This is a genomic window from Proteus sp. MB838 (assembly GCF_054767435.1).
The window spans coordinates 1-50697 of record NZ_BAABMO010000031.1; the positions used below are offsets into that span (position 1 = coordinate 1).

The 50697-nt window shown below is 36.1% G+C and carries 54 protein-coding genes and 6 pseudogenes; 14 read left to right on the forward strand and 46 right to left on the reverse strand.

The genetic code is table 11. The features are described from left to right. Window positions 1–368: 368 nt before the first annotated feature. Window positions 369–1031, reverse strand: coding sequence for a class I SAM-dependent methyltransferase (locus ACYUCW_RS13255; RefSeq protein ID WP_460408761.1), 663 nt, complete (start codon window positions 1029–1031; stop codon window positions 369–371). Between the two features lie 558 nt (window positions 1032–1589). Here ACYUCW_RS13255 and ACYUCW_RS13260 point away from each other — a divergent pair. The 4 genes from ACYUCW_RS13260 to ACYUCW_RS13275 all read left to right on the forward strand — a co-directional run bounded on the left by ACYUCW_RS13260 (window position 1590) and on the right by ACYUCW_RS13275 (window position 5812). Continuing rightward, window positions 1590–2816 (forward strand): phosphoadenosine phosphosulfate reductase, encoded by a 1227-nt coding sequence (locus ACYUCW_RS13260; protein ID WP_004251487.1) that lies wholly within the window; start codon window positions 1590–1592, stop codon window positions 2814–2816. Window positions 2817–2828: 12 nt separating this feature from the next. After that, a complete protein-coding gene (locus ACYUCW_RS13265) occupies window positions 2829–3470 on the forward strand; it encodes an IbrB-like domain-containing protein (protein ID WP_004247912.1) in 642 nt (213 codons plus the stop codon). A 644-nt stretch (window positions 3471–4114) separates the two neighbouring features. Further along, window positions 4115–4429 carry a helix-turn-helix domain-containing protein gene (locus ACYUCW_RS13270; RefSeq protein WP_004242524.1) on the forward strand — a complete coding sequence of 105 codons (315 nt, stop codon included), beginning with the start codon at window positions 4115–4117 and terminating at the stop codon, window positions 4427–4429. A gap of 840 nt (window positions 4430–5269) precedes the next feature. Beyond that, on the forward strand, window positions 5270–5812 hold the full coding sequence (locus tag ACYUCW_RS13275; RefSeq protein ID WP_460408763.1) for a hypothetical protein: 543 nt from the start codon (window positions 5270–5272) through the stop codon (window positions 5810–5812). 23 nt (window positions 5813–5835) lie between these two features. Here ACYUCW_RS13275 and ACYUCW_RS13280 read toward each other — a convergent pair whose 3' ends face one another. Both ACYUCW_RS13280 and ACYUCW_RS13285 read right to left on the reverse strand, forming a co-directional pair. Then, window positions 5836–6033: a hypothetical protein gene (locus ACYUCW_RS13280; RefSeq protein WP_004242521.1), complete on the reverse strand. Its 198-nt coding sequence runs from the start codon at window positions 6031–6033 to the stop codon at window positions 5836–5838. A 240-nt stretch (window positions 6034–6273) separates the two neighbouring features. After that, on the reverse strand, window positions 6274–7122 hold the full coding sequence (locus ACYUCW_RS13285; protein WP_036969535.1) for an SDR family oxidoreductase: 849 nt from the start codon (window positions 7120–7122) through the stop codon (window positions 6274–6276). Window positions 7123–7211: 89 nt separating this feature from the next. Here ACYUCW_RS13285 and ACYUCW_RS13290 point away from each other — a divergent pair, with 89 nt between their 5' ends. After that, complete coding sequence (locus ACYUCW_RS13290) at window positions 7212–7586, forward strand: winged helix-turn-helix transcriptional regulator (RefSeq protein ID WP_004247909.1); 375 nt, start codon at window positions 7212–7214, stop codon at window positions 7584–7586. Window positions 7587–7709: 123 nt separating this feature from the next. On the opposite strand, the gene ACYUCW_RS13295 is transcribed toward ACYUCW_RS13290, so the two are convergent. The 6 genes from ACYUCW_RS13295 to ACYUCW_RS13320 form a co-directional block, all read right to left on the reverse strand. Then, the gene (locus tag ACYUCW_RS13295; protein ID WP_064506144.1) at window positions 7710–8171 is read right to left on the reverse strand and encodes an LTA synthase family protein; all 462 of its coding nucleotides are present in this window, start codon (window positions 8169–8171) and stop codon (window positions 7710–7712) included. A gap of 490 nt (window positions 8172–8661) precedes the next feature. Beyond that, window positions 8662–9120: an Hsp20 family protein gene (locus tag ACYUCW_RS13300; RefSeq protein WP_004242516.1), complete on the reverse strand. Its 459-nt coding sequence runs from the start codon at window positions 9118–9120 to the stop codon at window positions 8662–8664. 184 nt (window positions 9121–9304) lie between these two features. Continuing rightward, window positions 9305–9445 (reverse strand): cold shock small protein YmcF, encoded by a 141-nt coding sequence (gene ymcF / locus ACYUCW_RS13305; RefSeq protein ID WP_406819891.1) that lies wholly within the window; start codon window positions 9443–9445, stop codon window positions 9305–9307. 7 nt (window positions 9446–9452) lie between these two features. Further along, the gene (cspE, locus tag ACYUCW_RS13310; RefSeq protein WP_004247907.1) at window positions 9453–9665 is read right to left on the reverse strand and encodes a transcription antiterminator/RNA stability regulator CspE; all 213 of its coding nucleotides are present in this window, start codon (window positions 9663–9665) and stop codon (window positions 9453–9455) included. 439 nt (window positions 9666–10104) lie between these two features. After that, window positions 10105–11229 carry a lipase family protein gene (locus ACYUCW_RS13315; protein ID WP_460408766.1) on the reverse strand — a complete coding sequence of 375 codons (1125 nt, stop codon included), beginning with the start codon at window positions 11227–11229 and terminating at the stop codon, window positions 10105–10107. A gap of 1285 nt (window positions 11230–12514) precedes the next feature. Next, entirely contained in the window at window positions 12515–13630 is a 1116-nt protein-coding gene (locus ACYUCW_RS13320; protein WP_239506437.1) for a hypothetical protein, read from the reverse strand. Window positions 13631–14038: 408 nt separating this feature from the next. Here ACYUCW_RS13320 and ACYUCW_RS13325 point away from each other — a divergent pair. Further along, window positions 14039–14188 (forward strand): annotated as a pseudogene (locus ACYUCW_RS13325) (transposase); the annotation flags it as partial. A gap of 153 nt (window positions 14189–14341) precedes the next feature. Here the strand turns inward: ACYUCW_RS13325 and ACYUCW_RS13330 are convergent. Next, window positions 14342–14473, reverse strand: a pseudogene (locus tag ACYUCW_RS13330) (NADP-dependent isocitrate dehydrogenase); the annotation flags it as partial. Between the two features lie 786 nt (window positions 14474–15259). On the opposite strand from ACYUCW_RS13330, the gene ACYUCW_RS13335 reads away from it, so the two are divergent. Further along, a complete protein-coding gene (locus tag ACYUCW_RS13335) occupies window positions 15260–15973 on the forward strand; it encodes a type 1 fimbrial protein (RefSeq protein WP_049210465.1) in 714 nt (237 codons plus the stop codon). Window positions 15974–16147: 174 nt separating this feature from the next. Here the strand turns inward: ACYUCW_RS13335 and ACYUCW_RS13340 are convergent, their stop codons facing one another. After that, entirely contained in the window at window positions 16148–16291 is a 144-nt protein-coding gene (locus ACYUCW_RS13340; RefSeq protein WP_441339073.1) for a phage tail fiber protein, read from the reverse strand. Window positions 16292–16363: 72 nt separating this feature from the next. Between ACYUCW_RS13340 and ACYUCW_RS13345 the strand changes: the two genes are divergently transcribed. Then, entirely contained in the window at window positions 16364–16498 is a 135-nt protein-coding gene (locus ACYUCW_RS13345; protein WP_026090445.1) for a transposase, read from the forward strand. A gap of 181 nt (window positions 16499–16679) precedes the next feature. Here the strand turns inward: ACYUCW_RS13345 and ACYUCW_RS13350 are convergent. Then, window positions 16680–16847, reverse strand: a pseudogene (locus tag ACYUCW_RS13350) (isocitrate/isopropylmalate family dehydrogenase); the annotation flags it as partial. Between the two features lie 158 nt (window positions 16848–17005). Here ACYUCW_RS13350 and ACYUCW_RS13355 point away from each other — a divergent pair. From ACYUCW_RS13355 to ACYUCW_RS13365, 3 genes are all read left to right on the forward strand, one after another. Further along, on the forward strand, window positions 17006–17254 hold the full coding sequence (locus tag ACYUCW_RS13355) for a hypothetical protein (protein WP_004247901.1): 249 nt from the start codon (window positions 17006–17008) through the stop codon (window positions 17252–17254). Between the two features lie 403 nt (window positions 17255–17657). Continuing rightward, the gene (locus ACYUCW_RS13360) at window positions 17658–18656 is read left to right on the forward strand and encodes a hypothetical protein (RefSeq protein ID WP_460408768.1); all 999 of its coding nucleotides are present in this window, start codon (window positions 17658–17660) and stop codon (window positions 18654–18656) included. A gap of 519 nt (window positions 18657–19175) precedes the next feature. Then, window positions 19176–20054 carry a hypothetical protein gene (locus tag ACYUCW_RS13365; RefSeq protein ID WP_004247897.1) on the forward strand — a complete coding sequence of 293 codons (879 nt, stop codon included), beginning with the start codon at window positions 19176–19178 and terminating at the stop codon, window positions 20052–20054. A gap of 102 nt (window positions 20055–20156) precedes the next feature. Here ACYUCW_RS13365 and ACYUCW_RS13370 read toward each other — a convergent pair. The 24 genes and pseudogenes from ACYUCW_RS13370 to ACYUCW_RS13485 all read right to left on the reverse strand — a co-directional run. Further along, window positions 20157–20582, reverse strand: a pseudogene (locus tag ACYUCW_RS13370) (transposase family protein); the annotation flags it as partial. Between the two features lie 192 nt (window positions 20583–20774). Continuing rightward, the gene (locus ACYUCW_RS13375) at window positions 20775–22151 is read right to left on the reverse strand and encodes an FRG domain-containing protein (RefSeq protein WP_460408770.1); all 1377 of its coding nucleotides are present in this window, start codon (window positions 22149–22151) and stop codon (window positions 20775–20777) included. Window positions 22152–22556: 405 nt separating this feature from the next. After that, window positions 22557–23243: a hypothetical protein gene (locus tag ACYUCW_RS13380; RefSeq protein WP_460408771.1), complete on the reverse strand. Its 687-nt coding sequence runs from the start codon at window positions 23241–23243 to the stop codon at window positions 22557–22559. Beyond that, on the reverse strand, window positions 23243–23575 hold the full coding sequence (locus ACYUCW_RS13385; protein ID WP_460408772.1) for a hypothetical protein: 333 nt from the start codon (window positions 23573–23575) through the stop codon (window positions 23243–23245). Before ACYUCW_RS13385 ends, ACYUCW_RS13380 begins: the two co-directional genes overlap by 1 nt. Beyond that, the gene (locus ACYUCW_RS13390; RefSeq protein ID WP_460408773.1) at window positions 23565–26768 is read right to left on the reverse strand and encodes a TipJ family phage tail tip protein; all 3204 of its coding nucleotides are present in this window, start codon (window positions 26766–26768) and stop codon (window positions 23565–23567) included. The genes ACYUCW_RS13385 and ACYUCW_RS13390 overlap by 11 nt, the downstream gene beginning before the upstream one ends. Before the next feature lie 14 nt (window positions 26769–26782). Next, entirely contained in the window at window positions 26783–27433 is a 651-nt protein-coding gene (locus ACYUCW_RS13395; RefSeq protein ID WP_460408775.1) for a tail assembly protein, read from the reverse strand. Continuing rightward, the gene (locus tag ACYUCW_RS13400) at window positions 27337–28065 is read right to left on the reverse strand and encodes a C40 family peptidase (protein WP_460408776.1); all 729 of its coding nucleotides are present in this window, start codon (window positions 28063–28065) and stop codon (window positions 27337–27339) included. The genes ACYUCW_RS13395 and ACYUCW_RS13400 overlap by 97 nt, the downstream gene beginning before the upstream one ends. Before the next feature lie 21 nt (window positions 28066–28086). Then, window positions 28087–28791: a phage minor tail protein L gene (locus tag ACYUCW_RS13405; RefSeq protein ID WP_070486639.1), complete on the reverse strand. Its 705-nt coding sequence runs from the start codon at window positions 28789–28791 to the stop codon at window positions 28087–28089. 52 nt (window positions 28792–28843) lie between these two features. Continuing rightward, a complete protein-coding gene (locus tag ACYUCW_RS13410) occupies window positions 28844–29215 on the reverse strand; it encodes a superinfection immunity protein (protein ID WP_460408778.1) in 372 nt (123 codons plus the stop codon). A gap of 98 nt (window positions 29216–29313) precedes the next feature. Beyond that, window positions 29314–29643 carry a phage tail protein gene (locus ACYUCW_RS13415; RefSeq protein WP_168725619.1) on the reverse strand — a complete coding sequence of 110 codons (330 nt, stop codon included), beginning with the start codon at window positions 29641–29643 and terminating at the stop codon, window positions 29314–29316. After that, complete coding sequence (locus ACYUCW_RS13420) at window positions 29644–32658, reverse strand: phage tail tape measure protein (protein ID WP_460408781.1); 3015 nt, start codon at window positions 32656–32658, stop codon at window positions 29644–29646. Beyond that, window positions 32627–32902, reverse strand: a complete 276-nt coding sequence (locus ACYUCW_RS13425; RefSeq protein WP_004247880.1) for a phage tail assembly protein T — start codon at window positions 32900–32902, stop codon at window positions 32627–32629. Before ACYUCW_RS13425 ends, ACYUCW_RS13420 begins: the two co-directional genes overlap by 32 nt. Before the next feature lie 65 nt (window positions 32903–32967). After that, window positions 32968–33357: a phage tail assembly chaperone G gene (gene gpG / locus ACYUCW_RS13430; protein ID WP_049202041.1), complete on the reverse strand. Its 390-nt coding sequence runs from the start codon at window positions 33355–33357 to the stop codon at window positions 32968–32970. Window positions 33358–33428: 71 nt separating this feature from the next. Further along, a pseudogene (locus tag ACYUCW_RS13435) lies at window positions 33429–33890 on the reverse strand (phage tail tube protein); the annotation flags it as partial. 11 nt (window positions 33891–33901) lie between these two features. Next, window positions 33902–34297 (reverse strand): phage minor tail U family protein, encoded by a 396-nt coding sequence (gene gpU, locus ACYUCW_RS13440; protein ID WP_243213401.1) that lies wholly within the window; start codon window positions 34295–34297, stop codon window positions 33902–33904. After that, the gene (locus tag ACYUCW_RS13445) at window positions 34297–34860 is read right to left on the reverse strand and encodes a phage tail protein (RefSeq protein ID WP_289313867.1); all 564 of its coding nucleotides are present in this window, start codon (window positions 34858–34860) and stop codon (window positions 34297–34299) included. The genes gpU and ACYUCW_RS13445 overlap by 1 nt, the downstream gene beginning before the upstream one ends. 9 nt (window positions 34861–34869) lie before the next feature. After that, window positions 34870–35142: an ATP-binding protein gene (locus tag ACYUCW_RS13450; RefSeq protein WP_074561719.1), complete on the reverse strand. Its 273-nt coding sequence runs from the start codon at window positions 35140–35142 to the stop codon at window positions 34870–34872. A gap of 10 nt (window positions 35143–35152) precedes the next feature. Further along, window positions 35153–35503 carry a DUF2190 family protein gene (locus ACYUCW_RS13455; protein WP_243213376.1) on the reverse strand — a complete coding sequence of 117 codons (351 nt, stop codon included), beginning with the start codon at window positions 35501–35503 and terminating at the stop codon, window positions 35153–35155. A gap of 88 nt (window positions 35504–35591) precedes the next feature. Then, window positions 35592–37580, reverse strand: coding sequence for a ClpP-like prohead protease/major capsid protein fusion protein (locus ACYUCW_RS13460; protein WP_460408783.1), 1989 nt, complete (start codon window positions 37578–37580; stop codon window positions 35592–35594). Next, entirely contained in the window at window positions 37546–39036 is a 1491-nt protein-coding gene (locus tag ACYUCW_RS13465) for a phage portal protein (RefSeq protein ID WP_049202034.1), read from the reverse strand. The genes ACYUCW_RS13460 and ACYUCW_RS13465 overlap by 35 nt, the downstream gene beginning before the upstream one ends. Continuing rightward, a complete protein-coding gene (locus ACYUCW_RS13470) occupies window positions 39033–39248 on the reverse strand; it encodes a hypothetical protein (RefSeq protein WP_004247869.1) in 216 nt (71 codons plus the stop codon). The genes ACYUCW_RS13465 and ACYUCW_RS13470 overlap by 4 nt, the downstream gene beginning before the upstream one ends. Further along, window positions 39245–41347, reverse strand: a complete 2103-nt coding sequence (locus ACYUCW_RS13475) for a phage terminase large subunit family protein (RefSeq protein ID WP_460408784.1) — start codon at window positions 41345–41347, stop codon at window positions 39245–39247. Before ACYUCW_RS13475 ends, ACYUCW_RS13470 begins: the two co-directional genes overlap by 4 nt. Continuing rightward, window positions 41344–41838: a DUF1441 family protein gene (locus ACYUCW_RS13480; protein ID WP_126656776.1), complete on the reverse strand. Its 495-nt coding sequence runs from the start codon at window positions 41836–41838 to the stop codon at window positions 41344–41346. Before ACYUCW_RS13480 ends, ACYUCW_RS13475 begins: the two co-directional genes overlap by 4 nt. Before the next feature lie 12 nt (window positions 41839–41850). Then, complete coding sequence (locus ACYUCW_RS13485; RefSeq protein ID WP_004247866.1) at window positions 41851–42363, reverse strand: KilA-N domain-containing protein; 513 nt, start codon at window positions 42361–42363, stop codon at window positions 41851–41853. A gap of 460 nt (window positions 42364–42823) precedes the next feature. On the opposite strand from ACYUCW_RS13485, the gene ACYUCW_RS13490 reads away from it, so the two are divergent. Then, window positions 42824–43372: a YfbU family protein gene (locus ACYUCW_RS13490; protein WP_240086683.1), complete on the forward strand. Its 549-nt coding sequence runs from the start codon at window positions 42824–42826 to the stop codon at window positions 43370–43372. Window positions 43373–43415: 43 nt separating this feature from the next. Here ACYUCW_RS13490 and ACYUCW_RS13495 read toward each other — a convergent pair whose 3' ends face one another. The 6 genes from ACYUCW_RS13495 to ACYUCW_RS13520 all read right to left on the reverse strand — a co-directional run bounded on the left by ACYUCW_RS13495 (window position 43416) and on the right by ACYUCW_RS13520 (window position 45570). Next, window positions 43416–43835, reverse strand: a complete 420-nt coding sequence (locus ACYUCW_RS13495) for a hypothetical protein (RefSeq protein ID WP_263055626.1) — start codon at window positions 43833–43835, stop codon at window positions 43416–43418. Window positions 43836–43898: 63 nt separating this feature from the next. Further along, window positions 43899–44162: a hypothetical protein gene (locus ACYUCW_RS13500; protein WP_460408786.1), complete on the reverse strand. Its 264-nt coding sequence runs from the start codon at window positions 44160–44162 to the stop codon at window positions 43899–43901. Between the two features lie 70 nt (window positions 44163–44232). Further along, complete coding sequence (locus ACYUCW_RS13505) at window positions 44233–44694, reverse strand: lysis system i-spanin subunit Rz (RefSeq protein WP_240086681.1); 462 nt, start codon at window positions 44692–44694, stop codon at window positions 44233–44235. Between the two features lie 2 nt (window positions 44695–44696). Next, window positions 44697–44855 carry a hypothetical protein gene (locus tag ACYUCW_RS13510; RefSeq protein ID WP_206451922.1) on the reverse strand — a complete coding sequence of 53 codons (159 nt, stop codon included), beginning with the start codon at window positions 44853–44855 and terminating at the stop codon, window positions 44697–44699. After that, window positions 44837–45307 (reverse strand): lysozyme, encoded by a 471-nt coding sequence (locus tag ACYUCW_RS13515; protein WP_263055627.1) that lies wholly within the window; start codon window positions 45305–45307, stop codon window positions 44837–44839. Before ACYUCW_RS13515 ends, ACYUCW_RS13510 begins: the two co-directional genes overlap by 19 nt. After that, window positions 45307–45570, reverse strand: coding sequence for a hypothetical protein (locus tag ACYUCW_RS13520; protein ID WP_152964646.1), 264 nt, complete (start codon window positions 45568–45570; stop codon window positions 45307–45309). The genes ACYUCW_RS13515 and ACYUCW_RS13520 overlap by 1 nt, the downstream gene beginning before the upstream one ends. Window positions 45571–45715: 145 nt before the next feature. Here ACYUCW_RS13520 and ACYUCW_RS13525 point away from each other — a divergent pair, with 145 nt between their 5' ends. After that, complete coding sequence (locus ACYUCW_RS13525; RefSeq protein WP_049210581.1) at window positions 45716–45913, forward strand: hypothetical protein; 198 nt, start codon at window positions 45716–45718, stop codon at window positions 45911–45913. A gap of 248 nt (window positions 45914–46161) precedes the next feature. Here ACYUCW_RS13525 and ACYUCW_RS13530 read toward each other — a convergent pair whose 3' ends face one another. The 3 genes and pseudogenes from ACYUCW_RS13530 to ACYUCW_RS13540 all read right to left on the reverse strand — a co-directional run. After that, the gene (locus ACYUCW_RS13530) at window positions 46162–47184 is read right to left on the reverse strand and encodes a DNA-methyltransferase (protein ID WP_152964563.1); all 1023 of its coding nucleotides are present in this window, start codon (window positions 47182–47184) and stop codon (window positions 46162–46164) included. Between the two features lie 73 nt (window positions 47185–47257). Continuing rightward, the gene (locus tag ACYUCW_RS13535; RefSeq protein WP_109372922.1) at window positions 47258–47452 is read right to left on the reverse strand and encodes a hypothetical protein; all 195 of its coding nucleotides are present in this window, start codon (window positions 47450–47452) and stop codon (window positions 47258–47260) included. A gap of 956 nt (window positions 47453–48408) precedes the next feature. Beyond that, window positions 48409–48771 (reverse strand): annotated as a pseudogene (locus ACYUCW_RS13540) (antiterminator Q family protein); the annotation flags it as partial. Window positions 48772–49994: 1223 nt separating this feature from the next. On the opposite strand from ACYUCW_RS13540, the gene ACYUCW_RS13545 reads away from it, so the two are divergent. After that, window positions 49995–50267, forward strand: a complete 273-nt coding sequence (locus ACYUCW_RS13545) for a helix-turn-helix domain-containing protein (RefSeq protein ID WP_196532149.1) — start codon at window positions 49995–49997, stop codon at window positions 50265–50267. A gap of 5 nt (window positions 50268–50272) precedes the next feature. On the opposite strand, the gene ACYUCW_RS13550 is transcribed toward ACYUCW_RS13545, so the two are convergent. Continuing rightward, window positions 50273–50530, reverse strand: a complete 258-nt coding sequence (locus ACYUCW_RS13550) for a helix-turn-helix domain-containing protein (RefSeq protein ID WP_004247849.1) — start codon at window positions 50528–50530, stop codon at window positions 50273–50275. Window positions 50531–50697: the final 167 nt, after the last annotated feature.

The following is a 50697-nucleotide window of genomic DNA, read 5'->3' on the forward strand; positions in this document are numbered from 1 at the left end:
TTTTAGTATTGTACATATTTTTAGCGCTCCAAATAAGTAAAAATAACTAAGTATTAATATCTAATTTACAATTAATTGGTAAATTTTAGTTGATTAATTCTCAATGGTTAGATAATTTAACGCTTATCCATTTTTGATCATCTTAAATGGACACACACTTTGATTTGATTATCCCCGTTTTGCTTAGTTATATTTTATAACTAAGCTTTTTTCGGTTACTTTAAGCGATACATACTAGAAGCAATACTGTTATTTATCAAACAGTTGTCATTTTATCAAATAAATTAATTCTCTGAGGCTAACTTTATCTCCAACTGTGTAACGCCTTCTTGATACATTTTCAATTTATTCAAACTATACTACTTTTTTTATAATTTTTTATTTCTCGCGGTAAATAACGCGACAACTCCTTGAATATGAATAGATACATCGTAAAAAAAACAAGATAATACTTTTTCTAAAGCATCTGCCGAGTCAGAATAGTTACTAAAAATACCTTTTTTGTTATAAACAGACATCAATTTATTACCAAAAAAATTGTGTTCAACATCAACCCCCAAGATAGTAGCACCATATAAAACACCCTTTTCCGTTAATATTTTACTTATATTTTCTATCACTTTCTTTTTACCTTCCATTGTGCCAGGTAAGCAGTGTAATAGATAAAATAAAGAAATAGAGTCAAACGATGAATTGAATTCATTAGGAAATTTATGATAGATATCATGCTGTAAGCAATAAGTTAATTTATCATCAACAATATTTTTTTTAGCATAATCTAAGCTATTAATATTAAGATCTGTTAATGCTATTTTATTTATATTAGCTAAAGCTCTTTTTAAGTAAAATCCTGTTCCTACACCAATATCCATATGGTTCTCACCAAGATTATTTTTAAAATGAGGTAGCAAATATTTATCTGTATCACAACGCCATGTATAACGGTTAGAAATATTTAATACCCACCAGTCATAAAGTTTTAATGCTGTGGGGGTATATACTTTAACTCCATTGTGAGTGTCTAGTGTCATACAAAATCCTAGTCGTAAAATGATTATTCTATGATTTATACAAACCACGAATAACTGGAAATAACGAATAGTTAAACAGGTAATCATCTAAACAAGACAACGTAACACATTGAAATTAAATAAAAAAATAAATCAAATTCTAACGGTTAAGTAAGGTGTTATTGACATTAAAAGCGCCGATTGACCGGTTAAGAAATCTTCTTCCTCAGCTTAATGATAAGCAAACTTATTCATCTGTTTTATTTTTAGTAAATAAAAGATATTAAATCGCCCTTGCGCTGGATTATTTTATACATTTTACTGCATAACCAATTGATATTTAGTATAAAAAACCACCAAAAATGCATAATCACAGATCTATACAGCATAACGCCATATTGAAATAATATAGTAATATCTTTCCATAATCAGTTAGTTTAATAAAAACAATTAAATAGAGTAATTACTCTACTGTATTAAAATAAAATTAATAATTACTAACAATTAATACTTACCTTTATCATCTAAATATGATTAAGTGATAATACTAACATTAGCTAATCTATTTTGGTGATAGTTATGTCTTTGAAACGTAAAATTGCGCTGGGGAAAAATGTATTAGAAGCTGCTCAAGAGAGAGTCCAGTGGATATTTGATACTTTTGAACAAATCACTCTCTCCTTTTCGGGAGGGAAAGATTCTACTGCGCTTTTTCATCTTGTTGCCGCACAAGCGCGAAAACAACATAGAAAATTTAATGTGATGTTTCTTGATTGGGAAGTTCAATATTCTGCGACTATAGATCATATTATAAAAATGAAATCTATCTACCAAGATTGTATTGAACGGTTTTACTGGATAGCACTCCCTATCACCACTGAAAGTGGCATTTCTCAATATGAACCTACATGGACAGCATGGGAGTCTGGTAAAAAATGGGTAAGACAACCGCCAGAAGATGCGATAACTGACCCTCACTTTTTCCCTTTTTATCACCCAAATATGCTTTTTGAAGATTTTACCCCTGCATTTAACCAGTGGATCACAGGTAATCATCGCAGTTCGATTATCCTGCTAGGCATAAGAGCGGATGAATCTTTAAACCGATTTATTGCCATTAGTAATAATCGAAAGTTACGTTATGCCGATGATATTCCTTGGACAACGGCATCAGCAGAAGGCTTTTATTATATGGCCTACCCTATTTATGATTGGCATGTTAAAGATATCTGGACTTATATAGCGCGTTTCAATTTACCCTATAACCCTATTTATGATCTGATGCACCAAGCGGGCGTTAGTTTAAGTCAAATGCGTATTTGTGAACCTTTTGGGCCAGAGCAACGCAAGGGACTATGGTTATATCATGTGCTAGAGCCTGAAACATGGAGTCTTGCTTGTGAACGAGTGAGTGGAGCTGATGCCGGAATGTTATATACGAATCCTCGTAATAAATCAGGTTTCTATGGGCGGCATCAAATTAGCAAACCTTCCCATCATACGTGGAAATCTTATGCTCACTTTTTATTAGCCAGTTTACCAGAGAAAACAGCAGAACATTATCGTAATAAAATAGCGGTCTATCTTCGCTGGTATGCCGAACGAGATTACCCAAATGGCATACCTGATGCACAAGAAGGTGATACTAGCACTAAACAAATACCTTCTTGGCGACGAATTTGTAAGACCATCTTGCGTAACGATTTTTGGTGTAGAACATTAGCATTTAGTCCTACTAAATCACACTGTTATGATCGATATTTCAAACGGATACAAGGAAAACGAAAAGACTGGCAACTTATTTAGCAAGGTGTGAATATGACCATTGAAACTATAATTTCTGTTTTAAAAGAGTACCTAGCAAAACTAAATGATGAACAAAAAATTGAAGCTCTCAATAAAATAAAAATATCGCTTCATCAAATAAGCCCATTTAAAAATGAACCTACTGACTGTGTTCTTTGGATAAAGCAACAACAAGTTATCGCTAATGACTATAATCCCAATGTCATGTCTCCGACAGAAAAGAGATTACTAGAAACGTCTCTGGTAAAAGACGGTTATACTCAGCCTGTTGTTGTCTTACCTATTCAACAATCCAAAAATAAACCATCACAATGGCAAGTCGTTGATGGTTACCATCGTTATTTATTGAGTAAAAAAAATAGCTTAAACAAGCGAATTAACGGCTATTTACCTATTACTATACTTGATGTTGAAAGTCATACTATGGCTGACCAAATGGCAGCGACTATTCGCCATAATCGGGCTAGAGGGCAACATCAAGTGGCAGCAATGTCGGATATAGTTAGAGATTTATCAAGATTAGGTTGGAATGACCAAAAGATTGGTGATGAATTAGGTATGTCACAAGATGAAGTACTACGTTTAAAACAGATTAGTGGCTTAGCTGAATTATTTTCAGAGCACGACTTTTCAGAAGCTTGGACGGTTAAGTAGAAATAACTTTGTATAAAGCACCAATAAATATATTTATTGGTGCTTTGTTAGTAATATCAACGACCATAGAAATAATTTATTTATATGGCTTACTTCCGTTTCTTACTAAATTAGTATTAATTTATTATTTTTCAGTAAGAAAAATTCATATTGATGACATCCTATGTTTTATCTTAAAAAAACTAAAAAACAGCTTATTTTTAGCTCCATATTATCTTACTAAAATCATACCACCTAAATCTATTTATCATTCAAAAAAATAATAAATAATTATAATAATTTTAGATATTCTCTTCTGTATTGTTGCTATGATAATAACAATCAAATGATTGATATTGACGATCGTAACCATTCATTTGATAGATAGAAACTATCATTATATTACAAATCGATCGATAAAAACATTTTGATAATTACTTTATATTGATATTAATATATAAGAATAATCGATAATTTTGGTTATAAATACTAAAAATTTGCATTTATGTTAAATTTTACCGCTATCGATCTAAAAGTGATAGTTATTGTATTTCTGACTGTAGAATTAATAGCAGTACTAAATTAATACAGATATATAACATTTAATAGCAGTTAACTAAAAGTTAATTGCTTTTAAAAAATGCTTTATAACCTTATAAAAATAGATGATCATGATAAACTCCACTATTGCACACAAAATAAAACAAAGAAGAAAAGAGTTAAGACTAACAGGCATAGAAATGGGAAATCGCTTAGGGATAAGCCAGCAACATTATTCTCGAATAGAAAATGGCAACATAAAAATCACGGTAGAACTTTTGTTTTCTATTGCATTTATTCTCAATATGACGCCACAAAGTTTATTACCTAATTATAATTTATTGGATAAAAAAATCATTAATCTTTCAGATGAGAAAAATATCATCAAAGCAAAACAGGCTTTATCTGCAGAATTTATTATACCAATAAAAGAAAAATAATGCCTTATACATATTATTTAACTTTATTCAAGAATAATTATTCTTTTTGCTTGATTAGATATTAAAAAACTCGCAAACAAAAAAATCAAAAGCATATTAAGCCCTCATATTAGTAAAATCCCCGCCAAAAGCAAATTACACTAGACCAATCAACACTATAGAATATCGATGGAATTCCCTTTTCGAAGGTATGCTTAATCGACACTTAAAATAACACTGTTGTTAATATTATACTGTGATACAAAAAAAGTTATTAAGATAACTTTAAGATTATTTATAAAAATATAATTATTCTTATTTATTACTATACATGTTGATAATTTTGTATATAAAATTATCAACAATCCATGCTTTTTATAAACCGGAGAAATCAAGTGCGGTATATATTATTATTATTTATCTCTTTGTTTTTTATTGTAATTTTTCTATTAAAAACACAGGGCAGTACCAAAAACGATGTTATTAACCAACCCACAGAAATAGAAAGAAAATTAAATAAAAAAGTCGAAAGATGTATGTTTCACTCAAAAATAAAAACTAAACGTTTGCCTTGGATAATGTTAACACGTAAACGTTCATGCTCTTAGTGAGAATAAGTGATCACTCTGGTTATTATAACTATTTTTACAAACAATACCGCTTATTTTATAATCAAAAAATCGATGTTACTTATTGAGTTATATTAATATATAGTATAGTTTATTAATTCCTACCTCTTACTATAATTAATTAAGTTTTTCTAAAAACTGAACTTATTCAGAATACTATAAATAAATTATACTTAATATAAATTAGTCTATATAATACCCTATGCAATTTTATTTTGATTATGAGCTAACAATGAGTTCTATAAAATCACCTATAATTATCTCTATCACCTCAATTGCAGGTGGCGGCAAAACAGCACTTTCTCATTATATAAGAGAAAAGCTTCCATCAAGCAAATGCCTTCATTTTAATGATTTCGACTGCCCTACAGCACCTGAAGATCTCGATGAGTGGATAGAACAAGGTGGTAATTATAGCGAATGGGATATAAAGCCATTTGTTGAACAAGTTAATCAGACGATAGAAGAATCTCAATATACTCATATCATTTTGGATTATCCTTTTGCCAGATCTCACCCAGCGCTACAACAGATGATCGACTATGCTTTTTTTATTGATACACCACTAGATATCGCATTAGCAAGAAGAATATTGCGTGATTATAAAGAGAAAAGTGGAAATGATATTATTCATTATTTAGAAGAGTACTTAATCTACTCACGACCCTCATATACAGCAATGACGGAAAGAGAAAAGCTAAGTGCTGACATTATTATTGATGGTAACGCATCTGTGTCTTTAATTGCACAGAATATCCTAAAGTATATTGTTTAACCTTAAAGCTGTGCCGTATTAAATCAATAGCACCCACCAATTTTACTATTACATACGGTGATCTTCTGGTGCTGTCTAATCGTATTGATTACGCTGTCAGAATATGGATCTGGCTTCATCGCATCTTTACTCGATTGCTCATATTTATCAATATCAGACTGTGATGTCGAACATCCTGAAACAAAAAATAAAGTTAATAATATCGCTGAAACTAGCTTCATATAAAGTCCTATTGAGCTGAATAAATATTTTTCAATATCATTTAGTTATATTCATTTTTGTTACCTAGTGTAGCAGTCTATCCTACTATTTTACGACTAAAATTAATCTTTTATTAATTGATGCTCACCTATCATAAATAATAATGCTTATGAAAGGCACCCTGCATGTGAAACCCAAAATTTCAACTCTTAGGGTGCCAAAAAATTAAACTGAAAATAGAATAGATATTAGCTATCGATTTACAATATTGCTTTGATACTCTCCGCAAGTGTTGTTGTACGTCGGCCAATTAATTTACTTAGGGTATGACTATCATCAAATAATCCACCTTTGGATGCGCCGATATCAGAATCAGCCAGCATATTTGATAATTTATCGGGTAAGCCTGCCGTTTTTAACGCAGCGACAAAATCGGCCTGACTTAAATTGTTATATATCACTTGCTTCCCGCTTTGTTTAGTCAATTCCTTAGCCAATTGCTCTAATGTCCAAGCTTCATCACCAGCAAGCTCATACACTTTACCTATATGTCCTTCTTCACTAATTACCCGAGCAGCAGCCAATGCATAATCGGCCCGAGTAGCTGAAGCTATTTTGCCATCACCAGCCGCCCCCAGAAAAACGCCATGCTCAAGTGCTGCAGGGACACTTGCCAGATAATTTTCTGTATACCAGCCATTTCGTAATAAAGTGTAAAATATCCCAGAATCAGCTAGCATTTTTTCTGTTTCTACATGTTCCACATGCAAGCTTAATGGAGAGCGATCAGCATGTAATATGCTAGTGTAAGCAATAAATTGTACATCTGCTGATTTTGCTGCCTCAATGACATTACGATGTTGAATGGTACGTTTGCCAACTTCACTTGAGGAAATTAAAAGTAATTTATCGACACCCTGTAAAGCTGTTATTAATGAAGCTTTATCATTGTAATCCGCTTGACGTACTAAAACTCCTTTCTGACTTAAAGACGATCCTTTTTTTACATCACGAGCAAATGCCACTATTTGATTAGCAGGAACGGTTTGAAGAAGGTTTTCAATCACATGTTGACCTAATAGGCCTGTTGCACCAGTAATTGCAATCATAAGATAACTCCTTAATGTATCACTTGTGTTTTGATAACATAGCACCTAAACTTACCAAAAGTAAGTACATACAAAAAGGTAAGTATATAATGACAATATCCACACTCTCGCAGCAATTACGTGAAGGAAATTTATTTTCTAAACAGTGCCCATCCAGAGAGATCCTCAAACATGTTACAAGTCGTTGGGGCATACTCATTTTAATAGCCCTACGTGATGGAACACATCGTTTTAGTGATTTACGACGTAAAATTGGCGGAGTAAGTGAGAAAATGCTGTCTCAATCGTTACAAGTATTGGAGCAAGATGGTTTTATTAACCGAGTGTCATATCCTGTTGTTCCACCCCATGTAGAGTACTCTTTGACAGATCTTGGTGAGCAAATAAGTGAGAAACTCACGCTTCTTGCGGATTGGATAGAAATAAATTTACCTAATATCTTGTCACGACAAGAAGTGGAGTAGTATACAGATATTATTTCCAATAATTATGTATTTATACTTTAGTTAATAATTATTTATACCAAGATATCTTTATGCAATAAAAATGGATGGTTATTGAGCCATCCATTTTTGTAGTCAAAAAAATCATTCACTTTTCTCAAATAGAAAATAACGCTTTAATTTTTTTGAAAATAATATAATAAATGTCAACCAAAGGGATAATCCAGCCAGAATAAGTTTACCTATAATCCCTCCAGATCTTTGAGCATCATTATCATAGCTTATACCACTTTCGTTCAAAGAAGTTAACCCATCATGGAAATTGCTCCATAACATGACGATAATGATTGGTAGCCAAGCTAAGATAGTCAATACCCGCGCCCTTTTATCGCACCTAAAGGAAAAGTAAAGCGCTGATATTTGTATAATTAAAACTAACAAACGAATAAAACTCCATAAATAAATTTCTATCTTTATCTCAGCGGGCATATCAAAACTATACAAATTTAATAACAGTGATGCATTGGTTATAAAAAAATATAATATCAGTATAATACAGCAGACAATCAAAAATTGAGTTATCCATAAAGAAAGTGGCTTTTTCATAACAGTTCCTATTTAAATAAAATAAATCATATCGTTTCTTTATTCTGAAGTCATTATTTTAATAATAGAAAACTCATTTCTATATTAGATAATAAATAAAAACTGGTATATTATTTACTAATAACTTATCTTTTAAATATTTAGTATAAATATCTATATCATTTTTTGACACACTTTCTTGTATCAACAGTATTTAATCTTTTAAACATTTACTACTGTATAAACTATCATGGTTAAATCTCATTATGCGTTCACATAAAGTGCCCCCTCTTAAAGAGGTTTGTTATGAACACATATACTCCAACGATTAAGTGTATCTATTGCGAGCCATAAACACCCAATCCATTTTTCTAGTGTAAGCTTGCACTTCTTTAAGCATCTGGTTTATTTTGCCCTTCTTTATTCAAATATTATAATTTATAGGCTATTACAAAAAATTAAGGCTACACATTATGTGCAGCCTTAATCTTATTTAAGCTATCTCACTAAATTAGCTTTTATCTTTATTTTCTATCGCTATTGTTTGCCGTTTTTCTTCTTCAGGTAACTCATACTCAATAGCAATGGTCAGAAGTCCACTTGATAAATCGGCTTTTTCTATTTTGACATTTTTACCGAGGTCAAACTGCAATGTAAACTGCCCTTGAGATATACCTCGGTGGATCCATTTATCATTGTCTTCTTCTAATTTTTCTTCTTTTTTCCCTTCAATCAATAAGCGACTTCCTTTCAATGAAACCGATAAGTCATCTTCTTGATATCCAGGCACACTCACTGTTAGTTCATAATGGTTATCATCAATCTGTTTCAGATTATAAGTCTGAGTCGGTGATGAAATTGGTTTACTGCCTGTTAACTGACTAAACAGGCGATCTATCTGATCAAAACGGTTTGAAAGTAGATTGTCAGATAAAGTTGGGAATAATGAAAAAGGTTTAATATTAGGCATATAATTCCTCCTTCAGTATTTATTGAATTATGGGCGATATCTGATTGGCCCAATATATAAATATGAACGAGCAAGCATTTTTCAAGCCCTAAAATATAAATTTTTTATCTTTAGTCAATATAAGATTGTAGATAGCAAAAAAACCCCGCCGAAGCGAGGTTTTGTATATTCAACTATTTAATGCTTAGCTCATTTGAGCTGTCATCACACTTTTGCAAAAGATACATTTTGCGCCGTGTGGATTGTTCACTGTAACATCAAATTGTGATGTTCTATATTGTGAACCGCGACAACTTGGGCATTTAAAATAGAGGCGAATTGTAATAGCGCCTTTAGAGAGCCACCACGTTGCCTGCTGCAGGGCCTTTCATACCATTTTCCATGGTAAATGAAACTTGTTGGCCTTCAGCTAATGTTTTGAAGTTATCACTTTGGATTGCAGAGAAATGCACGAATACATCTTTGCTGCCATCTGCTGGAGTAATAAAACCAAAACCTTTACCTTCATCGAACCATTTTACTGTACCAGTCATTGAATTAGACATAGAATTTCCTTTAATTTATTTAATTTGCCATAAGGCATATATGGTTTGTTTGGTATTTTTACTTATGGGAATTAATTAGAAGGAATTCGCAATGAAGTGGTATCAAGGATAACGCTAAACGGGAACAACTTTAAACTGACTAACATAAATAGGTCTGTACTTCCAAACCAGTGACTTCATTAAGCCATAGAAAAACTCAGATAGCAAACTTTATTTTTGGTGAATAAAAAATCTATCAATAAGATTGATATAGACAAAATCATAAAAACTTATCAATAAAAATAAGTTTTTATTTCCTTAAATCAAAGAATTAAAATAAAAAGAGATACCAGATGTTCTTTAACCAAAACATGATCTGGCATCTCACATCACTCATCTTTCCACATTCAAATGATAAGAATAAGATTAAGATAGAAATTAATCAGTTATAAAATAGTTTTTAGTCTATTTTGCTATGCTCATTTTTCATCAGTTCAAATACAAAAGGCACTGAATTTCGCAAAGAGACATTGTATACATCTAAATGACCAATATTCGGATATTCATATACATATGCATTTGTGCCTGCTTCCAATACATCTCTTGCAAACTCTTGTTGCCGACGAGTTAACACATGAATATCTTCTAAACCAATCCCTATAAATACGGGCTTATCAACAAGAAGTTTTCTATAATTTAAACTTGACGCTTCTTGCTCTAATAGCTCGTAAAACTTAGGTTTTAAGCTATTTGATGCGTTTAATTTATTATCCATTACTAATTGACTTAATGGACTGATACAAAGCGTTTTCGCTTTTTCAACATAAGGTATTGCTAATTCTTGGAAATAATCTTCCACTTTTAAGTTTGGATTTTTATCAGCAGCAGAAAGATATAAGTACATCGCGTAAGGTAGCTTTCTATCACCTTCATCTTGAACACCATCACTAATAAAGTTTTCAAGTAGATTATCACTAAAATAAGGCGTCCCTGTCACTATCGCACCTAAGATATTTAATTCTGGTGCATATTCAGGCTGATAGCCGACAGAGGCAAATGCAGCATGAGCCCCTTGAGATTGCCCCATAAAGATAAAGCGATTACTTAGCGAAAACCCACCTTTCAAGACAGCTTTTGCACTATCCAAAGCGCTCCATGCTGTTGCTCTTTCATCCATATAATGATGCAACCCTGATGAGCCTAAACCTGGATAATCTGGTGCAACAATCGCAAACCCAAGGGATAGCCAAGTATTTAAATATTGCGATACGCGACTATTTTTAGGTGTTAATGAAGGAGCACAAGTTGGCGCTATCCCTACCGTACCATGATTCCATACAATGACAGGCCAACCATTTTTAGGCGCCTGACTTTTCGGAATAAAAACGGCACCAGTATCTTCACGGATAATTTCTCCATGAACACTGTCACAAGAAGTATAAGATATTGTGTATTGCGCAAAAGCTTCGCTTAACCCTAAGTCAGACGCTAGCTCTTGGCAATGTGTTATTACACCCAGTTTATTAGGGAGATTTTCATTAGTTTTATCGCAGGTAAATAACGATTTTTTAGTAAAGTGTTCCATAAATATTTCCTTATATTATTGATAAGTTTTTTTCCATTTAACTTAATTAGTCTTATAACTAGGGCATGTTTTTAGGCCTGTTATTCGCTAATTTCAGATAACAAAAAACCTCACTAAATGAGTGAGGTTTAACAAAGTTTAGTGTGCTTAGTAACAAATTGCCCACTATTTAGAGATGATAAGACAAATTTTTTCGAAATGCAATCTTCTACTGTATACAATTACAGTATTTTGTATATTATTGTGTACTATTTATCTTTTCGCCAACTAGGTATAGTTAATCAGTACAAAAAAATGTTGATAAATCATCACGTGATCGCCTTGCTGCAAATAGTGTCGATATTACTAATAGGTTAGATTTTGTTGGCGAAGCTATTTTAAATTTCTCCTTTGGCATCTCATTGCAACTAATACACATTAATAATGCTATGGACAAATTGGTTTAATCTATTGCAATACTTAGTAGTTACTATTAGAGACTTTCTAACTAATTGGTTATATTAAAATCTCTATCAACCCCCGTGTTGATATCTAATTAAGTTTTATTTTTCCTTCATTTAAACACCCTGTGAGTATAAAAATCACAGGGTATTTTTTGTTTATAAATACCATTCTCTATATAACTATGTTATTCATTATTGTAAAAAGCCAATTAATAAGCTCACAGAAGTGAGTTTATTAATTAAAAATTATGAGGTTCTTTAGCAACAGCCTTACGGATCATCATATCTAATCAATCCGTAATCTTAGACTAATGTATTTACCTTTCACATCGATAAGATAGTCATCGCCCTCAAATAGCGCACCTGAAGTATATATTGGAATATCACCATATACATGGCTATCTTTATATCTGCAATATAGTTGATAATGAGTGTGACCTACATATAAATCAAAACAATAGCACCAAAAGTTAAAATAAAACCTAAATTAAATTTATTAAAACAATATTGACAAATATAGGGACTTTATTTTTAATAGCTTATTAAGCCTAGTATATTAACTAGTAACTATATCATCAGTTGGAGAAAAACATTTAATATTAAAATAGCTCTGAAAAGACTTTGTAGATAAACTCACCTATCTCTTGTTTATCTAACATAATCTTCTTCAATAAAAAACCACCAGCAATTAATTGATGGCTATCAAGTACAGTTTGCACTACCCTACCTAATGGATGTTAAATATTTTTTAAATGATTTCTTTATGTTACCTAAATCATCAAGACTCCTCTTTAACATAACATGTAGTGCGCAAGCGAGTTATCAATAATACCGGAATACCGCTATTCAATTAAAATTGCTACATTAATTGCCCCTGTATATTTATTGGCTTTGATATTGCCATTAGCACAAAGGTTAAAAATTATGTTTTGTGTAAAACTCTTCATATTTTGTTGCGCTAGTTTATTACTACCGACGAGTCGCAAGGCCTCTTGTGCATTGGCTTGACAAATACTTGATTGTGCAGATTTTAAAGAAGCCACCACATAAGGCAGTGTGGTGATATTTTCAGAGCCATTGGTGGATAGCTCCATCCCTGTTTCACTGCCTGAGACTAAATTATTAAAAGGGCTCAGGGTGAGATAGATATTTTTATTAGCATAAGGACAATTGACACTGATACTAGCTAAATTATCTGCTAATTTAGTAGGTGTTGCATAATTTTTCGCGATTTGAGTCGGAAACTGAATATTGGTAGACGTTTGGGGGATAACGTCACAGGCTTTGAGTGCTTTAATATTCACATTATCCATTGAACTTAATAATGTTTTAGAATCTACAGAAGAACCTGGACTAGTGCTAATGTTGGCATAAAATTTTGAACCATCACGCATGGCATATTCACCGGCCTCTAATGGCCCGATGGCATACGCGGAATAACTGGATATTGTTAATGTTAACGAATGAACTTTATCACTACCATCTACGTATCGTGCTGAGAAAAAATCACTATTGCCTTGTCTGGGCAAAAGACCCCAACTTAATTCATTAGAATTAGAGGAAAAATTATTATACATATTTGTCATAGCGGTGGTTTGGGAACGACTAAATGAAAATGAAGCATTCTCATATGTGCCATTAGCTCTTTTATAACGCAATGTACCATATCCACTGGGTGCTAAAACAATAAAGGCCCCTTTGGGATTGCTTTTATTGTAGATAGCCACACCCGCTCGTCCAATTTCAGGGTAAAAAGGTATTGGTTGTACCACTAATTGATAAGGCTCCCACCGAAAATTTATATAAGGCGTATTCGCCTCAAGCACTGACCTTACCATCCCATAATTTTTCGTTGTTGAACCAACTGGCGGAGTGACCTCCCCTAAATAACCTGTTGAGCCAATAGGAACGGATAACTCTAACGCATTAGCGGAATGAAGGAATACTATTGGTATCAAGAATAACGATAAACCGTATCACCCTATTTTTTTTATCATTGATGGACACATCGAATTTCGATATTTTGTCGAAAGCACTCTTTTATTCACGTGTATCTCCAGCATTAAAATAAAAACAATGTAAACATATATAAATGATTATAAAATAATAATATCACTTTTAAATATGATTACATCAGCTATTTCATTATTTTAAGATAATTAAAAATAAAGATAGAAAAATAAATTAAACCATTCATCAATAGACTATTGAAATTAGAATAAGCAGCCTATTTAAAACAAAAATTTTAATTAAGAAATAAAAAATATTTATTTATTATAAGTAATTAAATTTAGGGGTTATTTGATCTACTTTAATCAAACAGGGCTCTTTAATAATGGAATATAATCTAACTATTGAAGTGTTAAATGAAAAAACGAACAAACAGTGTTTATACTACTGGATTTAAGCAAGAAGCGGTCGCATTAGTCAGCGAACAAGGTTATAGCGCTCCAAAAGCGGCAGGTTTTTTAGGGATCACCGATAAATTACTTTATAGCTGGAAAGCAAAATTAGACGCTGAGTAATCAGGTAACAACTTGAACGCCAAAAATTAGATAAAAATCGTGATTTAATTGCTCAAAATTCAGGTAGTTTTGATAACCATTTCAAAATTGACAATAAAAAATGGGAACTAATAAGCTCTCGTTAACTATTTCTTAAATCAACAATTACATATGCTTGATAATCGCGTCACCAAACTCGCTACATTTCAGCAGTTTAGCGCCTTCCATACCTTTAATGATTAAGTCAGCGGCTTCTGTCCAACCCATGTGGCGTAGTATTATATTTCCATAAAATACCTAACTATATGGTTAGTCTTATTTTTTCAGCAAAAGAAAATGACTTGTCCCTATTTTTGTGCACTTGCAACTGTTTGATTTATTGAATAGCGTAAGTTGGTTTTGAGGAAGTGCTTTACATGAAATAGACACACCACCTTTCGACGTTTCAAGTGTAGCTTATATGCTTAAAGGGATGGATTCTTTTGATAGGAAAAGCATTCTCAAATCTACCCGCAGAGCATTAGATAGCATGGTTAAATATGGATTGTTAGAAAAAGTGTCTAGTTATTAAAGGGGGAAAACAAACACTAAGTTTCAAGCAGCTCTCCTTGGTGTTCGCTGTGTAGTTAGTCGGTATGGCTGACTAGGAGAGTGTCATCTAGTGAAATACGAAAATGACGGAGAGGATTTTATTGAGGGTGAATGCGCTCAAGTTGATTAATTTAACTCTAAAAAAATATCTTTCATAAATACTAGAACTCTTAATCTGAATTACTATTTAAATAAACACACCTTATTAATTTAAATATATTTATGCAAATACACGGAATAATCCAAATAAGAATATTGAATGATATTTTTATATTTACATATAACTCAAATTAAAACTATTACACACAATGATTTAATTGTCCCCCTTTAATTACTCCAATTAAGAATATCGAATATCGAAATAAAAAACACTTTAAGAAAGTCTTAATTTGATAATTTAAACACATAGCTTAATTTATTATTAAATAAATAAAAATAAGGTGTATTATATAATGTTACGTTTATTACTTACTTTCTAAAAAGGAGTATTTTATGAAAAAAGTATTACTCAATCTTGCTATGCTGACTGTGATATCAGCCCCTGCTTTAGCTGCTAAAATTCCTGTGGCTAATTTAAAAATCAATGGTGATATTAAGCCACCTACTTGTATGGTTAATGGTGCGACACAAAGCGATGTAATTTTTGACTTAGGTAAATTAAGCCCTTCATTGATCCCTAAATCAGCAAATTACATATACCCTCATGACTCAATCCTAAATAATGTCACTATTGAATGTGATGCAGAAACTTACCTCACGTTTAGAGCCACTGATACTTATCTGAGTGCTCCGATTGAGCTTAATGGTAACAATAAATCTAAAGAAAGCGCGGTATTTCATCTCGTTAGTAAAGATAAAGTGGAGTCTTCTGTTGGTGGGGCATTATTCGTTTGGACTAATGTTACTGTAGATGAAAAACCTGTATTTATTAGTCGAGCAAATGATGTAGCTGTAGGATTTTCAGGCGATAAAACCGTCATGGCCAAAGAAGTGACTAATGGCTGGACGACAAAACAACAAGAAAGTGTAGATAAAGCTAATTTGGATTTAATCTCAGGTAAGATTTTTTCTGCAGATTTTAAGTTAGGGAAAACTAATTCTGCTTTTATTTTATCCAGAGATGAATTAAGTAAAAAAGGAATAGATTTATCTAATGGTTTAGATTTTATGGGTGAAGCCGTCCTCACTTTTAATTTTGGTGTCTAATTTTTAAAATAACTGATAATCTCAATATAATTGACTTTTATATTGTGATTATCTTTTTATATTAATATAAATGAAAGCTATTTATTGCTCTTTCATCTTCTCTTCTTTTTGTCTGCGCTCCTCTTCCACTTTCTACGCTTCTTCCATCTCACGTATTCTCACGTTATAGATTGATTACTCAGGCATCTGTATACGAACGGAAATAAAATGGTCATCAGGGATATCAATTGGGTCACCTTCTTTGTAACCATCAATATCATTACGGGCGAATTTAGGTGCGTTAGGATGAATGCCGTGATACGTTTTTTTCATGAGAATAAAACCGTCTGATCTGCTTTATCAAACAGAACACATTAATAATGGAATATAATCTAACTATTGAAGTGTTAAATGAAAAAACGAACAAACAGTGTTTATACTACTGGGTTTAAGCAAGAGGCGGTCGCATTAGTCAGCGAACAAGGTTATAGCGTTCCAAAAGCGACAGGTTTTTTAGGGATCACCGATAAATTACTTTATAGCTGAAAAGCAAAACTCGACGCTGAGTAATCAGGTAACAACTTGAACGCCAAAAATTAGATAAAAATCGTGATTTAATTGCTCAAATTTCAGGTGGTTTTGATAACTCGTTTTGATAACCATTTCAAAATTGACAATAAAAAACGGGAACTAATAAGCTCCCGTTAACTATTTATCAAATCAACAATTACATATGCTTGATAATCGCGTCACCGAACTCGCTACATTTCAGCAATTTAGCGCCGTCCATTAGACGTTCGAAATCATAAGTAACGGTCTTCGCTTCGATTGCGCCTTCCATACCTTTAATGATTAAGTCAGCGGCTTCTGTCCAACCCATGTGGCGTAGCATCAATATTTAAAATACTACTTATTTTATTAGTTAATAAGATATATTTTATTGTCAGGTTCTGACTTTTAGCATTGTATAGGCTGTTAAACAATGCTTATCTATCATTAGATCAGTTTAAATTTGCTACCTTAAATACGGAGTAAAAAACTAGAGGAAAAAATATGTATAAAAAGCATACTGCAACAGCTAAAGCATTACACACTACCTTTCAACAAAATCATGAGCAGATGGATTTGCCATTTTTCTATACTTATCCACTTAATTGTTGCCAAGGAGCATCAATAATATTAACGTATCTGTTTTTAGATATTCATCTAAATACTGAAATTAATATTGTTAAAGGTCCCTCTCGTAAAAATGAACATCATCATTATCATTGGCTTGAAGTTGATAAAAAATTATTGATTTAACTGTTGATCAGTTGATATCTTGGATGAACAAGAATAAAACAACCCCTATCCATCAATATATGCTAAAAAAATGCATCCTTTATCAGATTATTGTTTCTATAAGCAACGATGCTCATTTAATGAATATTATCAGATATTTATTACTAAACATACAAATGAAGAGAGTATTGTTGAGGCTTATAGAATAGTGCTGTTGAAGTATTTTTAATTGATGCAATAATTATTGCTTTTTAAGTAGTAGGATTCATAATTTATATCTTTAAGGAAAGATTATGCTAAATAAAGAAGCTAATATTTTAAAAATAATTTGTTATAAAGCAATAAACATTATATTAAAATAATCCCATGTACAATTATTATTTCAGGTCTTATAATTTGGTTCTATTTAAATAGTATTGATCGTTTGGATTTACTAATTGATTCTTTTTCTATTTATAGTGCTTTATTATCATTACTAGTATTCTCAGCAATATTATCTTTTTTAATTGCATTAATACTTATTTTACCAAGTTCAATTCTTATTCTATATCGTTCTAACTTTCAAAATAAAATTGGAACGCGTGTTCATATACCCATAGTTAGCTTAATTGTTAATGTGATATTATTAACACTCTTATTATCTAATTTATACCCATCAAATAACGAAACACTATCATCTAATTTATATATAATAATATCAATATTATTATCGCTCGCAGGTGCTATTATTATTTCAATATTTAACAATAACTTTAAACTAAAAACAATATTTGTAACATTGTTTGATTCAATAATAATATCACTTTCGACATTATCATTTTCTATTCCTTTTGTGTTTTTACTAAGAGATATTTCTGGAGAAAAAACAATCTCATTATTAATAGTTTTATTACTTATGTTTGCATTTACATTCCTATCACTTCTCCCTGCAATTATCTTTTATAATGAAAAAGAATCACAAGATAAAAACATCCTCTCAATAATAAAAAAAACATTAATCGGAATTATTACAGCTATAATATTCACATTTCTTTTGTTCCCTTCCCTAGCCATTCAAGTGATTAATATATCATTATATTCCATTGGTTTTATTGATAATAAAAACCACTATTTTTTGATAAACGGTACTAAGTATCAACCAAATATGTTTCCTACCCATCTATGGAATACATCAACACATAAAGAAATAAAAAAAGATTTTTTTATCTATGGTATTAGATTATTTTCAACTGGTAGCAATAATTTAATTTGCCCAAGTAAAATAGGTGAGATGAGGAGTGAAACTAAAAAGACCAATTATGACTTAATAATCAGCAGTGGTAACAACAATAAAATAAAAGAACTAAAAAACATGACTAGTCTTTGTGTTGTTATGCTCTCAGAAGATGCTAAGCAATGGGATAATTTTTTTGAAAAAGAATAAAATATTTAAAAAATAGTGGTTGTAAATTAATAATTACAGCCACTAATAAAGTTATTTCTCTACCTAAAATAGCTAAATATAACTATTTTGACACTTACCAACATCAGGTAATTTTTCTATATATTCAAATTTAACATAAATCTGCAACAGTGATTTAGTATACATGTTGATGCAAAAAAATTTATACCAATAACAATATCACTTTTTCTTAAGAAGAAATAGTAACGTATATACATAGTTCTAAGACAACTTAGTTCTACTTATATATGTACTTATAAACTTAGATAAATATATAAAACTTACCTTTCTCTGCAATTTTTTATGGGTTATTAATCAGTTATATAAAAACACTCACAGATAGTCATATATCCTACTAATATAACACCGTATAGTTTAATTTATTTATCCATCATTAACATACTAATTCTCTTTGATATAACAAAATAAAAACGGCATTATAAAGAGATAAAAATGCAGAGTCTCTGCTTAAAATGATTTTTATGTACTAAAGGAATCTGAATGAACATCAGCAGTAAAACAAGTGAGAAACTTCGAAACTTAATAAATGAAGAGACAGAGTATCGTTCCGGACCTAAATTAGTTAAATTTTTTAATACACTAGGTTTTAATCACTCATATGGACAAGGCTTTCCCTCTCGTTGGAAGTATACAGATGATTGTCTAGATACAATCAATGGAACTCCACGACTTGACAAGTGCATCAAAGAAATATTCAACCCTATCAATTTTATTAGTCGTATTGACGAGTTGGATCGCTTTATTGCCGAATTTAATCAATACCTAGCTTTTGATAAATGGAGAGTTATCAGAAATGGTGCTGAAATAACTTTCGAGAAACTTCATAAAGTGGAGTTAAATGATGATAACTTGCAATCCAGTAATCTATCTGAATCTGATTTTTTAAATCGCGAGTTTAGTGGTTTCACTATCTCTGATTTAGGCTTAGACATTAACGTAACTGAAGTACTTAACAAACGAATTGAAGAAATTGAAAAAACATATAATTCGGCCGCTTATCTTTCTACGATACTAATCGCTGGTAGTACCTTAGAAGGGGTTTTTCTTGGATTAGCTTCTAGTTATCCGCGAGCATTTAATACGGTGAAGTCATCCCCTAAAGGACGTGATGGTAAAGTTCAACCATTTCATGATTGGAATCTTGCAGCCTTTATTAATGTTGCAAAAGATTTAGAACTAATTCAACTTGATACTTATAAGTTTTCACATACTTTAAGAGATTTCCGCAATTATATCCACCCTTATCAACAAATGTTATCGGGCTTCACACCTAGAGAGCATACAGCTAAAATTTGTTTACAAGTGCTCAAGGCTGCAATTACTGAAATGACATCGAATGTTAAAAAACTACGTTCCTAATGCAACCTATTCCTCATTCAATTAATAGTACAGAATGAAATTAAAATTTATTATCGTATAATTTTATAAAAGACTTCGAAAAACTTTTGTTAACTAATTTTAAAAAAGAATTATTCGTAGTCCATAAGGCGTATTAAAAAAATAGGAACTTCACATCAACCTGAACATGATGCCCTTGTACTTGTTTCTGATAACATTTAAATAGTGATTTAGATCAACTTCACTGATTTTGAGGAAGTTGATTTAATTTGTTTCTTAGTAATACATAGTAGCGACCAGAACGTGATATTTTGATGTTATGAAACAGTAGAAGATACCAAGTGATACGTTAGAATCGAAATGGTAAGTCATACGCAGATAAATAACCATCTCTTCGATGTGTTTTACAACTCTTCTGATTGGATCTTCAGAGCAGGGTTTATTGTTGATTAATCCTTTCTTGCCATCTCGTTCATAAGTTCTTTTCCAAGTATAAAAAGTTTCTCTACTATTCCCAAAATAGCGACAAGTCTTAGTAAAATTTTTTGTTCTCATAAGCTCGCCCTTGGTAATAAATGTTTCATCTAAGTTAAATTTCATAATAGGAGATATTTTTTTGATAAAACTTTGGGGATCGGTAGTTGTGTTGCCACTATTTCACATTGCGCACATCTTCATAATTTACATGTCAATTAATTAGGTATATGTTTATTTTCAGCCTATATAAGTTATTATGTGATTTTATTCTTTTACTGAATATTTATTAGCAATTAGTTTCATTGTTCTTTCCATGCCTTGATAAACAGTAGCATCAGTGATATTCAGCCTAGACAATTCCTTCAGAATATTTTTTTTATTTTTGATTACTAGTTTTTCAACTTTAAATTCTTGTGTTAGTTCCGATTCTTCTCCAGAAATTAAATCTGGAAAAACAGCGTTATTTCCAAACAATAAAAAAGCTCCTGATTGAGATAATATCCGTTCATTGCTAGCTCTTCCCTTAACGAAGATAATACGTTCCAGATCTGAAGGAACAATAACATTTTCAAAATATGGCTTTTCATCCTTAATGTAATGTAGCAGTTTTTTGCAGGCTTCTGTTTTATTGAATTCTATTTTTTCTTTTTTAAAGTCCAATTTTTCTTTAAGAGAATGATTAAGCATAGATAAGTTAGCAATACAACTAACAGTATCGGAATCAAAAAATTTAATATTATCTCTATCGGTTCTAAATATTATAACATGTCCATCAATCTCATTTTTTTCTTTATCAAATTTAACACTACTACAAGCAAAGTATAATGCTATTAATGGATTAGATGTAATATCTAAAAGACGGGTAGGAAGTCCATAATGTTGCATTCGCACTAATTTATCTAGCATAGATTTATCATCTATAAATTCTGATGGTCTTGCAGTCAATGCTTCTCTAACTAAATTTGATTCATAGTGTAAATACTTAAAATTTCCGTCTTTAGTTCGTCTAAATAAAGAAGGTGCCAATTCATATGAGGAATCTGAATGGCCACGATAAAACACTTCCTCATCTTCATTTTTTTCTTTATCAAGAACATATTTTAAAAATGTCCTAACATCACTAATTTCAGGATAATTATGTTGCTCAGCTAAAGGTAGTTCATTCAATTTTTTAAATTTACTATCTATTGTTAACTCTAAAGAAATCAAAATCTGCCGAAGATCTTTATTTTTTATTCCCCAATGAGTTCTACTCAGCCCGAAACTACCCAATTCCAGAATATTTTTATATGAATTTTCATCAGTAATTGCAATTTTTTTAAAATTCTTTGTAATCTTAAAGGAGAAGAACACATCTTTTTTCATGATTCTGACATTTGATATCGTACCAATACTTATATCAATATAATCAATAGAATTTTTAACATCACAGTCAGTGTACTTCTCCGTCATAAATAATACAGGGAGGCTTTCGATAAAAAATAGAGCCTTTTCATTCAAAGGGGTCAGTTTTTGACGAATCTCCTCTGACGTATTTTCCAACATCCGCGATATAGGAAAACTCCCAGTCCCTTCTTTTTCAACAAACATAGGCCAATATTCAAATGCTTTTGGTCTGCCGCCCATTATTAAATTAAACATAGTTTTCTCTCTTCATTTCGTAAACTCAATTACATATAGCTCAATAAGTTGAGTTTATAAATTCTAGACTATACTTATTGAAAATTTTAGCAATTATAAAACAATTTATTATATACATTTTTTGTATATTTATCTTTAAAGATTCTTCCAAAATTCAAATATAATTGTCATGAACGTTCATCTTACTATACCACAGCTAGAAATTTCTGAACCTAGTTCTCATATTACTGTTAGCAAAACAGATCTTGTAGATAATGAAAATATTCTCTTAATGATGTGCTATTTTATTTAGTTAAATAAATTTAGAAAAAATGAAAGTATAATGTCAACGATAGATTACGAACTAGCCCCCAATAAATGATTAGATTGTTTTGAAAATCAACAGTTACTTTTACCGATAATGAACTACAAGATTCTATTTATATTTCCAACATCAATAATTAAACATATCGCTGGAAATCTAGATAAATCACGATTTGCACTGCCTGTGCCCCAAAGAACAGCTTCTTTATATCTTACTTGTAACGTATTTCCCACTCTTTTAATAAAAGTATCCATCCAAGACCCTTCAAATCCATCCTCCCATATTCCTCCCATTCCGCCACCAAAAACGAAAGCTAAATCTTTTGTATTTGGTAATTGATAATCAATATCTTCTTTCCATGATGCAATAAAATATCCTACTATTTTTAACACCCCCCAATTAGAGTTATAAACAGTCTGTTTTGTACTACTATTTTTTATAACGACTCCATATTTTTCTTTAAAAATATTATTCGGAAAATCACCAAATTCAAACACATCAACACTACCCGAAGAGTCATTATAAGGTTGGGATAGCTGAATATTTTTGTCACTTCCTTTTATGGCTCCCCCAATAACTTTAACAAAAACATTGTTAGGTGATACAGCAAATAACTTTGTAGATGAATGTGGGGTGATCGGTAATTCAGTATAATATCCTTGATTTCCAGATACTATCCCACCTTTCATTACAACAGTCTGCTTTCTAATACAGTTCATAACCGTATTAAAACTATCTATTTGAACATGGCGATCCTTTCCTTTTATAATAATGCCATATTTACCCATCAATATACTCCATAATATAACCTAATGATGTCATCATATATATCGATTAAGCCATTTCTATAAACATTATCTAGTTCGAGAATAATTACCCCGTTATTAATATTTAAAGTAACATCTCCGGCTAACCCTCTCATAAAGGAAGTCCCAAACCAAGCAAATACTTCTCCATATTTATTTAGATCAGAATAGTCATAACTAAAGATTTTTTTAGTCATAAGTGGTATAGGAGTAATATCATGCCAACCAACAATTCGGCCGACTCTATCGGATGTATTTAATAAATTAATTCCATATTTTTTAGATTTGATTACCATTCCATAATTATCGCTCATTTGTGATATCACCAATAATAACAACGTTATACCCAGTTTCGTCTTTTACATATAAATTTTGATTGGTTAATGTTGTTCCCCCATTACCACCATATATTTCTAATTTGTTATTTTTCACATCAAGAATAAAACCTGACTTTTCGGGAGAATAATTATTGGAAGTAATAGCCTCTGATAACGCGAGTTTTCTGATCATGGCTTTATCAATTAATGCATCTCGAATAAAAAATTGTCCGTTTTTAGCAGACATAAACAGTTCCATTCGGTTATTTTGGGGATTATAAAATGCAAAGTTATTGGCATTAAATCCAATATAAGAGTTTATTTTTTTATTTTTGATTTCGGCACTAACAATAAAACCAGCTGCATTATATCTAATTCCATTATGGACGATAGTAATATTTATTGAATGCCGAGCATATCCTCCTGATTGTGTAAATTGTGCATTCATCTTTTGATTGAGAATACCTGACTGCTGATTAATTTTAGCTTGGACTTGTTGTTGATAACTTGATTGAGCTTGTTTGATAGAAGAAATTGCTTCCTTTTGAGTAATAATATCAGCTTCCGTATTTTCTATCTGTGTTCGGATCTCATTAATCGTTTCCTCTGTCTGTTTACTGTATTTTTCAAACTTTCGAGATAAATTATATTCATTATAACCTACCCTTTTTATTGTATTTTCATTCCATTCAACTTTTTCATTAAGCTTCCGCCATGCTTGCGTTTCCTGTAATTCTTTATCTAAATTATCTAGTATTTCGCTAGTGTGGCTTTCTGGTTGCCCTATTCCTTCAACAAATTCTGAATACCCTACAACGTTTATACTGCGAACATAAATATAATAGGTATGGCCAGCCTTTAGGTTACGCCCTTGTATAACCCACATAGAGCTAATACCTAAATACTCAGCACGATTTTCCACATCACGAATATCCGTGATCTGTTTTTCTGAAAACCAAAACTCATACTGTGCTCGTAAGCTATTTTGACCACCAGATCGCGGAATAATCCCTAAACTAAAATAGCCCGACTCAACCTCAATATAACTGGGTGGTAATGGTGGATTAATCGCAAATGAAGTTGTGGCCACCTCGCCTTTTTGTTTCCGATCATTTTGAGGCAGGACGGATAAAACATAATTCCCCTGAGGCAAACCACCAAAACGATATATCGTATCCGTGGTTGAGGCAGTGCCGACAATGCGATCACCAGTGGTTAGTTTTAATAAAAAATCGACTCCTCGACTGGAATAAGGTGTATTCCAACTGGCTTCTACTTGCCATGCACTTGTATCTGATTCGATATCCACAGAAAGGTTTTCAACCGGTGGAATAAATCCACCTAGTGGCGTATCAGGTTTTGGCTCAAATTTAGCCCCTTTATCAACAACAGCCTCTTTTTCGGGCGTGTGTTGCACTGCAATAACCGTAAAGCTGCCATCTCCGTTATCAGCCAAGCTGATGGCACGAAATAATCGCCGACGTAAAGACGGAAGTGTTAATGTCCAAATTCCACCTTCTTGTAACCCTAACGGAAAAATATCCAGCTTTATTTGATTAGATGCGGGATAGCTCACCACTTCATAAGATTGCGGATCACCTTGTGCATTGAGGAGTGTGACGCTTGATTTACCACTTTTGGGTGTGTCGATATTGCGATCTAAGGTTAATGTTTGAGAGGCATAATCAATATGTGTTAGACGTCCACCAATTTGATTATCCGCGTAATAATTATCAGCAATTTCGATAATATCACCCGGCATATGACGTAACCCCTCACTACCGATATTAAATTCAACCGTTTGAGTTTCTAATTTCTCAGTAGTTAACAACCAAAGACCATGACGATGAGCCTGACCTCTGCTAGTACAACCAAATGCATCGACGCGCATCACATTGCGTCCAAAGCGCGCTATGCTAGCATCATCTTCAACTAGCTCAACACTGGTTTTCCAACCATTGTTTGGATCAATAAAACGAACTTCGACGGCAGTGTGACGCGATTTTAATGCGCTAAAGCTGTATTGGAAGTTGCCATCAATTACGTTGGCATTAGTATAAGGCCATACTACATCAGACGGTCTGTCTTGAATAAAGGTTAATGTTCGTCCGTTCCAGACTGGCATAATGCGCATCATGGCACACATATCTGCCATCACATCATAGGCTTTACGCATATCCGTAATGTAAGCATTACAGGTTATACGTGGCTCTTTTCCTCCAAAACCATCATCAACCTGTTCGTCACAATAACGTCCTATCGCATATAAGGCGAATTTATCAACCTCACTAATATTGAGGCGTTTCCCCATGCCATAACGAGGATGAGTTAACAAATCCCATAATACCCATGCTGGATTATTGGTAAATGCCGGTTTAAAGGTACCGTCCCAAATCCCAGAATAAATTCGTTTATCTGGATCATAATTACTCGGCACCTGAATAATACGCCCTTTAATTAAATAATTACGGCGCGGAAATTTATTGCCAAACTGCTCACTATCAAACATTAATCCTGCAACAGCAGAACCCGGATAAGTTTGTGAAATATCCACTAACTCAGAATAACTCGACCAAACGGTATTATTTTGAATTTTGTCAGAAGTGCTGTCTTGAGTGATACGGATCATGCGCACACTGAACGGAACTGGGGGCAAATCATCTAAAATAACCGCCATCAAGTACGGAGAGTTAGAGCGTTTACCCTTAATCGTGACGTTTTTCTCTGTTATCCATACCCCATTGCGCTGGATTTGGATCTGTAATTGAACAGATGTAGGTACTCGATCACCATTATCTTTAGTTTCAACCAGTGATTGCGTACCAAAGGTTAGGCGTAAGCGGTCAATATTGGGCGAGGTGATAGTGCGAGTGACAGGGGAATTATATTTAACCTCAATCCCCACTGGCACTTCATTCGCAGACGCGGTAAAACCACTCATTGCCGGTTGCTCTAAGGTACCCGCCCGCCATTGTGCATACATTCCATTAATCGTGCTATTGCCAGATCCATCTATCACCGGCGTATCATCCAAATAAATGCACCCTAAATCATCCATCGAGCCTTGAATATGAATAGGGCCTTCAATCGGCCCCTCACTGATTAAATCAATTAATGACGCTTTTTGACGTGATGTTAAATCGTTTGGTGCCTCATACGGTGTTCTTTGACCGCCACCACCTTTACCCATGATACGAACTCCTCTTAACCACCGTGTTTGCCGGCATCGATATTTTCACCGTCACTGTCATCCATAATTTCAACAGATTGTGAAATGACGCGTGAACCACACATAATTTCGCCGTAGGCAATGGGCACCGGCATTCCTTGTGCAACGGCATTATCAAGATTGCTAAAATAAGTATTGCCTTTTTCTTCATCACCACGAGATAGATTGGGAGGTTTTGGAGACGGGATCAGCATTTGAGCGACACCACCAATCATCATAGCTGCACCGCCCGCCATCAAAGAAGTCGCTACTGTTGCGGAGATCCACGCTGGCCCCCACCATCCCAATGAAAATAAAGCAGCACCTGCAATAAATTGAAAAACACCGACATTTTTAGCCCCTGATAATTTCGGCACAATATGAACTACTGAATTATCAGGTAAGGTTTCATTGAATCTTTGGTTAATATCTTGTGGGGAAATATCAGTACCCGCAATGCGCACTTGATACCAACCATCACGAATAGCTAAGCGTAATGCTGGAAGTTGAATAAAAAGCGCGTGAAGACCTTCAGAAGCAGTATTCACATTTAAATCAAAGCGACGTCCAAATCGTTGCAAATCCCCGTAAAGTCGGAAGGTTGCCAATCGCGGTAACGCCAAATTGAGTGCGTCATTCGTTGCCATCGTTCGTTATACTCCTCGCGTTTGCTAAGTTGGTTTGGAATGTGATGTAAAATCGTTTGATTGCCTAAATAAATCCCCGCGTGATTGGCACGAGAGCTGGCATAGCAACACAAAATAATATCGGCGGGTTGCGCTTCTTTTTTTACCTGCCGAAAACCACTGCTTATCATATTGTCTAGGTACAGTTCTTTACCTTGGCGCCACCAATTATCATGTCGCTCAAAATCAGGCAGATCATGTCCTGCCAAATGATAAGCATCACGAAACAACCCATAACAGTCGGTTGAGCCATGAATAAAATGGCGACCTAATAGATGAGATACTGGCTGATAACAATGAATTTTTTCATTACAAACCACCCACCACGGCAATGCACTGTTCACCTGCAGTTGTCGATCTAAGGTGCTGAGATAAGGTTGACCATCAGGGTGACTGTGTACAACGGCTATCACCTCGCCCTGCTTTTCGGCTCGAATAAAATCATCAAAAGAAATCGTGAAATAGTTTTTCGGATCAGCGTGCTGATTAACACAAGGTAAATACTGTTCACCCTGTGCGGTACTTACCAATAAGCCACACGCCTCCGATGGCGCTTGCTCTTTCGCATGCGCCAAAATTGCTTGCTCTATCATAAGAAACACCTTAGGAGGGAGTTAATTATTACCAATACGGGAAGTGGAGACAAACGCGCCTATACGTGATTCGTTTTTTCGTAACTTACAGTCACTAAGACGTTTGCCACATTTGTCTTTTAGTGGATCGGTGGTTGGCTTTCCCCATTCGTCAGCAACAGGGGGGCCTTTGTAACCACACTCTTCTGAGCGATAACAAAAATTACAGATATCAGACAAAATAGCACGCCCAGGCAGCATTAATCCGTCAGTCTCACTCGGTGTGGCTAACATAAAGGTAGCTGTTACTGAATTTAAACTGGTCATCTGCTCAATGATCCAACGTGTCACAATTTCTTGTGATGGGTCGGCATTAGGATTGCCTTGAGGAAAATTTACTGCATCTAAAAATTGAGTGCTGACAATGCGTCGTACCACCAGCCCACCGATTGCACTATCTAATTGACTGGCAATCCCTGTAATCAATCCAAATAAATTCGACAATGTAATAGTGGGTCGCCCTGAAGGGCCTTTGCCATTAAAAGAAAAGCCTTCACCTTTCACGGGGTAAGGCTCATAGGTGTTTCCTTGCCAGATTAACGGCTCTTTACGTTGATTAAGTCCATCAAAAAAGCGGTACCGAATACCACCTATTTTGGTTAAATCAAATTCATAAAGTTCAAGCAAAGCATCATCAGAGGAGAGTTCGGTAATACTTATTCGCATTTCAGGAGGAATATGTTGCATATTAGCCCCAATAAAAAACCACCCGAAGGTGGTTTGTTAACAGAAAGGTTATTTAATTTTTATTATCTTTAATTGGTAGATCACTACCGCAATGCTTGCATTTTATTGCGGCCTCTAATACATCCTCCGCACAATAAGGGCATTGTTTAGTTTTTCTCTCTACTTTAGATGAATCAGCTTTATTATCATTTATATCTGAATTTTTTTCGTTGTTATTCCCCAAAGCCCAAACATAACTAACAATCCAACCAATAACCGTCCAGCCAGCTAAGACATTTAATGCCAGTATTTGATTGCTGTTTTTTTTCTTGCGAATTTTAGATTCGATGAAAGGTAAGATGTATAATAAGGGAGCAAAAATAAAAAATGATAATGATATTAACTTACCAAAATCATTTAACCCAGCAGAAGATATTTGCCCCATTGAGTAACTATAAAAAACTAAAAAAATTAAGACCAGCAACCTCAATATAAACATAATATCCTCGCTATTGAAATTTTAGCTAAAGCCACAAAAACCAATCAAGACGCAACCTGTTCAAATTCAGCTGTTATTTCAGTTCTAATCATTCCAACTGAAGACGACCATTTTCGACATAATACCCTAATCATGTCAGTTTGATGAGGAGGCTTCCATAAAAATGCAGTAACACCAGCATGTTTTTCTAAAAATGTTTCAATATGCACGCTTTCACTATTTATATAGATCAACGTTACATTGTACTTTTTTAGATTATTATTAATACCATCAGGGCGACGCTGTTCATAGCCGTCGCTAAATTTCACTGATTTTACCCGAGGCTCAAACTCCTTTTTCATATCGGGTTTGACCTTCCATTTAAATGTTTCCATCTACATAGCTCCACCATCACGACGTTGGCTCATAATATAGTCCTGAGCCCCTCGCTTACTAATTTCATAAACTTTTTTCAATGCTTCAGGCCCTATCTGACCATTACTACCATCATTTTGTATAGTAATGTGATAATGCTGGGTAACGCCTCCTCCCTGATTGGGCATTTTCGCAATAACGCCCAGCTTCCCATCAGCACCACGGCGCAAAGGGAAAATGCCTTCTGGCCCAGCCTCTCCCATCAACCCTGCACCTTTTGCAAACGCAAACATGGTAGGTTTATGAACCATCTGTCCACTGTAAGCATTTAGGCTGGCTGAGTTGTAAACACCACCGTTAGCATTCGCGACTGGAGCACCAAAACCAAAGCCCATCGCCTCTATTCCTTTAACTAATGACATTTTAATTAAAATATCCGTTAGCATCTTAAGAATCGATTTCGTAAAGTCTTTGAAATTGGCTTCACCTTCAAATAATACATTGGTTAACTGGCTACTAAATCCATTAAGCGCCATAGAGGTAGCATTTTGTATTTGAGTATTAACATCAAGAGCCGTGTCTTTATAGTTACCCCAAGCTGTTTCAGCTCCTTTTAGCCAATTGGCTCGTTTTTGATCTTCAACTTCCCATGTTTTCTGTCGCTCAGCTAACATATTATTTAGCTGTGGGTTCTCTTTTTGTCCCGCAAGAAGTTGAGCGCGTTCCAAGTAACGTTGTTGCTCTCTTGCTGATTTACCCATGCTTTCTTCAATCGCTTTACGTTTTTCCGATTGTTGAGCAATATATTTAGTAGCCTGATCTTGCATCTTATTTAAACGTTCTTGCAAGGCAACTTTATCGCCTTCTATCGCTAACGCTTCCTTTTGAATTAGGATGCTTTCCTTATTTGCTAATAGCGATTTTTCAGCATTATCTAATCGACGCGTCAACTGCGCTTCTTCTAGGATTGCAAATTGCGCCTGCTCTTTTTGAAAGTCTTTACGTTGCTGACTAATGACATCATTAGCACTTTTGTGATCTTCAAGGATTTTCAATTGAGCTTGTAATGCTAATAAATCTCTAGAGGCTTTTTCTTCTTCACGAACACCAGCTGGCACAACGTATCTTTTGCCTTTCCCTGTACCCGGCATTTGACGATCTCTTAAACGAAAATTAATCATCGCCTTAGCTTCTTCATACTGTTCTTGTGTTAGTGCATGTTTTTCTTTTTCTAATTCCGCTAACTTTTGTAACCTTTGAGTTTCCCAACTAAAGTAACTCCTCCACTTTTCCTGAGTTTTAATTTGGTTAACTTTAAACTGCTCATTGTCTTTTTCTGCTTGGGCTTGGGCATTTTTTAGGTCAATATCAGCTGCCTGATCTTTCAATTCTTTTAAATGAGCTTTAACATCATCAATTGTTTGACCTGTTTTGTCATAATGCAGTTTTTCAGTAAATGGGTTTATCTGAAAATTAACCAGCATTTCTTCATGCTCACGGATTTCATCCTTTAATGTTCTTGTTCGGTAATAATTCAATGCGGCATCTTTGGCGTCATTTGTTGCTTTTTTAATATTGAACCAGGCTAATTCTATTCCCTCCAACTTGTTGGGGATCTCAATGGCACCATCATTTATAGCTTGAGCATAAGCATCAATCGCCAGCTTAGCTGCTTCGGTTTTATTACCCTGTAATTCAAGTGTTCTGATTTGTTCTAATTGGGATGCAGTGAGGTGATGATTCGCTTTTTCTAATTCAAGCGACATTTGAAGCGGTTCATCTTGCAGACGTTTAAACTGATCAATAGTGGTATCAATCGCCTGGCCTGTGATGTAATTCATCTGTGCGGCCGCTTTTGAAACACGAGAAATCTCATTATTCGAAAATACGCCAGTACCGACGACACTCGAAATGGATGATGCCATTTCATCACGCGTAATACCGCCACCTGCAAGGGTTCGCGCCATTTCGTTTAATTGGCTCGCTGATTTATTGGCGTAGTTACCGGTTAAAATCAGTTGTTTATTAAACTGAGAAAATTCTCTTTCTGCATCATAGGCTAGCTTTGCAACGCCTGTTAAACCTGCCGTAATTCCTCCCCAGATACCACCACGAACCAGTGAGCCCATATTAAATGAGTTGGCAATACCCTGAAGACGACCAGCTAATGACTTGCTATTTTTATCAAACTCTTTGGTTTCTTTGCTCGATTCAGATAATCGACGAATATAAATTTCTGCTGAAGAGCTGACACCTAACTGAGACGCTTGATAACGCAACATCTGTTCACGACTTAAGTTTTGAGTAGCAACTTGCTCTTTTAGTCGCTGAATAAATCGCGTTTTTTGTTGCGTTAGAGACTCTTCTTCTCGGCGCAACTTCATTGACTCTGAGGTAATGGCAGAAATCAGTGTCCGATAGTCTTGTTGATGGATAGTGCCCTTTTTTACCTCTTGATTAAGCTGAGCTTGAATGGTTCTTAATGCCGACGTTCCTCCAGAAAGTCCTTTAACTGCTTCAATCTGCTTAAAATATTTTTCAGTATTTGCATCTTGTTGATCTTGTATCGCCTTTATTCTTGATTTAGTGACATTCTGAATTTCAGCGAACTGCTCACCTGTAATTTTTAGCTTGTTATAAGCCTTTGTTGATTTATTTAAAACCTCTGTGAGTTGTTCAAGTGCATCTCTCGTTTGCCCAACACTTTGAGCTTGCTCTAAAAAAGCATCAGCTTGTTTGCGTGATTCAATAGCTGAGCGCGCCTCTTCCTGTGCGATCCGCTGATAATAATCAGCCCGTTGTTGTTGAGAAATTTCTTGTTGATTGTTAAGTTCTTGAAGAGACTGCGCAGTACTCTCTGCTGAACTGCGAGCAGTTTGCGCTTGTTGTTCAACCAGTTGAGCCATACGTCGTTGACTGGCTTCGGCTTTTTCTGCGGTTTCTTGGAGCTGACGTTCAACTCGCCCCATTTGCTCTTTAAAATCGGCTGTTTCAGCCCCTAAATTAATCGTTAGATCCGCTATTTGTTGGCTCATATCGTATTCCGCCCGCTATCCCTTCACTTACCGCCATCATGATTTCATCGTCCATATCAACAGCAGGTTTACGTAACAACACACTAAAATCCTCTGGTGATAAGTCTTTACCACCACCAAAAACACTGGCAACCGTGAAATTAAGACCAGAAAAAGCATGATCGATAAATTGAATGGTGAAGGGAGTTTCATTAAAGAAGTGTAACCAATCAGCGAGCTCGGTCGCTGTCATCTCACTGAGCATTCTGCGCCAATCAGCACGTTTAAATTCATGTGATAGGCGCAGAATAAATTGATGTTCACGGGCAACTACTTTTCCAGTGGCTCTGCCTGAACATCACCTTGATGGTTTTCGCTTTCCGTGTTTTCAGTTTGAGCCATCCCGCTAATGACCAGGACTTCTTTTGCTGCTTTGCCAAGCGCCTCTGGTGGCCACTGCGAAAGCACTTCATGATAAACCTGCTCAATATCACGCGTTTCACCGTGTGCTAATGATCGAGACACTAACCAGGCATTCGATTCTGTGTTTGCACGAATAATGAGTGCTGTTTTTTTTATGCCTTCAGCCTTTTCAACATCTTCGTTTTTTTGAGATTGTTCGACCAAAAAATCAAAGTATTCAATACGCTGTAATGCTGATAACTCAAACAACTCAATAGTGTTATCACTATAAGTAAATTCTTTTTTCTTTAAAAACATATTATTACCTTTTATTCATTGTCTTTTTTAATAACGGGCGCACTTTTTCCTTGCTCTGACGCTGATTTTATTTCTTCTGCAAGCGCAGGACGGCCACTGTTGGTGATCTTAATGGTACGGGTGATCACTTCTTTCGCAGGCACCATTTTTCCAAGCGAACTAACCCAACCTCGATAAATATCGACGGCCCCATTGGGGTAACGAATGCGGTAGTGACGAACATCCCCTAGTTGGAACCAATCAACCAGATCTTTTTGACCTTGTTCACCCGGTTTCCATGCCAGCGTGATGTTGGCCTCACCCGCTGATTTTTCCCCCTGAGCAGTGGCTTTCCAGTCCGCATCTTCGTCATCAAGATAGGTATCGTCATAACTGTCTGCGGTAATTTCACCCGGCTGTAGCTCTTTAATTTTCGCCAGTCGTGTCCAATCCGTATCAGTAAACGGATCTTTTAATGGGTCTTCGGTACCGCTATAAATCCAAAGCGTGGTACCAGCACCCTTTACGGGTGCCAATGGGTTTGGTGTAGGCATAATGATCCCTTTTACATTGAATAATTAATTTGATAATGGAGATCGACCGACCCCCACAACCCCATTTCTTCATCACGATGGTAGTCGTAGCCGTTAGGGGTCATATTCTCGATAAGCTCGGACAGTGCGGGAATGGAGGTCAGCGCAGGATAAATCACGGCTTCAACCCATTTATCTAACTCAGCATCAGGGTTATTCGCACTGAGAAAAACTTCTATGTGAACAATTGCTTGCCAACTATCTTCATCGAGATTTTCACCTGTTGAAATAGCATCAGTGATGTACACCGCAATGGCTGGAAAGTCGTTTTCATCCATAAAAAAAGGGCGACCATCAAAGACTGTCACCCCATTGGCATGAGGCTCAATCGCCTCTTTAATTACATGTCGGATCTGTGTATGTTTGATCACCAAACCCTCCCTTTTATATAAAGCCGTAACTGTTGCTTTAAGGCCGACGCCATTTCTTTAGGCATATCAGATTGAAGCAGTTTCTCTGACTCTTCGGTGTAAGCTGTTGTTAGCGGTGTGACGAGTGGTATTTTAACTACTTCGATGGGATAACGACTTTCCCCAACTCGCTGAAGAATGTGCCAGCGTCCATTATCGAGCTGTTGAATAAAAGCATGAGGAAAAGAAAATCTCCCCACCTTCAAAACACTTCCAGCGCCTTTCTGATTACCTCGTTTTCTTGATAGCTGAACGCGCGCATTACCTAGGGCAATGGCCGGCAAATTACCCCGGTTTATCACTAATCGAGCGCGAGGCGTTTTATAACGGCTACTCGCTCGATTAAGTCGAACACGTTGACGGATCAGGCGTTGAGGTACTTTGGTTTCGGCTGAAACCCGTTTAACACTATGGCTAATGACACGACGAGCAACACGGTTAATCGCCATTGCCGTTGCTTTCGGGACCATTTCATCATTAATGCTATTCAGGTTTTTAATGGCTTGCGCCAACCCTTTCATATCACCCACCTATTTGATCCAAATATGTGGTTTCCCATTAAACTTTTGGTGTCGAGTGACTTGATAGGCTTCCCCCTCAATTTCTACGGCGTCACTGCGCTTAGGGTGATATGTTGAAGAAAAAACAACATAACTCACCCCATCACCACTCATCGGCCCCAATTCAGGGATAAAGTGAGATTCGAGTGCTTGATAAATAACACCATTAATACGGATGGGGATCCCCATCCGCTCAGTGGTCGCGTTATCCATTCTTTTTATTAAGTGTTCAAATGGATTCATCTATGTTGCCTTAACCTTGAGGGGTACCCGCTGATGGCACAAAGACATTGAGTTTAATCGTGACATGTTCACTCGATGCATCCGCATCATCCCAAACCACACCAGCAGGTGTGCCACCGGTATCCACCACGATATTGTCTTTAACGGACGCCGTAGTGCCAGCTTTTAAGGCAATACCAGCTTTTTTGTTCAGTAAGAAAACACCTTCTGCAAAACCATCACCGGTTTCGTTAGGTTGAATATCCGTGATCGCAACACAAGCAACCGCACCAACGTGTACCAATTGACCACTTTTAATGATCTCTTTTGTGTTGTTGGCAATTGCAATTGTGCCACCCTGTTGTACATAATTTTTAGCCATAAAAACTCCTTCCGATGCCGAAGCACCGGATTTTAGATATAAAAAAAGCCCATCAGGGCATCAGGATAAAACGAAGAAAAAAGACGTCTTACTTACCCGTCACTTTCAGTAGACCGCGATAATCAACTGGTGCTACACCCGCATCAATACGCACTTTTGTCGTGACACCATCCGAGGTAAAGCCTTCTAGTTGATCAATATACGGCACATCAATCCCATTTAAGTACGCCACTTCAATGGTGTCGCTACCTTGGCGTGAGGCCATATACCAATCTTTTGTACTAGCTTCATCTAACCGAGGTTCGGCGATAATTTCCGCTAAATCACGCACTGGATTAATGATATTGGCATTAACATCTGCGCCTTTCACACTACCCGATTTAACCACTTGGATAGCTTGTGTTTCCAGTGTGGTCGGTACCAACATAAATGCCGGACGAATATTGAGTGTTCGTTCGCCTTCTTTTTGTTGACGCATAGCAGTACGACCCGCACTGATGGTTTCTACATCCATCCCGCCCGTGAGCATGTTTTTATGATCGGTACTAAATAGTGCTTTTTTATCGCTCATTTTTTCATTGTCGATAAGTACCGCATACACCAAATCACCGATGGTGGCTTTCGCTGCTTCACCTAATTTCTTTGGTACATCCGTCAACATATTCATGTCATCATTGATAATAGCTTGACGGCTAATACTGAATAATTCACCGTAAGTTGCCAGCGCGATGGTTTCGCCTTTATCGTTCAACGTAACGTATTTATACTCAGCGCCTTCACGCACTTTACGTAAGGAAGGGAATGCCCCTAACCCCACACGATGTGCAGTTTTAAAGTCACTGAGTTGTCCTTTTTTCGTCCATTTTCCAAAGGTTTCGTCATTTTCTTCCCAACCAAGCAAAATCGCTTTATTCGCGACATCCAGCAGGATATTACCGAAATCAGAGGTGCTGTGCGTAAACGCCATACCAATCATTTGCATCGGATTATACGTAGCCACGCCAACACCACGCTCCGTCAGTGATGCGCGTGCTAACTCACGCAGTGTCATGCTGTTATAGGCGTTATCTTTTTCATAATCCTGATAACCCGCACGCGCCATCACAGAGGCGCGCACACTGTCACCGACGATATTGCCGTTTCCTGCGTAAATATGCGCATTATCTTTATTGGATGGCTCAGGATTTTGTTGCTGTGCAATCGTATTGAGCAATTGCTCACGCGCTTTTTCAACAGAACAGTTCGCATCTGCTAAACACGTGATCATTAGCTCATTATGACGACCACCGAACATGGCAAATAAATCTTTAATGCCATTTAAGCGTATTTGCTCATCCGCATAGGTGGCGCTAGGCTGTGGCTCTGGTGAAGAATTTGGTTGAGGCTGTTGCGTAGGTTTAGTAGTGTTTTTGGGGGTAATTTGATTTTTAATTGCACTTGGCATAGATGAAAATTCCTCAATTCGTTTAGATGTAAGACTTGCCATTGCTTTCACTGGCTCAATCACTTTATCGGCGAAACCGTGTTCAACACACTCGTCACCATCAAGCCATGTTTCCTGCTCTAACATGGCGGTAATTTCTTCGGTTGTTTTCCCTGTTTTCGCCACATAAGCAGGGATTAATACGTTTTCTAACTTGTCGAGTAAGTCAGCATATTCACGCATATCATTCGCATCTCCCCATGAGACACCCCACGGTTTGTGGATCATCATCATGGCATTTTTCGGCATAATGACCGTATCCCCGACCATCGCAATAACTGAGGCCATTGAGGCGGCCAAACCATCGATATAAACCGTAATTGTTGCAGAGTGGTTTTTAAGTTGGTTATAAATGGCGATACCATCAAACACTTCACCACCGGGGGAGTGAATATGCAGATTGATATGACTGAGATTACCCAGCGAGATTAAATCTTCCGTAAAGCGTCTTGCGCTAATTCCCCACCCACCGATTTCATCATAAATATAGATATCCGCCGTTTGGTCTTCTTTAGCCTGCATGCGAAACCAGCTTTTTTGATTTACTGGCCCCGACATTTTAGGCATCATCATCGATTTCTTGTTGTTTAGCATCTTGTGCCCCTTTGTCATTAGCAGGATCAGTATCAAATACCAGTCCTAATCGTTTATTTTCGTCAATTTCGGTTTTACGACGACGTTTCACATCCGCAGGGTTGCCCCCTTTGGCGCGTATCCAGTCACTTTCTGTTGACGCACCACCGCGTAACAAGGTTTTCCAAGCCTCAGACTCTTTCTTCGGATCAATCCATGGCATTACAGGGCCACTGTAAACCGCATTAAACAAGGATTTAGGGTCAACATCAGGTGGAACGGTTACCACACCACTGGCTATCGCCATTTTTAACCAATTGCGATACATCGGACGTGTGATGCCTGCCACAAAGGTATCTTGGAAAATGTTATAACCTTCAAATGACTCCACCAGCTCTTGTCGCTGAGCGCTATACGTACCGTTATAGTCACGGGCGATACTGGAATAACTCCCCCGACTGCCTGCAGAAACCGCGCGTAATTGTCCATTGCGAAACGATTGTAGGTTGGGGTTGGGTCGGTCTGATTTGATCATGCCGACTTCTTCACCCGGTTTTAAACCGTCGTAAATCATGCCCGGCTGAATATCAATATTACGTTGCTCATCTTCGTCATAGTCACCCTCAGGGAAAGATCCGGCATCGCCTTTTTTGATGTACATGCCTAATGAAGCTGCAATACGTGCGGAGGTTAATTCCGCATCTTCGTAATCTTTTAACGCACTTAAACGCATTAAGATCCCCGAAAACAAACTGACACCTCGCGCTTGATGGAGCCGACGAGTGAATTTCAGGTGCAACATATTTTCGGCATCAATGGTTTTGATATCCCCTAAATTGGCACTAAATTGAGGGAGATTTTTATATACCTGATACCCTGTGGGTCGCCCCCACTCATTGAATTTAATGCCTTGAATAATCTTGCTTTCAGGCATATTCATGTGGATCGGCACAAAGTCAGGCTCTAAGGCTTCGAGCCAAAAATAGATATTAGCTTGAGCCTCTAATCCTTTCGCTTTACCTTTAACAAGTTGAGCAAACACTTCACCATCACGTAACCACGTTCTGACCAGTAAACGCTCTAATACAGGGCGACTAAATTGCCCGGTCACTTCGGGTAGTACTGACCACTCCGCCCAGGCTTGACGAATTTGTGAGGCTAAATCTTCATGAATTTGCCCTGCACCATCGAGAGGCTGAGGCTCAACAATAATGCCTTTTGCCCCGACAATACGCTCTTCCATCTTATCGAGAATACCGATAGAGATATCATGATTGTTATCTAGCCATCGCGCTTGCTCGCGTAAGGAAGTACCACCAAATTGCGTCAATTGGTTTGCATTACGATTTTCACGTTTAGCGGGATGAGTACGAGTGGGTAAAACGGCTTCATAAGCTTTAATTTGTAAGCGAGAGCGGAGACGCGAGGCTTGCCAGTTTGGTGCAAAATAACCAATGGCGCTGTCTAATAATGTCATCTAAACCTCGCTAGTTTATACATTGGATTGCCTCGTTTTCTCGATATCAATGCCGACAAACGAGATTCCCAACGCTCACGACCTTTTATGATCTCGTTGAGATTTTCCATTGTCATGGCTTGTCCATTAAAAGTGATGGATTTGCCTTTTAATACCGCCTCTTCCGCTAAACGGTATTGCTCAATCATGTGTTCAATTTCTTCTTTCGTCATATCCAGCCTCCGCTGTTTGATACCGGTGCCCATGCTGATACCACAGGCGTTTCCTGTTTTGGGGTTTCGGGTGAGGGTTTTATTTCAGGCTCTGTGGCGATATCGGTAATTGGCGAGGAGGAGGAAAGTGTCACATCAGGCAACCTTGCCCATTTAGGCGGTTTTTCCCAATTGATCCCTTCGTACCCCTTTAATATCACCAAGGCATGGGCGTAAACCATTAGGTCAAATGCCTCATTAGCACCTCGACCCGGTTTTTCCCAATGCCCTTTTTCATCACGCTCTTCATACGTCAATTCGTCATAGAACGATTCATCCAACCAATCAGGGAAATGGATATAGTTAGGCCCTACGGTATCGCGCGATAACGCAGAACTGATCCGGTCCTTAAGTTGGTCAGTTTGCAGTAAATAAAGAGGCACATCCCCTTTGGCTTGGGCGCGCCGTTCAGAACGACTGGTGTTATCGGGGAATGACTTGGTGATTAACTTACGGCGTTTATGCCCGTCACCCTTAAAGAGATAGACTTTACGATGCAGCCCCTCTTTTCGACAGCGACGCCAAAATTTATAGGCATTATCAGTAACGCCATCTTCACCACCGGAGTCTACCCCCAACATCATGATCCCCATCTCATGGTGAGGATAGTGCTGTAATGGGTAGATTTTCTCTAATACATCGGTGATTAATACTTGCCAGTCCTCAGGGTAAGAGCCCGGATCAATTCGCCGGCACTCACCGTTATTGCCATAACGTAGGGATTGAGTGATTTCAAAGCGGTCAATCACCCAGCGTTCGCCTTTTTCACCGTAACCGACCACTTGCACCACAAAGCGACGTTTTTTACCGCCTTGCACGTCAACCGTGGCAACCAAGAACCGCACGCCTTCTGGTACCACTGACTCATCCCAACTTTCCGTACGATTAATCAGTTCATCACTCCGGCGCTGTTCTTGTGCTGTACGGGGTAAATAAGGTAAACCCCAGTCTGTATTGGTGACCGCTTTTAGGGTTTCTTCACTGCCGGTTAATTCGTATTCTTGTTCTGCAGTTAGTAACTTATAAACTAACTGAGACAACGTTTGATAAGCAGCTGCTGGGCCTTCCATCCAAAAAGAGGCAATACGCGAACGACGCTCTGTACCTGATATCCTTCCTTGCTTATCAATGGACTGTCCTTCAATCAACCACACCCCTTTATTATTGAGCTCCCGTTTTTGATGGGGTTCGATACGACCTAAACAGTGCTGACACTCCACATACGCAGATTCACTTGCTTCTACGGGATCTGGCTTATCACGATATCCTTTTACCGCATCATAAATAGGCTGAAAATATTCGTGGCAGTGAGGACATTGCCAGTACCAGCGACGGCGATCACCCCGATTATAAAGTGATAAAATACCCGTTGTGGGCGGAGCTTCGTGAGGAGACAAACGACGCCATTTAGTATCGGTAATATCACGCCCCGGAGAACTTTCCACCAGCGTCATACCCGCAGACATAAAGGTGGTTGTCCGTTTTGAGGCTAAAGAAAAGCCATCTCCTTCACCGTCGATATCTTCAGGGAAACGGTCATAATCGGTGAGCGCCACACACTTAAAGTCAGATGAGGACATCACATTAATCGATGGCCACCCCATTTTTAAAAAACTGCCCGATAAAAAGTATTTATCAAATACGTTATTGTCATTACGACGAGGACTGAGTTGTTTACTGACTTCAGGACTGCAACGAAAGGTGCGAGAAAGCCGTTTTTTACTGTGCTCTTGTGCTTTATCTTGCGTCATTTGCACCAGCAACATATCAGAAGGATCGCACACAATATTGTAAATCACCCAGCCATCAATTAACCCGACCGTCTTTCCTGTTCTTGCAGGACCCACAAATATCACTGCATCATAGAGCCGTGACGATAAACAATTCATAGGTTCAACAATGTAAGGAGATACTGCCGGATCCCAAGGAACCGAGTTACCCGCTCCCACAGGTACACGCATATATTTTGCCACAGCATCCGCAACTGGCATTCGCCTCGGTGCTTTAATGAGTTGAGCCACATTTTTTCTTAATGTGGTTGCTGACACTGTTGCTGTCATAACTCATCCTCATCGCTCTCTTCATCATCCGAGTTATCACTTAAAACTTGATGTGCTATCTGGTCGCGCAGATCATCAATAATACCCTGAACACGAGATACAGCTGTCGGTGTTAATGCACAATCACGTTCTAATATGTCAGGTAACGTTTCCAGCACTTGCACCATCGCTTTAGCCAGTGCTGAATATTCTCGTGCAACCTCTGAGGCAGGCAATAACTCCCCCACTTCTTGTTCAAACTTCAAACGCTCCCGCTCAGACTGATACCACGCCTTCCGATCTTGAGGTAGCATTTCCTGATTTTCGACAGGGGCTGGCGCCTTCATCATTTCAGATAAAATATCAGTGAGTGCGTAGAGTTTTAGATTTGAGCTATTGCCTGCAACAGGCTCTAAATGATTAAGACGGGCGGAAGCTGTTTGTCGATGGACGCCAGAAAGTGCTGCTATCTGGCTGATATTGAGCTTTAAGTGTTTGAGTTCTTTGTCCATATTTCATTTGTTTTATTCCACTCCCGGAAGATAGATTTGAGCTTCATTAATAATTCGCTCTCTTGCCATTAGCAGTAATTGTTTTCTACCACCAACTCCCCAATTAGCCATTGTCCTTGCACAGTGACTGACGTTTTTAGTTTCCGCATTAATGACATGATCTAGCTTGTTCAATTTAGACATAACATCTAAACCTTTTCTCGTCGCATCTTTAAACGTGTTGTAGACAAGAATTTCAAACTCAGGCTTTAACCAAGCTGCATACCGAATAACAACTAACTCTAAAGCCCAAGTTCCCTGATTAAGTCCACCTTTAATTACTTTAACCGATGCACTTTTTGTTGCATCGCTTAAAGCTTGAACAAACCGCTTTACTTGACGACTTTTCAAAAATGCACCGGGTCTTTGTGATTCCGTTGCTTTACCATCCGCAACAGCAGCTGCATGCAGATCATTTAAGTTATATCTACCCTCACTATCAACACGGACAGATACACCATTAATACTGACTCTTGGATATTGCATAACGTATTTCCTACATTTGAAATGAACCCTCGTTCACATAGAAAATCAGCCCGTCGAAGCTCGCCAGCCATAACTGACTTCCTCGAAGGCTCATATCAAAGTGATTGGATCCGACGTTTTAATGATTGCGCTGTGAATGCGCAGTGAAATGAGATGTAAAACAATAAAAGTGAGAGTTAAAAGCTTGAGTTAGTGATGAATAAAAAACAAAAAATTTCATCACTGTTATTTTTTTAACATATATTTATCAAATAATTACACTGGTGGTGACGACCGATAAAAATTGAAAAATGCGCCGTTTCCCGCGTGCGCGTCGCCCCGTGGAGAGGGTACCCCGCTGGGAGTACCTTTTAGATTAATAAAACTATAAATTGAGACACATATCCTTTACTAAACACCCAATAAGTATTAAATATATTAATCAATCACTGATTTATGAATGAAACTAAAAGGTAATATCATGAATATAAAGGAAAAAGTAAATACAATACTTCTTTGTGACATTGCTAAACACTTAGGTATAGATTCAGAAATAGATCCAGATATTATTAAATATGCTATTACATCAGGTAATGAATGGATTATTAATGCTGAATATTCATTTTTATTAGATGATGAATCGTCTAATCACACTAAGGAAGATCGTGATTTTCTTGTAGAGATATTAAATATGTATAGAGGGTTGTCTGCTTCCTTAAGAAAATTTTCTAAGGATAAACAACTGGAGCTAATCAAGAAAAATAATCTCAAATTAATTGAAGATAATATTCAACTTCCCGGTTTTGATGGAAATAATGAATATAAATACACTAATATTCTTGAGGGTTTTTGGAAAATAAACAGATTCACCGAACAAAAAGCTCCTATCTCAAACACCCATTCTCAAACAATTGATAACTATCGTCGCATGATAAACTGTTATAAAAGTTTAAATGTGCAAAATAGAATGTTTGATATTACTGAAAGTGAATTTCAAAAAATATTAGATAGCGTACCACATGGTTTTTAATCATTAACTATTTAATTACTAAGGGGTAATATTAGCCCCTTTTTTACTTCTGACTGCACCACGTTCTGTTATTTAACTCACGCACAGCTTGTGACCATGCTTGTTGCTGAGTTTCCATTACTCTTTTTAACTCATTGATAGCAACATCTTGTTGATTGGCTTTCATGCGGAGATCAATCAATTGAGCCTTGATGTCCTGCTCTAACTTATTGCTGACAAGCACACCACTGAATACAGCGTCACCTGAAGTACAGCACTTAAGTTTTGCTCCATCAATAACAGCATCTTTTATAAAGTAATTACCCGAACCAGAAATAAAGAAATCTTTGCGTTGTTCTGGTTTAATGCTGACCTTAATACCTACATCTTGCATCAGTTGCTTAATACGAGTGAGTTGCTCTTCTAACTTATCTAGGCCTGACGTATCTACTGAGACTTTTAATTGAATGGTATTTTCTGACATGGTGTTCTCCAATAAAAAAGCCTACTCCGTGAGCAGGCTTCATTTATGCAAGTATTTAAGGCTTTAGTATTCAGTATTTTCTTCCGCTGTATCTGCATTGAATTTATTCATGTAAGAATCTAAGTCAGATTCACACTCTTCTACAAGTTCAGTCGGATGATTGGATTCATATGCACGTTGTCCATTATTGTCACAGAAATAATGACTACACTCCCATGTCATCATATTAGTTAGTGTATCCTTGATAATTCTTGCTGTTACGTTTTTATGAAGACCTTCAACATAATAAACGAGTTCTTTTACTACCTCATATTTATGCGCAGACATATACCACCATTAATTTTAATTAAACCTTTTATAGGTATTGGGGCGATTGCATAAATATCAACCTAGTAGTTTACTTTAGGCATTCACTTCCAACATAATCCTGCAACCCTTTAATCACCTGTTCTGACTCTGCAATTCGCTCTCTGAGTAACCAATAATTTCGGATAGCGGTGTCAGTAGGTCGGGCGGTGGTTGCATCATCCATGCTGGTGGTGGAATTATTGGTGCTCTTTGGACACTCGGCTTTGATATACACCCGCTCAGGATTACGCTCGCTAATGTCACGCAAGCGATTAATTTCATTCTTTGCATTAACAAGCTCCTGTGTGCGCCTTGTATCAAGTTGATTTAGTCGTTCTATGCGTACTTGATAGTCAGTATTGATATCCTTCTGCTCTTCGAGTGCGGTAGTAAGTTCTTTGTTGTTTTCTGTCAGTGTGTTAATTCTTTTCGCTTGTGCATTAATAAGCGCACAACCACCAGCAACAATCCCCACTATCACAACGACAATGTAAAATTTCCAATACTTCATAATTAGTACCGATGATGTGAGAGAGCAATCTGACAGCGCTTTTCTAAACTAACTTGGTCTTTAGTACATGAATTATCAATTGAGAGATAAATTCCACCAGCGACTGTAATGAGCAATACGAGGATAAAGCTAATAACGATGATTAAAGGTTTCCATGACATAATGCTGACTCCGCATCTCTACGACTGACTAACCCTCGCCATACTTTTCCACCCGCATAAACCCAGCGTTTCATTTCTTCGCAAGTGCCATTCTGATCACCAGTATTTAATTTCTTTAGTAGTGTAGAACGTGCAAAAGCTGTGGTACCGACATTAAAAGCAAAGGAATATAGAGAAGCTTTTGTTTTATCATCGATCGGCACTTTAACCAGGATATCAACTTGCTGTTGCGTTCTGATAAAGTCTTTCTGTAGTAATTCGTCACATTCTTGCTGTGTATAGGTCTTACCTTGAATGATGTCGTTTCCAGTATGTCCATAACAAACCGTCAAAACACCAGCGACATCGCGGTAAGGTTCATAACGCACGCCCTCAAAATAACCAATCACTGTTAGTGCAATACTTACAGCGCCAGCACTCGCAACTGCAGTGACTTTTTGCTTTAAGTTCATTACATGTCCTTTTTAGCTTTAGTCAGCATCTCACCGACTATCTTTTCTATGTCTTGCGGATCACTAGAACAATTTCGATGAACTAATTCAGCAAATAACGCTGTTCGTTTCCGTTGTTCTCGCTGTGTCATAAAGTAAGTTGCTAATCCAAGGAGCATGCTGAATCCCATCCCGATTACAAATCCCCATTCATAAAGTGAGAGACTTGCAAAAAAAGCAGTTAAGCCAGCCGTTCCGTAGGTAGCATTGGTTAATTTTTCCATGCGCGTATACACCCCTACGGAGTGTCCGTTGATGATTAATGTGAGTAAGTTAAACGTGAAAAAATGAAACTTAAGTTAAACTGATGGGTCAGCCCAATGTTATGAACCGAAGGAATGGCTGACTTACTTCGGTAAAGGAAATGTTATGTCAGAAAAATTACCAAACCCTGATTATCAACCAGCTGAAGCTGCATATTATCTTGTAGTTGAGTTAATTAGAGCTGGTGAATACAACCGAGTCGGTACTGATGCAAAACCCGCTGCTATAATTAAGGCATTTGATGCATTCAAGGCTCATTTCGATACTGATAAAAAAGAGCTTAATTTTGATGATATAAATTAATAAATGCGTCTTTAATATCCCGAGCCAATCTCTCCATTGGCTCTTTTTCCATACATGACCGTTCTGTAATTAATTGAGACAAACACTTCGCCGCAACCAATTGGATATCATATGGTAAATCTTTAAATTTCATAACTACCTCTCTTATACAAAAAAAAAGACCGCCTAAGCGATCTTCAAAATGAGTTGTTCGGAATAACCGAATATGTGAACTATCCGGAAATTCCGGAGAGTTGAACCTGTAAGAATTACTTACAAGTTAGCGCTTTTATTTCTTGTTCGGTTTGCTCAAACCGCTCTCTCTCAAGCTCCACACCTAAAACCTTTCGATTAAGTTTTAGTGCTGCTTTCAGTGTTGCACCTGACCCCATAAAGAAATCAGCAACCAGATCCCCTTCGCGACTACTTGAGCGAATAATGTGTTCCATCATGGCCGATGGTTTCTCACAAGGGTGTTTACCGGGATAATACTGAACAGGTGGATAATCCCACACATCGGTGTAAGGCACATCTGCAGTTACAAAGAATGGTCGCCTTAATAACCCATATTCTTTTATTAATTCTTGGTAGTCTTTTTGTAATGTAACCTGCTCACGCTCTAACTCGGTAAACTGGCGGGATAACGGTGATAGTTTTTCTTGTTTATCAGCAATGTGTGTAAACAGTGTTTGTAACTTTTTATAGTCTTCCTCGCTAGGTAATTGCCACTGACTATTGTTGAACCAATGACTGCACATTTGCTTACCTGTTGCTTGGTCTATTTCTTTTGCACTCACCTGCAGTGCTAAACGAGCATTTCTAAAATAATCAATCAATGGCTTGAATACATTTTGTTTTAGCTCTTTACATTTTAACGAAAACTCAGAACCTTTAGCTGTGACTGGTTTTTGGTAATGTTCAGCAAAAAGTACTCGTTCTGTTGAAGGAAAAAAGGCGCGCAGGCTTTCCTTATTTTGTTTTTTCCATGGCCCAGATGGTTTAGCCCAAATGATATGACTTAATACATTAAATCGCCCGCGAACAAGCAATTCAGTATCTGACGCCAATTTAGAACCACAGAATAAATACAAACTGCCATTGGGTTTTAATACTCGCCAGAATTCAACTAGTACCTCATCAAGCCAAGACAGATATGCCTCAACATTATCCCACTGGTTATCCCATGCACACGATTTCATTCTGAAATACGGTGGATCCGTGGCGATTAAATCAATACTGTTATCAGGTAGTGCTTTTAATACAGATAGTGCGTCGTCATTAAATAGTTGCATCAGAAGTCCTTTTCTACGCAATAAAAAAGCCGATGACTGTCAAGCCACCAGCTTTATAAATTCTTTATATTTTTTAGGCTGTACGCATATAGCTATTTCCTTGCTTTGCGACAAACCCTGCTATTTCAAACTGAGTTAATAGAAACTCACAATTTTCATTACTTAGTCCAGTTTGATTTGAAATTGCTTGTACTGTTTGCCAATCACTTTTTGAGATTGTTTCAAGTACACAACTTGCCTGCGTTGTCATATCATACTGTTTTAACATGATATTTTATACCTTTGGTCAGTTATCGTGCATAACTACACATGTAACTCTGACCAAATAGAACAGCAAGTCTTATCTTCTTTTTATAATAAAACGTCAAATTATCTTTTAGTCGTCCAACGTATAGTTGATGAAGGTGTGCTACAGGTTATATCCAAATATTTAGAATTATAATGCATATTAGTCAGTTGTTCTTTTGCGATTAATTTAGACTCATTTATCTTCATTAACATTTCTTTGCGCCCTTTTTTCTTCATGGTACCTATGAATAGTTGGATTGCTTACAAGATATTGGTTTAATAAAACATCAAACGATCACATTTTCACAAATAGACTTTAATTAATTACGGGCAACAAACAAAGATTATTTATTCTAATTTACATATAGTTATATATATTTTTAAAAAAGTTACCCAATATTTATCCACAGGAACAGTCAGATTTGTACACTTGCTTAGTAGCTAATAACTCTTTATCTTAGATACAAGAAAGCCCGCTAAGAGTACCAGTCCTAGCGGGCTTCTATGAAAGGCTATGAATAATGATGTCTCTTTTATTCGTTACTAGCACTTTTCTTTGTCACTGAGAATATTAGTCGCTTATCCAGCCTAAGTAAAGAGACCATAATTAGGATCTGTGCATGCTTGTTTTATCCTTACTCTCATATTTCATGAAACTCATGAAGATAAAGGTAAAGGCTAATTGGAGTTTATCCGTTGGCTCATTTAACACAAGGCTTTATATTTCAGTTAATACTGAAAAAAAATAATATATCCAAAGGGGAATTAATTTCCCCTTTTTTTATTAAAATTTCTAATCACCATAAATAAGATAAAAGTAATTAAGGAACGTATGAAAAAAGAAAACCCCGCTGAAGCGAGGTTTCATTCTATAAGTTAGGTGACAACGTATTCACTCTTATCACATTAGCACCCAAAATTCGTAACGAAAAGCACTTAACTATCAATTGTTGTTTTATTTGTCCATTCATCCATTTCTAAAACTGCACCAGTCATAATTAAACAAGCATCAATAAAGGTTTCAGCTATCATGAGTTTTTGTCTAATTTTACCCTCTGAACACTTCATATCCCTTGCTATTGCTGATTTTGAAATATTCTTTATATAGTGTTTTTCTATCAAATCGTATTCGTCTTTCCTTCCTACTTTTATTAATTGCCCAACAGCTGAATCAATAATTATTCCATCATCATCACTTCAAGAAACACGACTTTTGTTTGTGCTCGGGAGCAATCCCTTAAACCCTGCAGCTATTGATGAGTAATCCACACTATTACCCTCATTTGCTGACCGTGATCCTCAACGTGATAAAACTTCCTGCACATACGAAAAAACCCCACCAAATGGCAGGGTTTCTTGAAATACTCATAAGTTGATCATTTGATTGATCTTTTTTTACTCAGTCAGTTATAATGACCGAATATCTTGTGTTCTTGTGGAAGAGAACGCACTAGATATAGGAGCGCCTCTATGTAGTATCGAGCTACAAAAAGGCATGACAAAACTGCAGGGTGCTACATTTGATCACCTTCACAGTCTAGTTTACCCGGTGATCAGTGTAAAGCCCTGAAATTCATACAGGGTTTTAAATTATGAACAAAAATATCTGTAAACACGCTCACCGATACGACCATTTATTTACTTATCTGTCTGAAAATCAAGGACAGACTGGAAGACATAAATGTGCTGGATGCGCATATGAATTAGGTCGGCATCACGCTCTCATTGGAGCACCAAAAGCAAAAAATGACTCTGTTCTAGCATATACTTCGGACAGTCAAGCAGGCACAGTACGCCATAAAGATGCTTTTGAGGCATACAATCTCGGTTACGATTCTGTGGCAGAGAACAATATGAGATTGAGTGCGTAAACAGAAAACTTCCTACTAAAGGCTACCTTAGTAGCCTTTTTCATCACTATTTTTAATTTCTTGAATATTTTCATTATCCATAACCACTTCTCTTATACGAAAAATTACCATCAATCTTTTTTTGATGTTATGCAATAATTAATTAACCCTCTTAGTTGTTCTTTTATAAAACTCGCCATGCTTTAAAATAAAACCCGCCATTTCTAATTGTGTAAGTAAAAACTCACAACTTTCATAACTTAGTTGTGTTTTAGTAACAATTTCTATTATATTATTCCCCGTATATTGGGATATCATTTCTAATATATTATACGCCTGAATTGTCATATCGTTCTGTTTTATCATGACATTTTACCCTTTAGTGTAGAAATATGAATATATATAAAGGTGTAACTCGTCATCATATAAACAGCAAGTCTTTTTTGTCAGATTATTTTTAAATAAATAACCCTGCTGATAATTGTAAAAATAAAAATATTAATTTATATATTTAATATATTTTATAAATGGAAATACTAACCGGTTACATTTAAAAATAGGAATTACTTCATTTAAAAAAATATAACAATTATTTAAAATGAAAAATGTTAAGCGATATATTAACATTTTACTTTCATCAATATACTTTAAACCAATCTATATGGATATCTTATGATTAATAAAAACTGGCATCCGGCTGATATTATTGCTTCTTTAAAGAAAAAAGGGACAACACTAGCAGAAGTTTCCAGAGCTGCAGGTTTAAGCTCATCGACTCTATCTAACGCGTTGTCCCGTCCATGGCCAAAAGGAGAGCAAATTATTGCTAAAGAACTTGATATACCTCCATCAACAATATGGCCTGAACGGTACTTTGATGAAAAAGGAAATCAAATTATTCGTAAATTAAGACATAAAAATATAAATAATAAAGATGGATTATAAGCTTATTACTTATTATATTTTTCACGATATAATTTCATTATATCTTCCGCTAAACAATCATTAACGGTATAAAAATAACATTCAGGCAAGTTAAGTATTTTGGCTAGTTTACACACAACTTCGAAACTTGGTTTATGTAGTCCAGACTCGTATTGCGAAATTCTTGAACGAGCACTAGCTACATCCATTCCGGCCAGAGTACCTAATCTTGTCTGAGTTAATTTTGCCATTTTACGGGCATATCTTAACCTAAAAGGAACCATAATTAGACTTTAGTATTATATTAAAAACAATAGTGTATTTATAAAATATTTTACCTCCTATTTTAAATAGCACTTAATAAGTTTAAGTTATTCATGTAATCTCTTTACTTATATAATAAAGTAACAAAACATGTATAATCTCTCTAGATAATATTTAAAAGCAATTA

Coding starts and splice junctions, on each gene's coding strand:
- ACYUCW_RS13260 (WP_004251487.1), top strand. CDS start 1,590: ATGTCTTTGAAACGTAAAATTGCGCTGGGGAAAAATGTATTAGAAGCT.
- ACYUCW_RS13285 (WP_036969535.1), bottom strand. CDS start 7,122: ATGATTGCAATTACTGGTGCAACAGGCCTATTAGGTCAACATGTGATT.
- ACYUCW_RS13410 (WP_460408778.1), bottom strand. CDS start 29,215: ATGGGGCAAATATCTTCTGCTGGGTTAAATGATTTTGGTAAGTTAATA.
- ACYUCW_RS13485 (WP_004247866.1), bottom strand. CDS start 42,363: ATGCAATATCCAAGAGTCAGTATTAATGGTGTATCTGTCCGTGTTGAT.
- ACYUCW_RS13490 (WP_240086683.1), top strand. CDS start 42,824: ATGAATATAAAGGAAAAAGTAAATACAATACTTCTTTGTGACATTGCT.
- ACYUCW_RS13390 (WP_460408773.1), bottom strand. CDS start 26,768: ATGGGTAAAGGTGGTGGCGGTCAAAGAACACCGTATGAGGCACCAAAC.
- ACYUCW_RS13355 (WP_004247901.1), top strand. CDS start 17,006: ATGTATAAAAAGCATACTGCAACAGCTAAAGCATTACACACTACCTTT.
- ACYUCW_RS13550 (WP_004247849.1), bottom strand. CDS start 50,530: ATGGTTCCTTTTAGGTTAAGATATGCCCGTAAAATGGCAAAATTAACT.
- ACYUCW_RS13385 (WP_460408772.1), bottom strand. CDS start 23,575: ATGAGCGATAATTATGGAATGGTAATCAAATCTAAAAAATATGGAATT.
- ACYUCW_RS13475 (WP_460408784.1), bottom strand. CDS start 41,347: ATGACAGCAACAGTGTCAGCAACCACATTAAGAAAAAATGTGGCTCAA.
- ACYUCW_RS13280 (WP_004242521.1), bottom strand. CDS start 6,033: ATGAAGCTAGTTTCAGCGATATTATTAACTTTATTTTTTGTTTCAGGA.
- cspE (WP_004247907.1), bottom strand. CDS start 9,665: ATGTCTAATTCAATGACTGGTACAGTAAAATGGTTCGATGAAGGTAAA.
- ACYUCW_RS13255 (WP_460408761.1), bottom strand. CDS start 1,031: ATGACACTAGACACTCACAATGGAGTTAAAGTATATACCCCCACAGCA.
- ACYUCW_RS13395 (WP_460408775.1), bottom strand. CDS start 27,433: ATGGCAACGAATGACGCACTCAATTTGGCGTTACCGCGATTGGCAACC.
- ACYUCW_RS13405 (WP_070486639.1), bottom strand. CDS start 28,791: ATGCAACATATTCCTCCTGAAATGCGAATAAGTATTACCGAACTCTCC.
- ACYUCW_RS13380 (WP_460408771.1), bottom strand. CDS start 23,243: ATGGGTAAATATGGCATTATTATAAAAGGAAAGGATCGCCATGTTCAA.
- ACYUCW_RS13375 (WP_460408770.1), bottom strand. CDS start 22,151: ATGTTTAATTTAATAATGGGCGGCAGACCAAAAGCATTTGAATATTGG.
- ACYUCW_RS13470 (WP_004247869.1), bottom strand. CDS start 39,248: ATGACGAAAGAAGAAATTGAACACATGATTGAGCAATACCGTTTAGCG.
- ACYUCW_RS13545 (WP_196532149.1), top strand. CDS start 49,995: ATGATTAATAAAAACTGGCATCCGGCTGATATTATTGCTTCTTTAAAG.
- ACYUCW_RS13535 (WP_109372922.1), bottom strand. CDS start 47,452: ATGTTAAAACAGTATGATATGACAACGCAGGCAAGTTGTGTACTTGAA.
- ACYUCW_RS13530 (WP_152964563.1), bottom strand. CDS start 47,184: ATGCAACTATTTAATGACGACGCACTATCTGTATTAAAAGCACTACCT.
- ACYUCW_RS13495 (WP_263055626.1), bottom strand. CDS start 43,835: ATGTCAGAAAATACCATTCAATTAAAAGTCTCAGTAGATACGTCAGGC.
- ACYUCW_RS13425 (WP_004247880.1), bottom strand. CDS start 32,902: ATGCTCAGTGAGATGACAGCGACCGAGCTCGCTGATTGGTTACACTTC.
- ACYUCW_RS13455 (WP_243213376.1), bottom strand. CDS start 35,503: ATGGCTAAAAATTATGTACAACAGGGTGGCACAATTGCAATTGCCAAC.
- ACYUCW_RS13520 (WP_152964646.1), bottom strand. CDS start 45,570: ATGGAAAAATTAACCAATGCTACCTACGGAACGGCTGGCTTAACTGCT.
- ACYUCW_RS13505 (WP_240086681.1), bottom strand. CDS start 44,694: ATGAAGTATTGGAAATTTTACATTGTCGTTGTGATAGTGGGGATTGTT.
- ACYUCW_RS13270 (WP_004242524.1), top strand. CDS start 4,115: ATGATCATGATAAACTCCACTATTGCACACAAAATAAAACAAAGAAGA.
- ACYUCW_RS13515 (WP_263055627.1), bottom strand. CDS start 45,307: ATGAACTTAAAGCAAAAAGTCACTGCAGTTGCGAGTGCTGGCGCTGTA.
- ACYUCW_RS13450 (WP_074561719.1), bottom strand. CDS start 35,142: ATGAATCCATTTGAACACTTAATAAAAAGAATGGATAACGCGACCACT.
- ACYUCW_RS13500 (WP_460408786.1), bottom strand. CDS start 44,162: ATGTCTGCGCATAAATATGAGGTAGTAAAAGAACTCGTTTATTATGTT.
- ACYUCW_RS13525 (WP_049210581.1), top strand. CDS start 45,716: ATGTCAGAAAAATTACCAAACCCTGATTATCAACCAGCTGAAGCTGCA.
- ACYUCW_RS13420 (WP_460408781.1), bottom strand. CDS start 32,658: ATGAGCCAACAAATAGCGGATCTAACGATTAATTTAGGGGCTGAAACA.
- ACYUCW_RS13465 (WP_049202034.1), bottom strand. CDS start 39,036: ATGACATTATTAGACAGCGCCATTGGTTATTTTGCACCAAACTGGCAA.
- ACYUCW_RS13315 (WP_460408766.1), bottom strand. CDS start 11,229: ATGGAACACTTTACTAAAAAATCGTTATTTACCTGCGATAAAACTAAT.
- ACYUCW_RS13365 (WP_004247897.1), top strand. CDS start 19,176: ATGAACATCAGCAGTAAAACAAGTGAGAAACTTCGAAACTTAATAAAT.
- ACYUCW_RS13335 (WP_049210465.1), top strand. CDS start 15,260: ATGAAAAAAGTATTACTCAATCTTGCTATGCTGACTGTGATATCAGCC.
- ACYUCW_RS13290 (WP_004247909.1), top strand. CDS start 7,212: ATGACAATATCCACACTCTCGCAGCAATTACGTGAAGGAAATTTATTT.
- ACYUCW_RS13300 (WP_004242516.1), bottom strand. CDS start 9,120: ATGCCTAATATTAAACCTTTTTCATTATTCCCAACTTTATCTGACAAT.
- ACYUCW_RS13460 (WP_460408783.1), bottom strand. CDS start 37,580: ATGCTAAACAACAAGAAATCGATGATGATGCCTAAAATGTCGGGGCCA.
- ACYUCW_RS13265 (WP_004247912.1), top strand. CDS start 2,829: ATGACCATTGAAACTATAATTTCTGTTTTAAAAGAGTACCTAGCAAAA.
- ACYUCW_RS13295 (WP_064506144.1), bottom strand. CDS start 8,171: ATGAAAAAGCCACTTTCTTTATGGATAACTCAATTTTTGATTGTCTGC.
- ACYUCW_RS13400 (WP_460408776.1), bottom strand. CDS start 28,065: ATGATAGAGCAAGCAATTTTGGCGCATGCGAAAGAGCAAGCGCCATCG.
- ACYUCW_RS13275 (WP_460408763.1), top strand. CDS start 5,270: ATGAGTTCTATAAAATCACCTATAATTATCTCTATCACCTCAATTGCA.
- ACYUCW_RS13415 (WP_168725619.1), bottom strand. CDS start 29,643: ATGGAAACATTTAAATGGAAGGTCAAACCCGATATGAAAAAGGAGTTT.
- gpG (WP_049202041.1), bottom strand. CDS start 33,357: ATGTTTTTAAAGAAAAAAGAATTTACTTATAGTGATAACACTATTGAG.
- ACYUCW_RS13345 (WP_026090445.1), top strand. CDS start 16,364: ATGAAAAAACGAACAAACAGTGTTTATACTACTGGGTTTAAGCAAGAG.
- ACYUCW_RS13480 (WP_126656776.1), bottom strand. CDS start 41,838: ATGGACAAAGAACTCAAACACTTAAAGCTCAATATCAGCCAGATAGCA.
- ACYUCW_RS13510 (WP_206451922.1), bottom strand. CDS start 44,855: ATGTCATGGAAACCTTTAATCATCGTTATTAGCTTTATCCTCGTATTG.
- ACYUCW_RS13445 (WP_289313867.1), bottom strand. CDS start 34,860: ATGAAAGGGTTGGCGCAAGCCATTAAAAACCTGAATAGCATTAATGAT.